At 36.1% G+C, this 56,076-nt stretch carries 63 protein-coding genes, 1 pseudogene, 2 riboswitches and 1 other annotated feature (2 of these 67 cut by a window edge); of the genes and pseudogenes, 42 read left to right on the top strand and 22 right to left on the bottom strand.

Translation table 11 applies throughout. From position 1 onward, the window contains the following. The 3 genes from ACHZK0_RS20155 to ACHZK0_RS20145 all read left to right on the top strand — a co-directional run. Positions 1-708 carry the 3' portion of an aromatic acid exporter family protein gene (locus ACHZK0_RS20155; RefSeq protein ID WP_000472675.1) on the top strand. The gene continues 261 nt to the left of window position 1, outside the view, so 708 of the gene's 969 nt are visible here — the last part of the coding sequence; its start codon lies off the left edge, out of view; the stop codon is at positions 706-708. A 16-nt stretch (positions 709-724) separates the two neighbouring features. Beyond that, a complete protein-coding gene (locus tag ACHZK0_RS20150; protein WP_073516444.1) occupies positions 725-1,285 on the top strand; it encodes a L,D-transpeptidase in 561 nt (186 codons plus the stop codon). A 131-nt stretch (positions 1,286-1,416) separates the two neighbouring features. Continuing rightward, a complete protein-coding gene (locus ACHZK0_RS20145) occupies positions 1,417-1,656 on the top strand; it encodes a DUF3894 domain-containing protein (protein WP_061678088.1) in 240 nt (79 codons plus the stop codon). A gap of 72 nt (positions 1,657-1,728) precedes the next feature. Here ACHZK0_RS20145 and prli42 read toward each other — a convergent pair whose 3' ends face one another. Next, complete coding sequence (gene prli42 / locus ACHZK0_RS20140) at positions 1,729-1,821, bottom strand: stressosome-associated protein Prli42 (RefSeq protein WP_000549040.1); 93 nt, start codon at positions 1,819-1,821, stop codon at positions 1,729-1,731. A 189-nt stretch (positions 1,822-2,010) separates the two neighbouring features. Here prli42 and ACHZK0_RS20135 point away from each other — a divergent pair, with 189 nt between their 5' ends. After that, complete coding sequence (locus tag ACHZK0_RS20135; protein WP_061678089.1) at positions 2,011-2,556, top strand: GNAT family N-acetyltransferase; 546 nt, start codon at positions 2,011-2,013, stop codon at positions 2,554-2,556. A 127-nt stretch (positions 2,557-2,683) separates the two neighbouring features. After that, the gene (locus ACHZK0_RS20130) at positions 2,684-3,802 is read left to right on the top strand and encodes a tripeptidase T (RefSeq protein WP_000609805.1); all 1,119 of its coding nucleotides are present in this window, start codon (positions 2,684-2,686) and stop codon (positions 3,800-3,802) included. Positions 3,803-3,846: 44 nt separating this feature from the next. Here the strand turns inward: ACHZK0_RS20130 and ACHZK0_RS20125 are convergent, their stop codons facing one another. Next, positions 3,847-4,047, bottom strand: coding sequence for a hypothetical protein (locus ACHZK0_RS20125; protein ID WP_375810881.1), 201 nt, complete (start codon positions 4,045-4,047; stop codon positions 3,847-3,849). A gap of 141 nt (positions 4,048-4,188) precedes the next feature. Between ACHZK0_RS20125 and ACHZK0_RS20120 the strand changes: the two genes are divergently transcribed. Next, entirely contained in the window at positions 4,189-5,427 is a 1,239-nt protein-coding gene (locus ACHZK0_RS20120) for a DNA polymerase IV (protein WP_270339984.1), read from the top strand. A gap of 41 nt (positions 5,428-5,468) precedes the next feature. Here the strand turns inward: ACHZK0_RS20120 and ACHZK0_RS20115 are convergent, their stop codons facing one another. The 3 genes from ACHZK0_RS20115 to ACHZK0_RS20105 form a co-directional block, all read right to left on the bottom strand. Further along, the gene (locus ACHZK0_RS20115; protein ID WP_270339985.1) at positions 5,469-6,170 is read right to left on the bottom strand and encodes an MgtC/SapB family protein; all 702 of its coding nucleotides are present in this window, start codon (positions 6,168-6,170) and stop codon (positions 5,469-5,471) included. A 111-nt stretch (positions 6,171-6,281) separates the two neighbouring features. Further along, entirely contained in the window at positions 6,282-8,987 is a 2,706-nt protein-coding gene (gene mgtA, locus ACHZK0_RS20110) for a magnesium-translocating P-type ATPase (RefSeq protein ID WP_262740606.1), read from the bottom strand. Between the two features lie 328 nt (positions 8,988-9,315). Further along, positions 9,316-9,483: riboswitch (M-box (ykoK) riboswitch) on the bottom strand. A 187-nt stretch (positions 9,484-9,670) separates the two neighbouring features. Beyond that, entirely contained in the window at positions 9,671-9,922 is a 252-nt protein-coding gene (locus ACHZK0_RS20105) for a DUF3932 family protein (RefSeq protein WP_000656495.1), read from the bottom strand. Positions 9,923-10,111: 189 nt separating this feature from the next. Here ACHZK0_RS20105 and rnz point away from each other — a divergent pair, with 189 nt between their 5' ends. From rnz to sdaAA, 4 genes and pseudogenes are all read left to right on the top strand, one after another. Further along, positions 10,112-11,035, top strand: a complete 924-nt coding sequence (rnz, locus tag ACHZK0_RS20100; protein WP_262740607.1) for a ribonuclease Z — start codon at positions 10,112-10,114, stop codon at positions 11,033-11,035. 319 nt (positions 11,036-11,354) lie between these two features. Continuing rightward, a pseudogene (locus ACHZK0_RS20095) lies at positions 11,355-11,633 on the top strand (hypothetical protein). 37 nt (positions 11,634-11,670) lie between these two features. Beyond that, positions 11,671-12,330 (top strand): L-serine ammonia-lyase, iron-sulfur-dependent subunit beta, encoded by a 660-nt coding sequence (gene sdaAB, locus ACHZK0_RS20090; RefSeq protein ID WP_087966079.1) that lies wholly within the window; start codon positions 11,671-11,673, stop codon positions 12,328-12,330. Between the two features lie 18 nt (positions 12,331-12,348). Continuing rightward, a complete protein-coding gene (gene sdaAA / locus ACHZK0_RS20085; RefSeq protein ID WP_061678098.1) occupies positions 12,349-13,227 on the top strand; it encodes an L-serine ammonia-lyase, iron-sulfur-dependent, subunit alpha in 879 nt (292 codons plus the stop codon). A gap of 53 nt (positions 13,228-13,280) precedes the next feature. Here sdaAA and proI read toward each other — a convergent pair whose 3' ends face one another. Further along, positions 13,281-14,120, bottom strand: coding sequence for a pyrroline-5-carboxylate reductase ProI (proI, locus tag ACHZK0_RS20080; RefSeq protein ID WP_262740608.1), 840 nt, complete (start codon positions 14,118-14,120; stop codon positions 13,281-13,283). 165 nt (positions 14,121-14,285) lie between these two features. Here proI and ACHZK0_RS20075 point away from each other — a divergent pair, with 165 nt between their 5' ends. Both ACHZK0_RS20075 and ACHZK0_RS20070 read left to right on the top strand, forming a co-directional pair. After that, positions 14,286-15,239: an MBL fold metallo-hydrolase gene (locus tag ACHZK0_RS20075; protein ID WP_001976451.1), complete on the top strand. Its 954-nt coding sequence runs from the start codon at positions 14,286-14,288 to the stop codon at positions 15,237-15,239. A 9-nt stretch (positions 15,240-15,248) separates the two neighbouring features. Then, a complete protein-coding gene (locus tag ACHZK0_RS20070) occupies positions 15,249-16,043 on the top strand; it encodes an SDR family NAD(P)-dependent oxidoreductase (RefSeq protein ID WP_262740609.1) in 795 nt (264 codons plus the stop codon). Between the two features lie 30 nt (positions 16,044-16,073). On the opposite strand, the gene ACHZK0_RS20065 is transcribed toward ACHZK0_RS20070, so the two are convergent. Beyond that, positions 16,074-16,259: a YqzH family protein gene (locus ACHZK0_RS20065; RefSeq protein ID WP_262740610.1), complete on the bottom strand. Its 186-nt coding sequence runs from the start codon at positions 16,257-16,259 to the stop codon at positions 16,074-16,076. Positions 16,260-16,483: 224 nt separating this feature from the next. Between ACHZK0_RS20065 and argC the strand changes: the two genes are divergently transcribed. The 7 genes from argC (at position 16,484) to ACHZK0_RS20030 (ending at position 22,660) form a co-directional block, all read left to right on the top strand. Beyond that, positions 16,484-17,521: an N-acetyl-gamma-glutamyl-phosphate reductase gene (argC, locus tag ACHZK0_RS20060; RefSeq protein ID WP_262740611.1), complete on the top strand. Its 1,038-nt coding sequence runs from the start codon at positions 16,484-16,486 to the stop codon at positions 17,519-17,521. Between the two features lie 10 nt (positions 17,522-17,531). Continuing rightward, the gene (gene argJ / locus ACHZK0_RS20055) at positions 17,532-18,755 is read left to right on the top strand and encodes a bifunctional glutamate N-acetyltransferase/amino-acid acetyltransferase ArgJ (RefSeq protein ID WP_262740672.1); all 1,224 of its coding nucleotides are present in this window, start codon (positions 17,532-17,534) and stop codon (positions 18,753-18,755) included. 11 nt (positions 18,756-18,766) lie between these two features. Then, complete coding sequence (gene argB / locus ACHZK0_RS20050) at positions 18,767-19,534, top strand: acetylglutamate kinase (protein WP_262740612.1); 768 nt, start codon at positions 18,767-18,769, stop codon at positions 19,532-19,534. Further along, positions 19,531-20,691, top strand: a complete 1,161-nt coding sequence (locus tag ACHZK0_RS20045) for an acetylornithine transaminase (RefSeq protein WP_262740613.1) — start codon at positions 19,531-19,533, stop codon at positions 20,689-20,691. The genes argB and ACHZK0_RS20045 overlap by 4 nt, the downstream gene beginning before the upstream one ends. Positions 20,692-20,703: 12 nt before the next feature. Next, positions 20,704-21,654 (top strand): ornithine carbamoyltransferase, encoded by a 951-nt coding sequence (gene argF, locus ACHZK0_RS20040; protein ID WP_270339992.1) that lies wholly within the window; start codon positions 20,704-20,706, stop codon positions 21,652-21,654. Between the two features lie 180 nt (positions 21,655-21,834). Further along, positions 21,835-22,395: a DUF2062 domain-containing protein gene (locus tag ACHZK0_RS20035; protein ID WP_262740673.1), complete on the top strand. Its 561-nt coding sequence runs from the start codon at positions 21,835-21,837 to the stop codon at positions 22,393-22,395. Positions 22,396-22,453: 58 nt separating this feature from the next. Next, positions 22,454-22,660 (top strand): hypothetical protein, encoded by a 207-nt coding sequence (locus ACHZK0_RS20030; protein WP_063260864.1) that lies wholly within the window; start codon positions 22,454-22,456, stop codon positions 22,658-22,660. A 24-nt stretch (positions 22,661-22,684) separates the two neighbouring features. Here the strand turns inward: ACHZK0_RS20030 and ACHZK0_RS20025 are convergent, their stop codons facing one another. Together ACHZK0_RS20025 and ACHZK0_RS20020 are read right to left on the bottom strand one after the other, a co-directional pair. Continuing rightward, positions 22,685-23,131, bottom strand: a complete 447-nt coding sequence (locus ACHZK0_RS20025; RefSeq protein WP_000445817.1) for a MarR family winged helix-turn-helix transcriptional regulator — start codon at positions 23,129-23,131, stop codon at positions 22,685-22,687. A gap of 74 nt (positions 23,132-23,205) precedes the next feature. Beyond that, entirely contained in the window at positions 23,206-23,985 is a 780-nt protein-coding gene (locus tag ACHZK0_RS20020; protein ID WP_262740615.1) for a GDSL-type esterase/lipase family protein, read from the bottom strand. A 363-nt stretch (positions 23,986-24,348) separates the two neighbouring features. Here ACHZK0_RS20020 and cpdB point away from each other — a divergent pair, with 363 nt between their 5' ends. Next, positions 24,349-26,670 carry a bifunctional 2',3'-cyclic-nucleotide 2'-phosphodiesterase/3'-nucleotidase gene (gene cpdB, locus ACHZK0_RS20015; protein WP_395760828.1) on the top strand — a complete coding sequence of 774 codons (2,322 nt, stop codon included), beginning with the start codon at positions 24,349-24,351 and terminating at the stop codon, positions 26,668-26,670. A gap of 45 nt (positions 26,671-26,715) precedes the next feature. On the opposite strand, the gene nhaC is transcribed toward cpdB, so the two are convergent. Then, positions 26,716-28,089 carry a Na+/H+ antiporter NhaC gene (gene nhaC / locus ACHZK0_RS20010; RefSeq protein WP_061678110.1) on the bottom strand — a complete coding sequence of 458 codons (1,374 nt, stop codon included), beginning with the start codon at positions 28,087-28,089 and terminating at the stop codon, positions 26,716-26,718. 277 nt (positions 28,090-28,366) lie between these two features. Then, positions 28,367-28,587 (bottom strand) — a binding site (T-box leader). Positions 28,588-28,729: 142 nt separating this feature from the next. On the opposite strand from nhaC, the gene ACHZK0_RS20005 reads away from it, so the two are divergent. The 8 genes from ACHZK0_RS20005 to ACHZK0_RS19970 all read left to right on the top strand — a co-directional run bounded on the left by ACHZK0_RS20005 (position 28,730) and on the right by ACHZK0_RS19970 (position 35,492). Then, positions 28,730-29,086, top strand: coding sequence for a hypothetical protein (locus ACHZK0_RS20005; RefSeq protein WP_000726894.1), 357 nt, complete (start codon positions 28,730-28,732; stop codon positions 29,084-29,086). A gap of 122 nt (positions 29,087-29,208) precedes the next feature. Beyond that, positions 29,209-30,597, top strand: coding sequence for an adenosylmethionine--8-amino-7-oxononanoate transaminase (gene bioA / locus ACHZK0_RS20000; RefSeq protein WP_270605897.1), 1,389 nt, complete (start codon positions 29,209-29,211; stop codon positions 30,595-30,597). Then, positions 30,597-31,325 carry a dethiobiotin synthase gene (gene bioD / locus ACHZK0_RS19995; RefSeq protein WP_395760827.1) on the top strand — a complete coding sequence of 243 codons (729 nt, stop codon included), beginning with the start codon at positions 30,597-30,599 and terminating at the stop codon, positions 31,323-31,325. Before bioA ends, bioD begins: the two co-directional genes overlap by 1 nt. After that, complete coding sequence (bioF, locus tag ACHZK0_RS19990) at positions 31,291-32,478, top strand: 8-amino-7-oxononanoate synthase (RefSeq protein WP_395760826.1); 1,188 nt, start codon at positions 31,291-31,293, stop codon at positions 32,476-32,478. Before bioD ends, bioF begins: the two co-directional genes overlap by 35 nt. Next, entirely contained in the window at positions 32,475-33,215 is a 741-nt protein-coding gene (locus ACHZK0_RS19985) for an alpha/beta fold hydrolase (RefSeq protein ID WP_262740619.1), read from the top strand. Before bioF ends, ACHZK0_RS19985 begins: the two co-directional genes overlap by 4 nt. Then, positions 33,181-33,990, top strand: coding sequence for a malonyl-ACP O-methyltransferase BioC (gene bioC, locus ACHZK0_RS19980; RefSeq protein ID WP_395760825.1), 810 nt, complete (start codon positions 33,181-33,183; stop codon positions 33,988-33,990). Before ACHZK0_RS19985 ends, bioC begins: the two co-directional genes overlap by 35 nt. Before the next feature lies 1 nt (position 33,991). Further along, the gene (bioB, locus tag ACHZK0_RS19975; protein WP_000815865.1) at positions 33,992-34,990 is read left to right on the top strand and encodes a biotin synthase; all 999 of its coding nucleotides are present in this window, start codon (positions 33,992-33,994) and stop codon (positions 34,988-34,990) included. 181 nt (positions 34,991-35,171) lie between these two features. Further along, a complete protein-coding gene (locus ACHZK0_RS19970; protein ID WP_395760824.1) occupies positions 35,172-35,492 on the top strand; it encodes a hypothetical protein in 321 nt (106 codons plus the stop codon). Between the two features lie 29 nt (positions 35,493-35,521). Here the strand turns inward: ACHZK0_RS19970 and ribH are convergent, their stop codons facing one another. The 5 genes from ribH to ACHZK0_RS19945 all read right to left on the bottom strand — a co-directional run bounded on the left by ribH (position 35,522) and on the right by ACHZK0_RS19945 (position 39,794). After that, positions 35,522-35,983: a 6,7-dimethyl-8-ribityllumazine synthase gene (gene ribH / locus ACHZK0_RS19965; RefSeq protein ID WP_395760823.1), complete on the bottom strand. Its 462-nt coding sequence runs from the start codon at positions 35,981-35,983 to the stop codon at positions 35,522-35,524. 18 nt (positions 35,984-36,001) lie between these two features. Then, entirely contained in the window at positions 36,002-37,195 is a 1,194-nt protein-coding gene (gene ribBA / locus ACHZK0_RS19960; protein WP_395760822.1) for a bifunctional 3,4-dihydroxy-2-butanone 4-phosphate synthase/GTP cyclohydrolase II, read from the bottom strand. Between the two features lie 12 nt (positions 37,196-37,207). Further along, positions 37,208-37,852: a riboflavin synthase subunit alpha gene (gene ribE / locus ACHZK0_RS19955; protein ID WP_262740622.1), complete on the bottom strand. Its 645-nt coding sequence runs from the start codon at positions 37,850-37,852 to the stop codon at positions 37,208-37,210. After that, entirely contained in the window at positions 37,834-38,946 is a 1,113-nt protein-coding gene (gene ribD / locus ACHZK0_RS19950; RefSeq protein WP_262740623.1) for a bifunctional diaminohydroxyphosphoribosylaminopyrimidine deaminase/5-amino-6-(5-phosphoribosylamino)uracil reductase RibD, read from the bottom strand. Before ribD ends, ribE begins: the two co-directional genes overlap by 19 nt. Before the next feature lie 308 nt (positions 38,947-39,254). Beyond that, positions 39,255-39,398, bottom strand: a riboswitch (FMN riboswitch). A 189-nt stretch (positions 39,399-39,587) separates the two neighbouring features. Further along, entirely contained in the window at positions 39,588-39,794 is a 207-nt protein-coding gene (locus tag ACHZK0_RS19945) for a CDGSH iron-sulfur domain-containing protein (RefSeq protein WP_001151582.1), read from the bottom strand. Between the two features lie 139 nt (positions 39,795-39,933). Between ACHZK0_RS19945 and ACHZK0_RS19940 the strand changes: the two genes are divergently transcribed. Next, on the top strand, positions 39,934-40,179 hold the full coding sequence (locus ACHZK0_RS19940; RefSeq protein ID WP_000360810.1) for a DUF2552 family protein: 246 nt from the start codon (positions 39,934-39,936) through the stop codon (positions 40,177-40,179). Between the two features lie 10 nt (positions 40,180-40,189). On the opposite strand, the gene ACHZK0_RS19935 is transcribed toward ACHZK0_RS19940, so the two are convergent. Beyond that, entirely contained in the window at positions 40,190-41,113 is a 924-nt protein-coding gene (locus ACHZK0_RS19935; RefSeq protein WP_048546291.1) for an alpha/beta hydrolase, read from the bottom strand. A gap of 81 nt (positions 41,114-41,194) precedes the next feature. Between ACHZK0_RS19935 and ACHZK0_RS19930 the strand changes: the two genes are divergently transcribed. Further along, positions 41,195-41,674, top strand: coding sequence for a GNAT family N-acetyltransferase (locus tag ACHZK0_RS19930; protein ID WP_262740624.1), 480 nt, complete (start codon positions 41,195-41,197; stop codon positions 41,672-41,674). Between the two features lie 102 nt (positions 41,675-41,776). Next, positions 41,777-42,640, top strand: a complete 864-nt coding sequence (locus ACHZK0_RS19925) for a LacI family DNA-binding transcriptional regulator (protein WP_262740625.1) — start codon at positions 41,777-41,779, stop codon at positions 42,638-42,640. 23 nt (positions 42,641-42,663) lie between these two features. Here ACHZK0_RS19925 and ACHZK0_RS19920 read toward each other — a convergent pair whose 3' ends face one another. Both ACHZK0_RS19920 and ACHZK0_RS19915 read right to left on the bottom strand, forming a co-directional pair. Next, positions 42,664-43,983, bottom strand: coding sequence for a Na+/H+ antiporter family protein (locus tag ACHZK0_RS19920; RefSeq protein WP_395760821.1), 1,320 nt, complete (start codon positions 43,981-43,983; stop codon positions 42,664-42,666). A 130-nt stretch (positions 43,984-44,113) separates the two neighbouring features. Further along, positions 44,114-45,112 (bottom strand): alpha/beta fold hydrolase, encoded by a 999-nt coding sequence (locus tag ACHZK0_RS19915; protein WP_262740626.1) that lies wholly within the window; start codon positions 45,110-45,112, stop codon positions 44,114-44,116. 121 nt (positions 45,113-45,233) lie between these two features. Here ACHZK0_RS19915 and ACHZK0_RS19910 point away from each other — a divergent pair, with 121 nt between their 5' ends. Next, positions 45,234-45,710: a ribbon-helix-helix domain-containing protein gene (locus ACHZK0_RS19910; protein ID WP_270605905.1), complete on the top strand. Its 477-nt coding sequence runs from the start codon at positions 45,234-45,236 to the stop codon at positions 45,708-45,710. 126 nt (positions 45,711-45,836) lie between these two features. Here ACHZK0_RS19910 and ACHZK0_RS19905 read toward each other — a convergent pair whose 3' ends face one another. Continuing rightward, the gene (locus tag ACHZK0_RS19905; RefSeq protein ID WP_270605906.1) at positions 45,837-47,426 is read right to left on the bottom strand and encodes a bifunctional metallophosphatase/5'-nucleotidase; all 1,590 of its coding nucleotides are present in this window, start codon (positions 47,424-47,426) and stop codon (positions 45,837-45,839) included. 200 nt (positions 47,427-47,626) lie between these two features. Between ACHZK0_RS19905 and ACHZK0_RS19900 the strand changes: the two genes are divergently transcribed. The 3 genes from ACHZK0_RS19900 to ACHZK0_RS19890 all read left to right on the top strand — a co-directional run bounded on the left by ACHZK0_RS19900 (position 47,627) and on the right by ACHZK0_RS19890 (position 49,434). Then, complete coding sequence (locus ACHZK0_RS19900) at positions 47,627-47,890, top strand: YqkE family protein (protein ID WP_000727552.1); 264 nt, start codon at positions 47,627-47,629, stop codon at positions 47,888-47,890. Positions 47,891-47,960: 70 nt separating this feature from the next. Next, on the top strand, positions 47,961-48,485 hold the full coding sequence (locus ACHZK0_RS19895) for a GrpB family protein (RefSeq protein WP_262740628.1): 525 nt from the start codon (positions 47,961-47,963) through the stop codon (positions 48,483-48,485). Positions 48,486-48,606: 121 nt separating this feature from the next. Then, entirely contained in the window at positions 48,607-49,434 is an 828-nt protein-coding gene (locus ACHZK0_RS19890) for an aldo/keto reductase (RefSeq protein WP_262740629.1), read from the top strand. Positions 49,435-49,463: 29 nt separating this feature from the next. Here ACHZK0_RS19890 and lolS read toward each other — a convergent pair whose 3' ends face one another. Together lolS and mciZ are read right to left on the bottom strand one after the other, a co-directional pair. Then, positions 49,464-50,378: an aldo/keto reductase gene (gene lolS / locus ACHZK0_RS19885; protein WP_262740630.1), complete on the bottom strand. Its 915-nt coding sequence runs from the start codon at positions 50,376-50,378 to the stop codon at positions 49,464-49,466. Positions 50,379-50,577: 199 nt separating this feature from the next. Then, the gene (mciZ, locus tag ACHZK0_RS19880; RefSeq protein WP_000870297.1) at positions 50,578-50,712 is read right to left on the bottom strand and encodes a Z-ring formation inhibitor MciZ; all 135 of its coding nucleotides are present in this window, start codon (positions 50,710-50,712) and stop codon (positions 50,578-50,580) included. A 74-nt stretch (positions 50,713-50,786) separates the two neighbouring features. On the opposite strand from mciZ, the gene ACHZK0_RS19875 reads away from it, so the two are divergent. Further along, positions 50,787-51,326, top strand: coding sequence for an NUDIX hydrolase (locus ACHZK0_RS19875; RefSeq protein ID WP_061678130.1), 540 nt, complete (start codon positions 50,787-50,789; stop codon positions 51,324-51,326). Between the two features lie 24 nt (positions 51,327-51,350). Here ACHZK0_RS19875 and ACHZK0_RS19870 read toward each other — a convergent pair whose 3' ends face one another. After that, on the bottom strand, positions 51,351-51,902 hold the full coding sequence (locus ACHZK0_RS19870) for a GNAT family N-acetyltransferase (protein ID WP_000803488.1): 552 nt from the start codon (positions 51,900-51,902) through the stop codon (positions 51,351-51,353). Between the two features lie 155 nt (positions 51,903-52,057). On the opposite strand from ACHZK0_RS19870, the gene spoIIM reads away from it, so the two are divergent. The 6 genes from spoIIM to deoB form a co-directional block, all read left to right on the top strand. Next, positions 52,058-52,675: a stage II sporulation protein M gene (gene spoIIM / locus ACHZK0_RS19865; protein ID WP_226544967.1), complete on the top strand. Its 618-nt coding sequence runs from the start codon at positions 52,058-52,060 to the stop codon at positions 52,673-52,675. Positions 52,676-52,781: 106 nt separating this feature from the next. After that, the gene (locus tag ACHZK0_RS19860; protein WP_000392655.1) at positions 52,782-53,237 is read left to right on the top strand and encodes a Fur family transcriptional regulator; all 456 of its coding nucleotides are present in this window, start codon (positions 52,782-52,784) and stop codon (positions 53,235-53,237) included. 103 nt (positions 53,238-53,340) lie between these two features. Then, on the top strand, positions 53,341-53,571 hold the full coding sequence (locus ACHZK0_RS19855) for a YqzK family protein (protein WP_001250433.1): 231 nt from the start codon (positions 53,341-53,343) through the stop codon (positions 53,569-53,571). A 6-nt stretch (positions 53,572-53,577) separates the two neighbouring features. Continuing rightward, on the top strand, positions 53,578-54,468 hold the full coding sequence (gene xerD, locus ACHZK0_RS19850) for a site-specific tyrosine recombinase XerD (RefSeq protein WP_000390083.1): 891 nt from the start codon (positions 53,578-53,580) through the stop codon (positions 54,466-54,468). A gap of 147 nt (positions 54,469-54,615) precedes the next feature. Continuing rightward, complete coding sequence (locus tag ACHZK0_RS19845) at positions 54,616-55,356, top strand: FixH family protein (RefSeq protein ID WP_270340005.1); 741 nt, start codon at positions 54,616-54,618, stop codon at positions 55,354-55,356. Between the two features lie 400 nt (positions 55,357-55,756). Further along, a protein-coding gene (gene deoB, locus ACHZK0_RS19840) for a phosphopentomutase (RefSeq protein WP_061679094.1) crosses the window boundary here: on the top strand, positions 55,757-56,076 show its start. 865 nt of this gene lie beyond the right edge of the window; only the first 320 of its 1,185 coding nucleotides appear in the window; its start codon is at positions 55,757-55,759; its stop codon lies off the right edge, out of view.

Genomic DNA, 56,076 nt, shown 5'->3' with positions numbered 1-56,076 from the left:
ATTCCGACTGCAGTTATGCTTAAAATTCAAGAAGGTATTGTCACGAGTTCAGTTATTGTGATGCATTTATATTCATTAAAACAAATTACATGGCTTATTGTTGGAAATGAAATTGCGATATTAACGATAGGAATTAGCGTGGCTTTATTAGTGAATATGTATATGCCAAGTAGTGAAAATAAGCTAAAAGAGTATCAGGATACAATAGAAAGTAATTTTAAAACAATTTTGTTTGAAATGGTCGTTTATTTACGAAACAGAGAAAGTAGTTGGAGCGGGGCAGAACTTATTGAAACTGAAAATATGCTAAATGAAGCAAGGGATTTATCGTTTAAGAAACTTGAGAATGCATTTATGCGAGAAGATGGCTATTACTATCGTTACTTTAATATGCGTATGCAGCAATTCGAAATTTTAGAGCGGATGATACCATTAGCAGCTTCTTTATCATGGACATATGAACAAGCTGACATGATTGCAGATGTGGTTGAAAACATTGGGAATGCTATTAGCCCTGAGAGTACTGGGGTTATTTCTTTAAGACAGCTGCAAGAAATGAGAGAATTATTTAGAGACATGCCATTGCCAGTTACACGTGAAGAGTTTGAGATACGTGCGAAGCTTGTTCAACTTGTGTATGAAATGGAGCAATATTTACTCATTAAAAGTCGTTTTAAGGGAAAGGATAATATAAAAGAACTTATATAGAAGGTAGGAATTACTTATGCCGTATCTTCTCTCTTTCATATTATGTCTTTCTTTATCACCTATTTGGCCTCTTGGTGATAATCCACGTGCCGGAGATCCTTTCATTATTGTAAATAAAGCGACGAATAAACTAGCTTATATTGACGATGGAAAGATTCAAAAGGTTTTTCCAGTAGCGACAGGGAAAACAAATGAATTAACTCCAGAGGGAACTTTTGATGTTGTAATGAAAGCGAAGGATCCGTATTATATTGCGAAGGATATTCCGGGGGGATCACCGAAAAATCCACTTGGGTCAAGGTGGATTGGATTTAACGCAAGAGGAACTGATGGAAGTAAATATGGAATACATGGAACAAACCAACCTAGTTCAATTGGAAAGTATATTTCACAAGGATGTATACGAATGAAGAAAAACGATGTGGAGTATTTATTTGATCGCATTCCAATTGGAACGAAAGTATGGATTGTGAAGTCGAAACAATCCTTTCAGCAATTGGCAAAACAAAAAGGAGCCATTGCATATGAAAAAGCCAACGAAAAGGTTGGCTTTTTCTATTGTAATAAGTTGTCTTGACATGTGTACATAACCATGAGTTAATGAGAGTATAGAAAGATAAAGTAAAACTTTAATCAGTGGAAGGTTTTTACCCGCTGACTATCAGCCCGCACCAATCGGGATAAAAATTAGATAAAGGGGTTGCTCATATGTACTTGAATCCAAAAATTTCGTATATGCAATTTTTTATGGGATTTCTATTTGTTATTACATTCATATTGGCAACTTTTAATATATGTTCTTATCTTGTAGCAATTGTATGTATGGCATTACTCAATCTTACTTTTGTTATTGGAGCATTTCAGCAGAAACAATATACAAGTTTTATAACAGCACTTATAATGTCATTTTCCTTTAGTATTGTAGCGATTGTGCTTTATATAAAATAAACCATCTCGATATCGAGATGGTTTATTTTATTATGTATAAAAAGTAAAAAAAGGACGAAAACATCGTCCTTTTTACCAAAACATACTTGCGCCAGCAAGTAATGTTGTTACAAGCATAGAAATTAGCATTACATAAACCATAACTTTTTGAGCTTTTTTATGCATCGTTAAACCTCCTTGCAAATCAGTACAATATCATTGTAACGAGAAATGATATTGTGGACAAGGGGAGAGAAGTGACAAAATTCGAGAAGTGTGTGTAAAGTATAACAGGAAATTTGTATGTATGTAGAGAATATATAATAATGATAGAATATAAGTTTTTTGCTATGCAAGCTGAAGAATGGAGATACGATGATGAAAATATACGAAACAAATCGTTTACATTTAAGGGAAATTGATGAGTCGTATGCTGAAAAAGTTCTTCAATATTACGACAGAAATCGTGAATTTTTAAAAGCTTGGGAAGAGTATAGACCGGATGATTTTTTTACGTTAGATTATCAGAAGAAAAAGTTACAAAAGGATAGAAAAGAGTTTGCAGAAGGTAAAATCATCAGACTTTGGATTTTTAAAAAGGGTGATGATACAAAAGTTATTGGGTGTATTTCATTTAATTTAATTGTTCGTGGCATTTATCAATCTTGTGTGCTCGGCTATAAATTAGATAAGGCAGAATTAAATAAAGGCTATACGACAGAAGCGCTTAGAAAAGCTATTCAAGTTACCTTCGAAGAGTTTCAGTTACATCGTATAGAAGCACCGATTATGCCGCGAAATTTAGCATCTATACAAGTAGTGACGAAGATAGGCTTTCAATATGAGGGCGTGTCTAGGAAGATGTTAATGGTAAATGGAGTATGGGAAGATCATATGCGCTGGGTGTTGTTAAATGAGTAATAGAAAGCAGATGGTTATCTAGACATATAAACCGTCTGTTTTTTGTCTTGTATTTCGAAACTTTTGCGAAATTCTGTTATAATTAATAGTGTTACATACATAATGGTAGTGCAGGAGGCGCAGTCTTATGATTAATCAAGAACGTTTAGTAAATGAATTTATGGAATTAGTACAAGTAGATTCTGAAACGAAATTTGAAGCAGAAATTTGCAAAGTATTAACAAAGAAATTTACAGATTTAGGTGTAGAAGTATTTGAAGATGACACAATGGCTGTTACTGGTCATGGTGCAGGTAACTTAATTTGTACTTTACCAGCAACAAAAGATGGTGTTGATACAATTTACTTCACTTCTCATATGGATACAGTAGTTCCTGGTAATGGAATTAAGCCTTCTATTAAAGATGGATATATCGTATCAGATGGTACTACGATTTTAGGTGCGGATGATAAAGCAGGATTAGCATCAATGTTCGAAGCAATTCGTGTTTTAAAAGAGAAAAATATCCCGCATGGTAAAATTGAATTTATTATTACAGTTGGAGAAGAATCTGGTCTTGTTGGTGCAAAAGCATTAGATCGTGAGCGCATTACAGCGAAATATGGTTACGCATTAGATAGCGATGGAAAAGTTGGTGAAATCGTTGTTGCAGCTCCAACACAAGCGAAAGTGAATGCAATTATTCGCGGGAAAACAGCTCATGCTGGTGTAGCCCCAGAAAAAGGTGTATCTGCAATTACTATCGCAGCGAAGGCAATTGCGAAGATGCCACTGGGTCGTATTGATTCTGAAACAACTGCAAATATTGGACGTTTTGAAGGTGGTACACAAACAAATATCGTTTGCGATCATGTACAAATCTTTGCAGAAGCGCGTTCTTTAATCAATGAAAAAATGGAAGTACAAGTTGCGAAAATGAAAGAAGCATTTGAAACAACTGCAAAAGAAATGGGTGGTCATGCAGATGTTGAAGTAAACGTTATGTATCCAGGATTTAAATTTGCTGATGGCGATCACGTTGTAGAAGTTGCAAAACGTGCAGCTGAAAATATTGGTCGTACACCTTCTCTTCACCAAAGTGGTGGCGGAAGTGATGCAAACGTAATTGCAGGACACGGTATTCCAACAGTTAACTTAGCGGTTGGTTATGAAGAAATTCATACAACAAACGAAAAGATTCCTGTTGAAGAATTAGCGAAAACAGCAGAATTAGTTGTTGCAATTATTGAAGAAGTAGCGAAGTAATGTAATAGAAAAAGCGTGTAAATCATAATTGATTTACACGCTTTTTATTTTGATTCGATTGCTTTTACAAGGCGGATCAGCCAATATAAGAAAATCCATGGCAGTATATCATTGGTTATAATGCCCAGTAGACTTGGAAGGATTCCTGCTACGTTTATATCAAAAATAGGGAGTAATAAATAATTTATTAAGATGATTAATATAATAACGAGAAATGTATAGTTGAGTTTACTGTGTGATTTCATAACAAATCACTCCTTTTACAATAATATCCATCACTCGTATTAAGTATAGCAAAAATAGGGGTAAAAAGAATAAGTAATTATTATATTGTGCATGAATTTGATATAATGAAGGAACGAATGTTCTTTGAAGGGGTGAGTATTATGCGAGAAATGTATCCGAAAAATGGTCGTGTTATTTTACATGTAGATATGAATTGTTTTTTCGCATCTGTTGAAATTGCTCATGACCCATCATTACAAGGAAAGCCATTAGCAGTTGCTGGAAATGAAAAAGAAAGAAAAGGAATTATCATAACATGCAGTTACGAGGCGAGAGAGTATGGGATACGTACGACGATGCCTCTTTGGGAGGCAAAGAGGTTATGCCCACAATTAGTTGTAAGGCGTCCTAATTTTACATTATATCGTGAAGCTTCATTTCAAATGTTTCAAATCCTTTCCCGTTTTACGGAAAAAATACAACCAGTCTCAATAGATGAAGGGTATTTAGATATTACAGATTGTTACGCACTCGGTTCGCCTCTTGAAATAGCAAAGATGATTCAACAAGCATTATTAACAGAGTTACAGCTGCCGTGTAGCATCGGAATTGCTCCGAACCTTTTCCTAGCAAAAACAGCTTCTGATATGAAAAAGCCTCTCGGTATTACTGTGCTTCGAAAACGAGATATTCCAGAAATGATTTGGCCACTTCCAGTTGGAGCAATGCATGGAATTGGAGAAAAAACAGCTGAAAAATTAAATGATATTCATATACAAACAATTGAGCAGTTAGCAAAAGGAAACGAACATATCATTCGCGCTAAAATTGGAAAGCATGGTGTTGATTTAAAGCGGCGGGCAAAAGGTATGGATGATAGGGAAGTTGATCCGAGTCAAATGGGACAACATAAAAGTGTTGGTAATTCGATGACCTTTTCAAAGGATATGGATGAAGAGAAAGAATTACTTGATATGTTAGAACGGCTATCAAAATCAGTGAGTAAAAGATTACAAAAGCGAACTCTTGTCAGCTATAATATTCAAATTATGATTAAATATCATGATAGGCGGACAGTAACGCGGAGTAAGCAATTGAAAAATGCGATTTGGGAAGAACGAGATATTTTTCAGGCAGCATCTCGTTTATGGAAGCAACATTGGGACGGTGATTCCGTCCGTTTACTAGGTGTTACAGCTACTGAAATAGAGTGGAAGACAGAATCGGTGAAACAATTAGATTTGTTTTCATTTGAAGAAGATGCGAAAGAAGAGCCGCTACTTGCTGTCATCGATCAAATTAATGATAAATATGGAATGCCCCTTTTACAACGAGGTAGTCAATTATTACGTAAGCAAGAAAAGTCTTTTCAGCAAAAATTAAAAAATAAGTTTATGTAGAAGGTGTCATGAAGCTGTACATATCATGACACCTTTCATTTTTAACTTGCTTCTAAATCTAATGAAGTTTTCCAACCAGCTGCAGTAACGCCAGCTTCTAATAGCATTCTGCTCACTATTTTTTCAATTAAGACTGCTGCATTTGTATTGCAATGTAATGTAGCTTGTATACACACTTTTTGCTTAGAATCTACGTCTTCACTATACAATTCTTTTAAACCAATGCCTTCAGAACTGACCATATGCATAAGTAAAAACCGAATATGGGCTTCATGTTCTTCTGAACAAGTAAGAGAAAGGAAGTAGTTCGTTTGTTCAGATGATTCTTCTTTTGATTTTTGATTCATAAAGAGAGCGATTGGACGTAGTAGTATATTTGCCAGTAAAACGCCGGTTGCACCTAATATAGCTGCAACGAGGAAACCAGCGCCTGTAAGAGTACCAACAGCAGCTGCGCACCATAGAGTAGCCGCAGTATTAAGTCCTCTAATACTAAAACCATCGCGAATAATAACGCCGCCTCCTAAAAAACCAATCCCACTAACGACTTGAGCAGCAATACGTGAGGGGCTAGCATCGTGATCAAGCATGACGGATAATAAAACAAATATACAGGCACCAAGTGATACGAGAGCATTTGTCCGTAATCCAGCCATCCTGTGTCTCCATTGCCGTTCCATTCCGATGCAAGCACCTACAATAATTGCGATAAATAATCTTAATACAATGTCATACCATACCATCATGGTCACCTCCATACATATAAGTCCATGTTATGTTTTTGAGAATGAGTGGGGAGTACCCACTCATTCTCATTTTTATCCCGCTATTTGCGGGCTGATGAAAGCTTCACTTTATAACCAGCTATGAAACTTTTTAATATAAACTTTTTTTAGGAACTGTGTTAAGAAAGCATAGCCTAATAGTATTCCTATTAACCAAGGGAAATAGCTAAGTGGTAATGCTTGTAATCCAACAGCTGCTCCAAGTGGCGAGAATGGAATATAAATTCCGATTGCCATAATACAAGCGGTTAATAAAAGAACCGGTATTGATGCAGTACTTTGAATAAACGGAATCTTCTGTGTTCTTATCATGTGAACAATTAAAGTTTGTGTTAGTAATCCAACGACAAACCAACCAGATTGGAATAATGATTGTTCGCTAGCTGTATTTGCGCCGAAGACGTTCCACATGACTACATATGTGATGATATCAAATATGGAACTAATTGGACCGATACAAATAATGAAGTTCCGTAAATTCGCAGTATCCCATTTTCTTGGTTTTTCTAAAAACTCTTTATCCATTTTGTCCCATGGAATAGACAGTTGTGAAATATCATAAAGCAAGTTTTGAATTAAAAGGTGAATGGCAAGCATCGGCAAGAAGGGGATGAAAGCACTTGCTACTAACACACTAAATACATTTCCAAAGTTAGAGCTAGCTGTCATTTTAATATATTTTAAAATGTTTCCAAATGTAGTGCGTCCTTCTAAAATACCTGCTTCTAATATGGTTAAACTTTTTTCGAGTAAAATAATGTCGGAAGACTCTTTTGCAATATCGGTAGCAGTATCAACAGATATGCCAACATCAGCTTCACGTAATGCTACGGCATCGTTAATGCCATCTCCCATATAACCTACAGTGTGTCCGTTTCCTTGTAATACTCGTATAATGCGAGATTTTTGCATTGGATTTAGTTTAGCAAATACAGTTGTTTCTTCGGCTAATTTTGCTAATGCTTTATCAGGTAAAGAATCGATTTCGTAACCAAGGACAGGCTCACCGATATTTAATCCAACTTCTTTGCAAACTTTTCTTGTCACGATTTCGTTATCGCCAGTTAAAATTTTTACTTGTACTCCATGTTTCTGTAATGCTTGAATGGCAGTAGCTGCAGTTGGTTTCGGTGGATCTAAAAAGCCGATATATCCAGCGAGAATCATATCATTTTCATCTTGTACCGTGTACTCTGTATCATTTATTGGTCTATCTTTTTTATAAGCTACAGCAATAACACGCATACCTTCACTATTTAATGTCTCACTTAGTTCTTTTACATGTGAGCGCATGTCATCGGTAAGAGAAACAACTTTTCCATCTACTTCAGTGTAGTTACAAATAGATAAAATTTCTTCTACTGCCCCTTTACAAACCATTGTATGTTCACCTGAAATATCTTTCACGATGACAGACATACGCCGGCGTGCAAAATCAAATGGAATTTCATCTAGTTTTTGAAAAATGGATGGATTAAACTTCTGGTTTTCTTCTGTATGTTTCATAACGGCTTTATCTATTAAATTTTTCAATCCTGTTTGATAGAAGCTATTTAAATAGGCGAAGTGTAATACACGATTACATGTATTACCGTTTGGATCTAAATGCCGGACAAGTACGACTTTATCTTCTGTTAAAGTACCTGTTTTATCGGTACAAAGAATGTTCATAGCACCTAAGTTTTGAATAGAATTCAGTTGTTTTACAATTACTTTCTGTTTAGACATGTTAACGGCACCTTTAGCTAAATTAGCAGTTACAATCATAGGTAACATTTCAGGTGTGAGACCAACAGCAATTGCGATAGCGAAGAAGAAAGCCTCTTGCCAATCCCCTTTTGTGAATCCGTTAATGAGAAGAACGATAGGCGCCATAATAAGCATGAATGTAATTAAGAGCCAGCTTACTTTGTTTACACCTTTATCAAAGCTTGTTTCTACTCGTTTGCCGATTACCTTTTTTGCTAAAGAGCCGAAATACGTATCGGTACTTGTGGAGATGACAACAGCTTTTGCACTGCCACTTACAATATTTGTACCCATAAAACAAAGGTTTTCCATATCGAGTGGATTGTAATTTTTTTTCATGTTTTTCGGTAACATATGTTTATTCTCTGTATGGTAGCAGTTTTCATACTTTTCCACAGGAAGTGCTTCCCCAGTTAAAGAAGACTGATTCACAAATAAATCTTTAGCTGATAAAATACGCACATCAGCCGGAACGATATCACCGGCTGAAAGTGAAATAATATCGCCAGGTACAAGTTCTTCAATTGGAATTTCCGTTGAATCATTTTGCTTCAAATTCATTACGTTTTTTGTTTCGTGTACAAATCCATCTATTCTAAAGACGCTTGCCGTTGTTCGAACCATAGCTTTTAACTGATCCGCAGCTTTTTGAGAACGAAATTCTTGTAGAAAGCGAATCGTTGCACTTAGTATTACCATTACAGATACGACAATGGTTCCTTGTATGTCATCTGTGAAAAAAGAGAGTGCGCCGAGAGCTAATAAAACAAAAATAAATGGATTTTTAAATGCCAGTAGAAATTGAATGTACCACGGTGATGTTTTATTATGAGCGATTTCATTCGGGCCATATAAAGTAAGTCTACGAGCCGCTTCTTGTTTAGAGAGTCCATCTTCTGTTGTTTCTAAAAGTTGTAACGCCTTGTTTGCACCTTGTGTTGCGACTTCCACCAATAATTCGTTATTTGTTTTCATGCGATCTTGATCGTATGAATGTTTTGTTTCTTGTCTTTGTAAATTTAACATCGGTAGTTCCTCCTTTTTCATGAAGGAGGAAACAATCTGTTACTCGACTATTTAAAATTAGGAGGAACAGCTTCTTTCCTACCTACATGATGAAATATTAATGTGAAACATATGGGTATCTGGGCCGAATCATCAATTGCCAACTGTTCCTCACCTCCGTACAATTTAGTAGTTTCTGAATATGCTATGTTTGTTTCATAGTAAGGTGCATATATAAAAAGACCTTTACTCAAAACGAGTAAAGGTCTGAATTCGCAGTTAAAAGAGTCCACAACAAAGACTGTTAGTAAACATAGATAAAAACAGTTTTTGTGTATGACAAAAATACATGCACCTCTCCCTCGTTGAGTTTTAGCACTGTATAGCATAGGTACTGAAACCAGCTACGTTAAGAAAGGCCTTCATTCCGACCTTTCCTGTTGACCCATTGGCGTCTCTCGACATTTTTGGGCAGCAGCGTTTCTCTATACAGGAGCCTCACCTAACAGAGACCATATTCAATTACAATTTGAATGTTAGCACTGTAAATTTATAGTGTCAATATCTTTTTTTGAAAAATCAAATAGGTTTATGATGGCTATATAGTAGGAAATAAGCGGAGTATTTTTGAAATAGGATTGGAAAATAAATACTGTAGTGAACATAAATAAAAAGCACTGATTACAGTGCTTTTTATTTATAGATTATGAGATTGTAGCATTTTCAAAAATAACAATTTCTGAACTGTTTGTTGTTGAAACGCGTTGTGCGTAATATGTTAAAGCTGAAGAAATATATGTTGGTAACGAATCATTTGTATGTGTTGTTGTATATTCATGGATTAATTCTTTCAAAGTCGTCCATTCTAATTGTGCTGGGTGATCAGACACGAAAGAACTTACCCAGCGATCAAATGAAGATGAAAAATCAGTTTGTAAACGAAATGCTTCTTTCATAATAAAACGCTCCCTTAAAATGTAGTATAATCATTTTAGCATAAAACACGAACGATTGCTAAGTTTTTTGAGTATAATGTTCGTGATATATAGTTGTCTAGATGATTGGTTATGTAAATTCGATTTGCCATTTGAAATAACATTCCGTAAGATGAAAGGTAGATTATATAAAGAGCTGGAGGAAAGAAAGTGGAATTTGTATTTTTAGGAACTGGTGCAGGTGTTCCTTCAAAAGGAAGGAACGTTTCGGCAATTGCTTTGCAATTGTTAGAAGAACGAGGACAGACTTGGTTATTTGATTGTGGCGAGGCGACGCAACATCAAATATTACATACATCAGTACGCCCACGCCGCATTGAAAAAATATTTATTACGCATTTACATGGTGATCATATTTTTGGCTTACCTGGTTTGTTAGGAAGCCGTTCATTTCAAGGAGGGACTACACCTTTAACAGTGTATGGGCCAAAAGGAATTAAACAATTTGTTGAAGTGGCATTATCAGTAAGTACGACACATGTAAAATATCCACTTGAAATTATTGAGATAACAGAAGAAGGTACTGTATTTGAAGATAATGAATTTCACGTGGAAACGAAAAGATTGTCACATGGCATTGAATGTTTTGGGTATCGAATCGTAGAGAAAGATATACAAGGAGCCCTTTTAGTCGATAAATTGCTGGAGATGGGTGTGAAACCAGGCCCGCTCTTTAAACGTTTAAAAGATGGAGAAGTAGTTGAATTAGAAAATGGTACGATACTAAATGGAAAAGACTTTATTGGTCCGCCTCAAAAGGGAAGAATTATTACCATTTTAGGTGATACAAGATATTGTCAAGCGAGTAGAGAGCTGGCACAAGACGCTGACGTACTTGTTCATGAGGCAACTTTTGCAGCAGAAGATGAACAACAAGCGTATGATTATTTTCATTCTACATCTAAGCAAGCTGCGAGTATTGCACTTCAGGCAAATGCAAAACGATTAATATTGACTCATATTAGTTCTCGCTATCAAGGAGATACATATAAGGAATTACAGAAAGAGGCAAGAGAGCTATTTTCTAATACAGAAATAGCTACGGATTTGAAATCATTTCCAGTGGATAGATAATAATGAGGTGAAAAAATGGTGACGAAAGGTTACCATTTTTTTATTTCTAAAAAAAATTAAAAATAAATCTGTTATCATTTTATACTTATATGGGATGAAACAGAAAATTTTTATGATGTGAAGATATAGGATAAAAATACATAGTACCGATTATTTAGAGAAACTGTTATATAAGTCAGACGACATACGAGTGGTACAAATACCAAAAACGGAATGTTATTCAGAACTTTTAAAATTCATTAAAAGTAAGCGTTTTATTAAAAACAAGCTATAATGAGGGCAGATTATAATTTATCCGCTATTTGTGGGCTAATAATCAGTGGGATGGATAAAATCTCTACCGATTAAAGTTTCACTTGTTTATGCTATCCTTGTAAGGGGTTCTGTGTTAAACTTTGGATTGCTACCAGACTTTATTCTGGATTATCTTATATTATTTTTAAATGAAGGTAATGCGAAGTTTCTTATTTATTATGGTCACTAGTATTATTTCAGGATATATTGTTTCACTGTTACTCAAAAACAATCCAATTCGTACAGCGGAACAAATTCGTCGTATAACTGGAAAAGCAACCGATTCGGTAGCTTAATAGAATAGTAAAAAATTTTTTCATAGAGGTTTAGGGGGAGTTATGATGAAGTATCGCTCAGTATTTGATATTATTGGTCCAGTTATGATTGGTCCATCAAGTTCACATACAGCAGGCGCAGCAAGAATGGGGCAAGTTGCTCGCCAGCTGTTTCGTCATGAACCAGAAAGAGTAAGCATTTCATTATATGGATCATTTGCAAAGACGTATCGAGGGCATGGTACGGATGTAGCACTAATCGGTGGAATATTAGGATTTGAAACAGATGACTTACGTATTCCAGAGGCGCTAGACATAGCAAAAGAGCGCAAAATCGAAGTAGAATTCATTGAAGAAGATGCAAATGCACCTCACCCAAATACAGCGAGAATTCGTTTGTATAAAGGTGAAGAAGAAATTGAAGTTGTTGCTTGCTCAATTGGTGGCGGTAAAATTGAAGTTGTAGAATTAAATGGATTCGACCTTCAATTATCAGGCACGAGTCCAGCACTACTTATTGTAAATAACGATCGCTTCGGTGCTATTGCAGCAGTAGCTTCAATCCTTGCGAAACACGAGATTAACATTAGTACAATGAGTGTTTCTCGTAAAGAAAAAGGAAGAAGAGCGCTTATGGTTATCGAAACAGATGAATTATTAGCAGATGAAGTGATTGAAGAGATAAACGCGCAACAAAATATTTGTCAAGTAACTATAATGGAATAATTGCAGGGGGGACACACCATGTTTCGGAACGCAGCGGAACTAGTGGCGCAAGCTAAAGAACAAAATGTAAAAATCGCAGAAATTATGATTCAATGTGAAATGGAAACAAGAAATATTTCACGTGAAGAAGTAATTGCTGGTATGGAAAAGAACTTAGTCGTAATGGAGCAAGCAGTAGAACGTGGTATTCGCGGAGTGAAATCACCAACTGGTTTAACTGGTGGAGATGCTGTAAAAGTTCAGACGTATATGAATAGCGGAAAAGGCTTATCTGGAGATACGATTTTGGACGCAGTGAGTAAAGCTGTTGCAACAAATGAAGTAAACGCAGCGATGGGAATTATTTGTGCAACGCCAACAGCAGGGTCTGCTGGAACAGTGCCAGGTGTACTATTTGCACTAAGAGAAAAGTTGCAGCCTACACGTGAAGAAATGATTGAATTCTTATTTACAGCAGGAGCTTTCGGCATGGTTGTTGCAAATAACGCTTGTATTTCTGGTGCAGCGGGAGGATGCCAAGCTGAGGTTGGTTCAGCAAGTGGAATGGCAGCAGCAGCTGCAGTGGAGATGGCTGGTGGAACACAAGATCAAGCAGCTACAGCGATGGCGATTTCATTAAAGAACATGCTTGGTTTAGTATGTGATCCTGTTGCAGGGCTTGTAGAAGTACCTTGTGTAAAACGTAATGCAGCAGGAGCTGCGAATGCGATGATTTCAGCTGATTTAGCATTAGCTGGTGTAACGAGTACCATTCCATGTGATGAAGTAATTGAGGCAATGTTTAGAATCGGACAAACGATGCCAGTAGCACTTCGTGAAACAGCTGAAGGTGGACTTGCAGCAACACCAACTGGTCGTCGTCTGCAAGAAGAGATTTTCGGGAAGACTAATAACTAAACAATATATATTTATAAAAAAATGGAGCTCAAGTAAGATTGAGCTCCATTTTTTTATTTCTCTTTTGTTAGTTGTTCTAATGTTTTCCCAAGATTATGTGATCGTTGTGTAGCCTGTGTAATACAAGAAATAAGTGCTTGTTGAAATTTATGTTCTTGTAATACTTCAATGCCTGCTTCGGTCGTTCCGCCAGGAGAAGTAATTTCCTTTCGCAAAACAGAAGGGTGTTTTTCACTTGCTTTTAGCATTTCAGCAGCACCAATCATCGTCTGAAGAATAAGTGATTTTGCAACATCTTCTTTTAAACCAATTGTTTTTGCGGCTTCCTCCATCGCTTCCACTACGTAATAAATATAAGCAGGTCCACTTCCAGATAATGCAGTGACAGCATGCATATCTTCTTCCTCTACAACAGAGACGAGACCGATCGTTTTAAATAAGGCTATGGCAGTCTGAATATGTTCCGCTGTTGCATGTTTTGAAGGCGAGATAGCAGTAGCTGATTTTAAAATAGCTGCAGATGTATTTGGCATCGCACGAATAATCGGAACATCTTTTTGAAGTAGGTTTCTAATTGAGTGAGTAGAAACACCTGCTAATAACGAAATAATAAGCAGGTTATTATGTATATCTTCTTTAAAAGGAGTCAGTGCTTCTGCAACATCCTTCGGCTTCATTGCTAGAAAAAGAATAGTTGTATCAGTAAGTAGCTCTTTTTTATTATGTGTACCTTTGACGCCGTATTTTTTATGTAGCTCCTGCAACCTTGTCTCGTTAGAACGATTACTTACAGTAATTTGTTCGCCTTTCACAACATTTGCATGTAACAAGCCACCAATAATAGCTTCAGCAATAGAGCCTGCACCGAGAAAGGAAATGTTTTGAATAGACATGATGTTCCTCCTTTAAATTTGGTTAGAAATTCTTATAAATGTACATACATTCGTTTTTTTATAGGAAACACCTCTTTTTATCTGAAAATAATGACAAATATATGTAGAAGATGTAAACTGAAGAAGTATTCATTTTTGAACCGGAAAGAGACAGGGGGGCTAAGCATGACGGCGATTCACCGAATGGAGATTCCTGTGCCATTTGCAGTTGAAACTGTGAATGTGTTTTTAGTTGAGGGGGAGACATTAACATTAATTGATACAGGGACGAAGACAGAAGGGGCAAGAAGTGCGTTAGAAAGTCAATTAGGTGCATTAGGATATACGATAGAAGATATTGAAACAGTAGTCATTACGCACCATCATGCGGATCATTGTGGGCTTTTAAATATATTTTCTGAGAAGACGAACATTATTGGGCACCCTTGGAATGAGCCTTGGATCACGCAAAATCCAGAATTTCTAAAGCGCTATCATGAGTTTTTTAGAGAGACAGCTTTGCAATTTGGTGTTCCAGCAGCATTTTTGAAAGACGAGGCGTTATTGACGTCAAAGACACTGAAGTATTCTTGTAATAGATCGTTAACGCATACTGTGAGAGAGGGAGATCGTATTGATTCTTTACCTGGGTTTACAGTTATTGAAACACCAGGTCATGCTTCCACTCATATTTCATTATACAGAGAATCTGATGGAATATTAATTGGCGGGGATGCTCTCATTAGTCATATTTCTTCGAATCCCATATTAGAACCACCATATGAAGGACAAACAGAAAGGGCACGCCCATTATTACAATATAATCAAACGTTAAAACGTTTAAGTGAAATGAATATTTCACGCATTTTATCAGGACATGGAGAAGATGTTCTAAATGTGAAACAACTTATTGAAACGAGATTACAAAAGCAAGAAACACGTGCGTTTAAAGTGCTTGAGTTATTAAAGGAAAAACCAATGACAGCATTTGAAGTATGTGTAAAACTATTTCCAGTATTATATAAGGAACAATTGCCACTTACTATTTCAGAAACTGTTGGACAATTAGACTTTTTAGCATATAATCAACAAGTGATGATAGATGAATCTTCACAACAATTGATTTATTATGCAAAGTAGGTGACAGCAATGACAGGACGTTTACAAAATAAAGTAATCGTCATTACAGGTGCTTCTAGTGGAATTGGAGAGCAAGTTGCAATGCAAGTTGCAGAGCTAGGGGCGACTCCAGTATTAATGGCTAGAACAGAAGAAAAATTAAAAGCGTTAGCAGAGAAAATTAAAGAAACTTATAATACGCCTTGCTATTACTATGTATTAGATGTAAGTGAAGAGACGGAAGTACAATCTGTTTTTTCAAAGGTATTACAAGAAGTAGGACGTATTGATATATTAGTAAACAATGCGGGATTTGGTATTTTTAAAACGTTTGAAGAGGCGTCAATGGATGAAGTGAAAGATATGTTCCAAGTAAATGTATTTGGATTAGTAGCTTGTACGAAAGCGGTACTACCTTATATGGTGAAAAGAAACGAAGGGCATATTATTAATATTGCTTCACTTGCTGGGAAAATTGCAACTCCGAAATCGAGTGCGTATGCTGCGACGAAACATGCAGTATTAGGATTTACGAATAGTTTACGCATGGAGTTATCTAGTACAAATCTTTTCGTAACAGCGATTAATCCAGGTCCGATAGATACGAACTTTTTTGAAATAGCTGATCAATCCGGTACATATGTGAAAAATATGGGACGATATATGTTAAAACCAACATATGTTGCAGAGCAAATCGTAAAATCGATGCAAACGAAAAAGCGTGAAGTAAACTTACCGAAGTGGATGGGCATGGGTCCAAAATTTTATGCTCTATTCCCAGGTTTATTTGAGCGTGTTGCAGGCAAATCATTAAGTAAAAAATAGGAGATTTCCATATGGAAATCTCCTATTTTTTTATTTTCCAGCCACATAATCGTAAACGATATCCTCAACTGCCTCGTATACATCAATTTCAGTATTTGAATGAATTATCGTTTGAATATGTTTAATTAGCACTTCCTGATCCTCATTTGACATAGGATTACATTGATATTGTTGAAAACTTTTTATAATCATTTTCTCAATGAATTTCTCATTCATGTTTTTCCCCGCCTATATGTACGTATGTATTGTTTTATTGTACTTGAAGTGAAACAAAAAAACTACTATGCAATATTTATGTATAAAAATTCGGATGTGTATATTGTTTTTCTAGTAAAATTAAGTTTTTTAAGTTTATAAAATTTATAAATATTTAATTGACTCTATAAATATACAATATTATAATCATACTTAATTTAAAGAATTGATATGAGGAGGAGCATATGAAAGTCGCAATTATTGGAGCAACTGGGTATGGAGGTATTGAGTTAATTCGGTTATTAGAGCAACATCCATATTTTTCGATAGCATCTCTTCATTCTTTTTCGCAAGTTGGCGAGTGTATAACAAATGTATATCCACATTTTCAAAATGTTCTTGTTCATACGTTACAAGAAATTGATGCGGAGGAAATAAAGAAGAAAGCAGAAATTGTATTTTTAGCAACCCCAGCAGGAGTATCAACAGAGTTAACCCCGAAATTATTAGCAGTAGGTTTAAAAGTAATTGACCTATCTGGAGACTTTCGCATGAAAGATCCTTCGATATATGAAAAGTGGTATAAAAGGACAGCTGTAAAAGAAGAAGCTCTTAGGGAAGCTGTATATGGATTAAGTGAATGGAAAAGGTCCGAAATTCAAAATGCAAATTTAATTGCAAACCCAGGATGCTTTGCTACAGCTGCATTATTAGCGATATTGCCGTTAGTAAGTAGCGGCATAATTGAAGAAGATTCCATTATTATTGATGCGAAATCAGGCGTATCTGGAGCAGGAAAAACGCCAACAACGATGACTCACTTTCCTGAGTTATACGATAACTTACGTATTTATAAAGTAAATGAGCATCAACACGTTCCTGAGATTGAGCAAATGCTTGCAGAGTGGAATAGGGAAACGAAGCCAATCACGTTTAGTACACATTTAATACCGATATCACGAGGGATTATGATTACACTTTATGCAAAAGTAAAACGAGAAATAGAAATAGAACAGCTTCAAAAGTTATATGAAGAAACGTATGAACAATCGCCTTTCATTCGAATTCGCACACAAGGAGAGTTTCCAAGTCCGAAAGAAGTGAGGGGCTCAAATTATTGTGATATGGGTATAGCTTACGATAAAAGAACAGGAAGAGTGACAGTCGTTTCTGTTATAGACAATATGATGAAAGGTGCGGCTGGGCAAGGGGTTCAAAATGCAAATATAGTAGCGGGACTAGAAGAAACAACAGGCTTACAACATATGCCGTTTTATCTATGAGGGGGACATGATGATTAAAGTAGAGTCTATTACAAAATTAGAAAATGGTTCCATTGTAGCGCCAAAAGGATTTTCGGCAATCGGTACTGCAAATGGTTTGAAAAAAGAAAAAAAGGATTTAGGTGTAATCATTTGTGAAGTGCCAGCATCATGTGCCGCTGTTTATACAACGAATCAAATACAAGCAGCCCCGTTGCAAGTAACGAAAGAAAGTATAGCGGCTGAGGGGAAATTACAAGCTATTATCGTCAATAGTGGAAATGCAAATGCTTGTACAGGAATGAAAGGCTTACAAGGTGCTTACGAGATGCGTGCATTAGGGGCAGCACATTTTGGAGTGAAAGAACATTACGTTGCAGTAGCTTCAACAGGTGTAATTGGTGTTCAGCTCCCGATGGATATAATTCGAAAGGGAATTGTAACTCTTATCCCGACGAAGGAAGTAAGTGAAGCTCATTCTTTTTCTGAAGCGATTTTAACGACGGACCTTATAACGAAAGAAACGTGCTATGAGATGATTATTGATGGAAAAAAAGTGACGATTGCTGGTGTTGCGAAAGGTTCAGGGATGATTCATCCAAATATGGCAACGATGCTAAGTTTTATTACGACAGATGCTCATATAGAGCATGACGTATTGCAAACAGCATTATCACAAATAACGAATCATACATTTAATCAAATTACGGTGGATGGAGATACTTCTACGAATGATATGGTCATCGTTATGGCAAGTGGATTATCAGAAACAAAACCACTCAATATGGAACATGCAGATTGGGAAACTTTCGTAGTTGCTTTACAAAAGGTATGTGAAGATTTAGCAAAAAAAATTGCACAAGATGGTGAAGGCGCTACGAAGTTAATAGAAGTAAATGTGCTCGGAGCTCGAACGAATGAAGAGGCAAAGAAAATTGCAAAGCAAATAGTCGGTTCGAGTCTTGTGAAAACAGCAATACATGGTGAAGACCCAAATTGGGGCCGAATTATTAGCAGTATGGGACAAAGTGAAGTAGCGATTCATCCAAATACAATTGATATTACTCTTCAATCTATCGCTGTGTTAAAAAATAGTGAACCTCAAATGTTTTCTGAAGAGGAAATGAAAAAGAAATTAAAAGAACATGAAATTATGATTGATGTGCATTTACATTTAGGAGAAGAGAACGGATCAGCTTGGGGCTGTGACTTAAGCTATGAATATGTGAAAATAAACGCTTGTTATCGTACATAAGGAGAGGGAAGATGAGCGATTATATTGTAGTGAAATGCGGCGGTAGTATGTTGGATCAATTAAATGATGTGTTTTTTGATTGTATAAAGAAATTGCAACAGAAGTATAAAGTAGTGATTGTCCATGGTGGTGGCCCAGAAATTGATGCGCAATTAAAAGATTGTAACATCAAAGTAGAAAAAAGAGATGGGTTACGAGTAACACCAAAAGAAGTTATGGATATTGTTCAAATGGTGCTATGCGGAAGTACGAATAAAAAATTTGTAATGAAGTTGCAAAGGCATAATTTACTTGCGGTAGGTTGTTCAGGATGTGACGGCAAATTACTTCAAGTTCAACCTGTCAGCGAAGAAATAGGATATGTGGGAGAAGTAAGTTATGTCGAAACAGCCTTACTAAAAGGATTGATAAATTTGAATTATATTCCTGTTATTGCTCCGGTCGGGATAAATGATAATGAGATTTATAACATAAATGCGGATACAGCTGCAGCTGGAATTGCGGCCGCATTATCCGCAAAAGAACTCATTTTTATTACGGATGTAGATGGGATATTACATGAAGGGAAATTAGTAAAGAAAACGGATGAATCGGAAATTATTACTTTAATAGAAAAAGGAGTTATTACAGGCGGGATGATCCCGAAAGTACAGGCGGCACTAACGTCATTAAAAATGGGAGTGCAAAAGATAAGTATTGTGAACGGTACAAAAGATTTTACTGAAGTTACGGGCGAGTGTATCGGAACGACGGTAACGAAAGGAGTAAGTATCGTATGACAAGTCATCTTTTTCAAACGTATGGGAGAAGAAATATTGAGCTTGTAAAGGGAAGTGGAACGGAAGTTATTGATGAAAATGGTAAGCAATATTTAGATTTCACATCAGGAATTGGCGTATGTAATTTAGGACATTGTCATCCTACGGTTATGAAAGCTGTCCAAGAGCAACTTCATGATATGTGGCATATATCTAACCTGTTTACAAACAGCTTACAAGAAGAAGTAGCGTCATTATTAACAGAAAATACAGCGTTAGATTCTGTTTTTTTCTGTAATAGCGGGGCAGAGGCGAATGAAGCTGCTTTGAAGCTAGCTCGTAAGCATACTGGAAAATCTCTCGTCATAACATGTCAGCAGTCTTTTCACGGTAGAACATTCGGAACGATGAGTGCGACGGGGCAAAATAAAGTGAAAGAAGGATTTGGTCCGCTCCTTCCGTCTTTTTTACATATCCCGTTTAACAATATAAAGGCGTTAGAGGAAGTAATGAATGAAGAAGTAGCGGCGGTAATGGTAGAAGTTGTTCAAGGAGAGGGAGGAGTCATTCCTGCTGATCTATCTTTTTTGAAAGCAATTGAAACATTATGTAATAAGTTCGGTTCCTTATTTATTATAGACGAAGTACAAACAGGGATTGGAAGAACAGGGACCTTATTTGCTTACGAACAAATGGGAATAGATCCTCATATTGTTACTGCTGCTAAGGCGCTTGGAAATGGCATTCCCGTTGGAGCGATGATTGGCCGGAAAGAACTTGGAACATCGTTTACTGCAGGATCACATGGTTCAACGTTTGGTGGGAATTATATTGCAATGGCTGCAGCGAAAGAAGTATTGCAAGTAAGTAAGAAACCATCGTTTTTAAAAGAAGTAAAGGAAAAGGGCGAATACGTATTAGAGAAGTTGCGAGAGGAATTACGACATGTTGAATGTATTCAAAATATACGTGGTAAGGGGCTTATGATCGGGATTGAGTGTAAGCATGAAGTTGCAAGTTTTATAGAACAACTAGAGAAAGAAGGACTTCTCGTATTACAAGCAGGACCTAATGTGATAAGACTATTACCACCACTTATTGTAACGAATGAAGAGTTAGAACAGGCAGTATATATGATAAAAAAAGTAGTTTGTACAAAAAACGTATCAATCATATAAGGGGGAAATTCCATGTCAACTGTACAAGTACCGAAATTAAATACGAAAGATCTTTTAACATTAGAAGAACTGACGCAAGAAGAAATCATTTCTTTAATTGAGTTCGCTATCTATTTAAAAAAGAATAAGCAAGAGTCTTTATTACAAGGAAAAATATTAGGGCTTATCTTTGATAAACATTCAACTCGTACTCGCGTATCTTTTGAAGCAGGAATGGTACAGCTTGGAGGACATGGCATGTTTTTAAGTGGGAAAGAGATGCAAATTGGAAGAGGGGAGAGCGTTTCAGATACTGCGAAAGTATTATCTCATTATATTGACGGGATCATGATACGTACATTCTCACATGCCGATGTAGAAGAGCTTGCAAAAGAATCGAGCATACCTGTTATTAATGGATTAACGGACGATCACCATCCTTGTCAAGCGTTGGCAGATTTAATGACGATTTATGAAGAAGTGAAGACATTTAAAGGAATTAAATTAGCTTATGTAGGTGATGGGAATAACGTATGTCATTCATTGTTGTTAGCGAGTGCGAAAGTCGGAATGCATATGACTGTTGCGACGCCTGTAGGATATGAACCGAATGAGGAAATTGTAAAAAAAGCATTAATGATTGCTGAAGAAACAGGAGCTGAAATTGAAATTTTGCATAATCCTGAATTAGCGGTGAGTGAAGCAGATTTCATTTATACTGACGTTTGGATGAGCATGGGGCAAGAAGGAGAAGAAGAGAAATATACTTTATTTCAACCTTACCAAATCAATAAAGAACTTGCTATGCATGCGAAGCAAACATATCGTTTCTTACACTGTTTACCCGCTCATCGTGAAGAAGAAGTAACAGGAGAAATTATAGATGGGCCACAGTCTATCGTCTTTGAGCAAGCTGGGAATCGATTGCACGCGCAAAAAGCATTATTAGTAAGTTTATTTAAAAATGTAGAAGAACTTTCTTAAGTGATGTGCATCTCCAGTTGTTAGGCATGAATAACAATTGGAGGTGTACTTTTTTATGTTGAAATGTCGTATGTATATTTGGTTAATCATCTCTATATCATTTATAATAAAAGGAGTAAACTACATTTGTTTTTCATATCATGTAAGGACATACTAGATAGAAAAAATATAGTTAAAGAGATGATGAATTTGAAAGCACCTAAGAAAACATATTCGTTTTTTCAGCGGATGTGGAGAATATTAAAGTTTCAATATTATAAGTTGCTTCGATCACCAGAAGGAGCAAAGAAAGTATCGTTAGGTTTTGCGATTGGGTTTGGTTTAGAGATGCTGGTCATATATACGGCATCGCTCGTATATATAATATTTTATCCGATTGTTCGATTAGCAAAGGGATCTTTTCCTGCTGCGGTTATTGGGAATATTATTGGGAAAATATCGTTTTTACCGGTATTTTTATTCCCAGTTGCTTATGCGTTAGGAAAAATGATTTATCCATTTCATGTGAAAAAAATACATCATGAACCATTTACGATATCTGACTTGTTTTCAAGCCATATTTTCACAATGTTAAAGAGCTTATTACAGAGTGAAGTGTATGTATTAATTGGTATGACGATAATAGGAGTTGTGTTTGGGGTAATTTCATATTTCGTTGTGCATTATTTATATGAAAAGAACCGTAAGTTACGTTTGAAGAACAGAAAGAAACGAGTGAGAGAACCGCTCGTGCAAATATAAAGAGTGTCACATTCATTTTCTCCTCGGAATATGTTTAAGAAAAAGGAGGAGAGAACGAATGTATTATTATTACGTACCTCAAGTATATCCATATGTAAATTATTATCCGGTTTATGATATGAATAGACAATACGAATTATATAGACAACAGCCATTACAGCAATTACCACAAATACCGCCACAACAATCTACGCAAGAACAAAAACCATATTTAACGACATGGCCATATTCAAATGTATACTACGGTAATTATTACGAATCATAAAGCTGCTTCTATTTAGAAGCAGCTTTATGCGTTTGTTTTCAAAATTAAATTTTGAATGGTTTGAAGAGAGTGAATGAGTTTTTCACGTTCTTCCTCAGATAAAGTTTGGAAATTTTCTTTTAATTTGTCTAAAATGAATTGTTGATATTGATTTACTAACAATTTCCCTTCAGCTGTTAGGGAAATTAAAATGACCCGTCGATCTTTTTCGCTATAATGACGCTCTATTAGTTCTTCTTGAATTAGTTTGTTTAATAGAGGTGTCATGTTAGGCCTTGAAATCGCTAGCCGCTTGCCGATTTCGGAAACTGCTAATGTGCCATTTTCATGCAGAAGTAGTAATACTTGTGTATGTGATGGCGGCATATGTCTTTGAGAAGAAAATTCTCCAGGAAGCATAAATTTGCGATAAAAAAGAGGCACTAGCGAAAGAAGATGATCAACAATACGTTCCCACTCGCGTGATTCCATATAAAGGCCCCCTTCCACACTATCATTGTAACAAAAAAGACAGGGTATAAAAATAGAATTGTTTCATGACAGCTTTAATATTTGTAGGATAACACTTGCTTTGTAAACGTATTAGCAATAATCGCGTAGCCGTTATCATTTGGGTGTACTTGGTCAAAGAGTAAATCTTTTTTATCATTTGATATTAATTTACGAATTGGTAAAACGATAGATGGTTGATTTGCTTTGGAAATGGAATAAACGGATTCATTCCAGCCATCTAAAAACATATCTGCATAACTAGCGATGGAGTCATCGAGTTGTAACGGGTTATAGAGCTCTGAGAGAATGAGTAAAGCGTCCGGGTTTTGATCGCGAACGGTCTTTACAATAGTTTTTATATCCGCTTCAAAATGAGCTTTTTCTTTATTTAACATTTTAATACCGTCTATAACACCGACATCACGATTTAAGCGAAATAAATTATTTCCTCCAATATTAATCGTAATGATATTTGCTGCTCCAATCTTTTGCTTTACATCTTCTGATTGAACTTTTTTTGCGAGACGATCTGTTGTAAGACCGTTTATCCCAAGGTTTTCTACGGTAATGGGCTTATGAATTTGTGCTTCTATTTGTCTAGAAGCTAATTCAGCAAATCCCCCTTGTGTCGATCCATATCCTTTAGCGAGTGAATCACCTAGTACGAGATGATAAAAGGAATCGTTTGTTTGCTTATCAATCCAACTTGGAGTAGATGTTTTTTCTGTTTTTTCTTCGGGTTCATTTTGTTTTGTCTCATCGTTCTTTTCAAAATAAGAATAAGAAATGATTAGAAGGAGGAGACAAACAATTGTTAAGATGACTTTTTTCATAAATTCATCCTCCTTGTAATTGGTAATTGTATCATATTCAGCAGTATTAACAATGTAAGGGCATATTATATATTTATGAAAAGTTTACAATAACTTCACAGAAAATTTGTAGAAGTATGTCAAAAAATATTGACGATATGAAAGTACATTATATATGATAATGTCAGATAAGGTGAAATTTTAATGAGTAGAGCTTTATTTCCTGCTAATTAAGGTTTCAACAATCGGGCGTTTAAGGGGGACTACTCATTAGCGCAGGATGAAATGAAAATCTTGTCTCTAATAAAAGAAAAAAGGTATGTGTTTAGAGACAAATAGAGATTCATTTCATTATTTTGGGTAATTGTATAAGGGGGATTTTTTGTGAAAAAGTCAAAAAAAATGCTAGCTGGAGCAACTCTTGCTATTGGTGTAATAGCACCACAAGTGTTGCCAACAACAGCTCATGCGGAAGAGAACAAAGGGGAGAGTACGGTTAACTTACGAATTCTAGAAACATCAGATATTCACGTTAACTTAATGAATTACGATTATTATCAAACGAAAACAGATAATAAAGTAGGTCTCGTACAAACGGCAACACTTGTTAATAAAGCACGTGAAGAAGCGAAGAACTCTGTCCTATTTGATGATGGGGATGCATTACAAGGTACACCGCTTGGAGATTACGTAGCGAATAAAGTAAATGATCCGAAGAAGACTGTGGACCCTAGTTATACACATCCATTATATCGTTTAATGAATTTAATGAAGTATGACGTCATCTCTCTTGGGAATCATGAATTTAACTACGGTTTAGACTATTTAAACAAAGTAATTAGTAAAACAGAGTTCCCGGTTATTAACTCGAACGTCTATAAAGATGATAAAGATAATAATGAAGAGAACGATCAAAATTACTTTAAACCATATCATGTCTTTGAAAAAGAAGTAGAAGATGAATCAGGTCAAAAACAAAAAGTGAAAATTGGCGTAATGGGATTTGTCCCACCTCAAGTTATGAACTGGGATAAAGCGAATTTAGAAGGAAAAGTGAAAGCAAAAGATATAGTTGAAACAGCGAAGAAAATGGTGCCAAAAATGCAAGCAGAAGGTGCAGATGTTATCGTGGCACTAGCGCATTCTGGTGTTGATAAGAGTGGATACAACGTTGGCATGGAAAACGCTTCGTATTATTTAACAGAAGTTCCTGGTGTAGATGCAGTATTAATGGGACATTCACATACTGAAGTGAAGGATGTATTTAATGGTGTTCCAGTTGTAATGCCTGGTGTCTTTGGAAGTAACTTAGGTATTATTGATATGCAGTTGAAAAAGGTAAACGGAAAATGGGAAATACAAAAAGAGCAATCGAAGCCGCAACTTCGTCCGATTGCTGATAGTAAAGGGAACCCATTAGTACAATCTGATGAAAAATTAGTTAATGAAATTAAAGATGATCACCAAGCGACAATTGATTATGTGAATACAGCTGTGGGAAAAACGACAGCGCCAATTAATAGTTATTTCTCATTAGTACAAGACGATCCTTCTGTACAACTTGTAACAAATGCACAAAAATGGTATGTAGAAAAGTTATTTGCTGAAAATGGACAGTACAGCAAATATAAAGGAATTCCAGTTTTATCTGCAGGCGCACCATTTAAAGCAGGTGGCCGAAACGGTGCTACATATTATACGGATATTCCAGCTGGAACGTTAGCAATTAAAAACGTTGCAGATTTATATGTATATCCAAATACGTTATATGCTGTAAAAGTAAATGGGGCACAAGTGAAAGAATGGCTTGAAATGTCTGCAGGTCAGTTTAATCAAATCGATCCAAAGAAAACAGAAGAACAACCATTAGTAAATATAGGCTATCCTACATATAACTTCGATATTTTAGATGGCGTAAAATACGAAATTGATGTAACACAACCAGCGAAATACGATAAAGATGGAAAAGTTGTAAATGCAAATACGAACCGTATTATAAATATGACATATGAAGGTAAGCCAGTAGCTGACAATCAAGAGTTCATCGTTGCTACAAATAACTATCGCGGAAGTAGCCAAACGTTCCCGGGTGTAAGTAAAGGGGAAGTTGTATACCAATCACAAGATGAAACACGTCAAATCATTGTGAAGTATATGCAAGAAACACCAGTTATTGATCCAGCAGCAGATAAAAATTGGACGTTTAAACCGATTGTTGCAGATAAATTAAATACAACATTCGATTCTTCACCAAATGCACAAAAGTATATAAAGAAAGATGGAAAAATATCATATGTTGGACCATCTGAAAATGAATTTGCTAAATATGCAATTGATATAACGAAGAAGAACGATGATGGTAAGGAAACTGGTGGGGGGAATCCAACAACACCGCCAACAGGTGAAGGAAATAATGGAGGAAATCCAACGACACCACCAACAGGTGAAGGAAATAATGGAGGGAATCCAACGACACCATCAACAGGTGAAGGCAGTAATGGAGAAAATCCAATGACACCGCCAGGATCTGGACAAACTACAACGGAAAATCAAAACTTAAAAGAAACAACAACTGTAAGTGAAAATAAAGAAGAACGTGATTTACCGAAAACTGGTACAAGTGTTGTTTCTACAATTGGAGCAGGCTTGGCGTTTGTTGGAGCGGGATTACTTCTGTTATTTAGAAGAAAGAAAGCAAATAGATAGTCGAGAAATAAAAAAGGATTACCGATTCAGGTAATCCTTTTTTTATTATGAGATTGTAACTGCTTTTTCTTTCTTCCATGAAAGGCCAAATCCAGTAAAGCCAACGATAATTGTTAAGACTGGGCAAGCTAAACAGAAAATTGCGAATGGAAGGTAATCAAATGTCGGAACGCCAAGGACGTTCGATAAGAATACACCACTTACGCCCCATGGTACGAGCGGGTTAATAACTGTACCTGCATCTTCTAGTACGCGTGATAAATTACGACGCTCTAAACCGACTTCATCGTATTTATTAGCAAATGCTTGTCCTGTTAAAACGATGGATAAGTACTGCTCACCAAGTAAGAAGTTTACGCCAATTGCAGTTGAAGCAGTAGAAATAATTAAGCGTGTGCTATTTTTTACGAAGCTAGAGATAATATTCATTAGCTGCGTGATAATACCCATTCCTTGTAATAATCCTCCCATACAAAGAGCTAGGAAAATAAGGGCAATCGACATCATCATGCTTTGCAGGCCACCGCGAGATAGTAAGCTATCAATGTCTTTAATACCAGTTTTAGAAACGTAGCCGTCTTGCATAATTTTCATTAAATCAGCTAAAGAAGTGCTAGGTTTAAAAATAAAGAGAATAATAATTCCTACAACAATTCCTGCAAGTAATGTTGGAACTGCTGGAACTTTTTTAAATGCGAATAAGAACAGTAATAAAATTGGAATAAGTGTAACGATAGAAATCGTTGCATTTTTCTCTAATGTGCTAATAAAGCTTGTGAAGTCAACGTCTCCACTAGTGCCGCCTCCTAAAATGAAAAAGGCGATAAAAGCAATAATGAATGCTGGAACTGTTGTCCAAAGCATGTTACGAATATGCTCAAATAAATCTACACCCGTAACAGCAGGAGCTAAGTTAGTTGTATCAGATAAAGGAGACATTTTATCTCCAAAGAATGCACCAGAAATAATTGCACCAGCGATTAGAGCCGGATCGTATCCGAGAGCACTACCCATGCCCATAAAGGCAAGTCCTACAGTTGCGGCAGTTGTAAAGGCACTACCGATACTTGTTCCAACAATTGCACAAACAACAAAAACAGTCGGAACGAAAATCTTTGGAGATACAAGTTGGAAGCCGTACACCATTAAAGTTGGAATTGTTCCAGCAGCGATCCAAACACTGATTAATACGCCTACAAGTAAGAAAATAAAAATAGATGGAATACCAGCTGAAATACTACTGATCATCCCTTTTTCCATAGTAGACCAAGAGATTTTTTTCATAAATCCAAATGCTAATAAAAGAACGATACCAAATAAAATTGGGATGTGTGGTGAAACTTCTAATTGAATAACACTAAAGCCAATACAGAAAAAGATAAATAATGTTAAAAGAACAGATTCAATTTTTGAAACCATTGTTTTTCCCTCCTAAGTAATCTAAAATAGCTCTTTTTTATATAAAATTCGCCAATATTGTTTATTTCCTTCTAAAATTTAGAATTTTGTGACAAATTACCGGTAATTGTTGATCCTTCAATATGATACGGAAATGATTGGATAAAAAAACGTCCCTGCATATAATTATGCAGGGACGAAGAAATCGCGGTACCACCCTAGCTTGTGAAATGAATGTATCACAAAATAAAGGGTCGTATGATATGCGCTAATAAAATAAAAACGCCCCTGCAATATATGCAGGGACGAAAAATTCGCGGTACCACCCTAAATTGTGAAACAGTTTCGTTTCACCACTCTTTAGATATAACGGTCTATAACCGTCTTTCACTACTCCTTACGTTTCGCAAAAGAAGCTCCAGGGGGTAATTCATAATTCGCTCTGTACTGGTTCGCACCGACCACCAGCTCTCTGAAATCAGAAATCGAAATACTACTAAATCCTATCAATGCCGATTCATATGATGTTAGTTAAATTTTTATCACATTTTCAACTTATATGTCAATAAAAATGTGCAATATTTTTTTAGGGAAATAAAGGTTAAATGTTTTTAATGTTCTAAAATTGTACGTTATAATGAATTTGAAAGGGGAGGAAAGAGTGAAGAAAAAAATAATTCTTTTTACCACCTTACTAGTCATTGGCGGAAGTGCTGGAATTTACACAGCTTTTGCAGCTGAATCAGAGCAGGCGAAGCAAAAGCAAATACAGCAGTCAGAAGTGAAGAAAGTGAAAGAAACGGAAGAGAAGAAGTCGATGGAAAAAGCAGCTGAGAAACTAGGAGTTTCTACTGAAGGGAAAACAAAAGAAGAAGTTACGAAAGAAGTAAATACCGCAAGATTTGAGAAGCGCCATGATTTATTGATTGAACATGCAAAACAACTTGGAATTGATACAGAAGGAAAAAAAGATGAAGAGATTATTTTAGAAATCGGAAAGATACAACACGGAAAGTAGAACAACTTATCGTATGATAAGTTGTTCTTTTTTAAGAACTATTTGATTTAAAAATAATTGACAGTCATTTAAATTTAATGTTAACTATATTTATAAACTAGTTAACATTAGGGGTGACAATTGTGACTGTTAATAGTAATACGACTGAAAAATCGTCTTATACATATGAAGAATTATCGGAGAAAAATAAAGCTTATGTATGGCATCCGTTTACACAAATGAAAGACTATTTAGAAGAAGATCCTGTCATTATTGAACGTGGAGAGGGAAGAAAGCTATACGATGTAAATGGAAATGAATATTGGGACGGTGTTTCATCTATTTGGTTAAATGTTCACGGACATCAAGTACCAGAATTAGATGAAGCAATTCGTGAGCAATTAAATAAAATTTCCCATTCTACTATGCTAGGACTTGCTAACGTTCCATCTATTTTATTAGCAGAAAAAATAATTGAAGTTGTACCAGAAGGTTTGAAGAAAGTATTTTATTCAGACTCTGGTTCTAGTGCCGTTGAAATTGCAATTAAGATGGCCTTTCAATATTGGCAGCATAAAGGAAAACCGAAGAAACAAAGATTTGTTACATTAAAAGAAGCGTATCACGGTGATACAATTGGAGCTGTTTCAGTAGGAGCAATAGACTTGTTTCACCAAGTGTATAGTTCACTTTTATTTGAAGCAATTAAAATGCCTTATCCATATACATATCGTTCTCCTTATGGAAATAATAAGGAGGAAATTGTAAAAAAACATTTAGAAGAAATGGAAGAGTTGCTGAAAGACAAACATGAAGAAATTGCGGCGATTATTGTAGAACCTTTAATGCAAGGTGCTGGCGGTATGATTACAATGCCAAAAGGATACTTAAAAGGGCTACGTAATTTATGTACAAAATATAATGTTTTATTTATTACAGATGAGGTAGCGACTGGATTTGGGCGTACCGGGAAAATGTTTGCATGTGAACATGAAAATGTAACGCCGGACATTTTAACAGCCGGAAAAGGTTTAACGGGCGGATATTTACCAGTTGCAATCACCGTAACGACAGATGAAATTTATAATGCCTTTTTAGGCGACTATGAAGAACAAAAAACGTTTTTCCACGGTCATAGTTATACAGGGAATCCGTTAGGGTGTGCGGTAGCAATTGCGAATCTAGAACTATACGAGAAAACAAATTTAATAGAAGAAGTGGCACGTAAAACAGAATATGTGGCGACGCAATTAGAATCGCTCTTTGCATATAAACATGTAGGGGATATTCGTCAGTGCGGATTAATGGTTGGAATTGAACTTGTGAAGAATAAGGAAACGAAAGAAGCGTTTGAATGGACAGAGAGAGTCGGTGTTCAAGTGTGTAAACGCTCAAGAGAGCTTGGCATGATTTTACGACCACTCGGTAATACGATTGTATTTATGCCTCCTCTTGCTTCTACAATGGATGAGATTGATGATATGTTACGTATTTTATATAAAGCAATCTCGGATGTTACGGAGGGAGCATAATGAGTGGTTTTTTTGTAACAGCAACGGATACTGAAGTGGGAAAAACTGTAGTTGCAGGTGCATTAGCAGGTGTATTTAGAGAATTGGGATATAACATAGGGGTATACAAACCGTTGCAAAGTGGACATGTTGCATCAAATCCAGAGGGAGATGCAGCAAGGCTAAAAGCATTATCGGGTGTACCGACAAAAGAAGATGAAATTTGCCCTTATTCTATTGAAGAACCGCTTGCTCCGAGACTTGCCATGAAAAGAGCTGGAAGAGTAGTACATTTAAAAGACATTATGGATCACTATAAAGAACGTTTGAAAGAATTTAATAGCCTACTTGTAGAAGGAGCAGGCGGACTGGCTGTTCCATATACAGAAGATGCTTTAGTAATTGATTTCGTAAAAGAATTACAGCTTCCTCTTATTGTAGTCGCACGTCCTACATTAGGAACGGTAAATCATACCGTTTTAACGATTGCTTATGCGAAGGCACAGGGCTTAACAGTAGCAGGTGTAATTTTATCCGGCTGCAAAGAATGTGAAATGGAAAGAGTACAAGAAAATAAAGAAATGATTGAAGAACTAAGTGGGGTACCGGTTTTAGGTTTATTACCATTCTTTGAAGGTGCGTTTACAAAAGAAGAAGTCTTGGAATCTGCTAAAGAGTATATAATGATTTCAAAATTAGAGGAGTTTATCCGAAATGAATCAAACGTGGCGCACACATCTTCAATCTAAATTGCAACAATTAAATCAGCAAGGGCAGTATCGCAATTTGCATGTAACAGAACGAGCAGAAGAGACATGGCTTATTCGAGATGAAAAAAGGATGCTAAATTTAGCGTCAAATAATTATTTAGGGCTAGCTGGAGATGAGAGGTTAAAAGAAGCTGCTATAGCATGCACAAGAAAATATGGAACTGGGGCGACAGCATCAAGGCTCGTTGTAGGAAATTATTCACTGTATGAAGAGGTTGAGAGAAATATATGCGATTGGAAAGGCACTAAAAAAGCCTTAGTTGTAAATAGTGGATATACGGCAAATGTTGGAGTGATTTCTTCATTAGTCTGTCGTCACGATATTGTGTTTAGTGACAAATTAAATCATGCAAGCATCGTTGATGGAATTATATTAAGCGGAGCAGAGCATAAAAGATATCGTCATAATGACTTAGATTATTTAGAGAAGCTGTTGCAAGTAGCGCCGCCAAAAAAGAAGAAATTAATCGTAACGGATACTGTTTTTAGTATGGATGGTGATACTGCATATTTACGAGAGTTAGTGCACATAAAAGAGAAATATGGAGCAATGATTATAGTTGATGAAGCACATGCGAGTGGAATATATGGAATTGATGGAGCAGGATTGTCTCATATAGAAAAAGATGTTGCTCAAAAAATTGATATACAGATGGGGACGTTTAGCAAGGCTTTAGGGTGTTATGGTGCGTATTTGACAGGCGATGCAATTTATATAGAGTATTTACAAAATATGATGAGAAGCTTTATTTATACTACTGCTTTACCACCAGGAACGTTAGGAGCGGTACAAAAAGCAATTGAAATTGTGAAAGAAGATAATGTAAGAAGAGAGAGACTTATAGAGAATGGAGCTTATTTTAGGACATATTTGCAAGAAGCTGGTTTTGATATTGGGAATAGCTCAACTCATATTGTACCGATTGTAGTCGGTTCAAATGAAACAGCTTTACGGTTTAGTAAAAGGTTGCAAGAAGTAGGTATTGCAGCAATTGCAATTCGTCCACCAACGGTTCCAGTGAATAGTTCACGGGTCCGTTTTGCAGTTACGTCCCAACATACAATAGCTGATTTGAATTGGGCTATTCAGCATATTATACGTATTGGTAAAGAAGAGGGGTTTTTAGTATGAAAGAGCTAAAGATTATTTTTATTCCTGGGTGGGGAATGGAAGAAGGTGTTTGGACTTTAGTTCTGCCGTATTTTAAAGGATATTCTGTTCAATGTATCAATTGGCGTAATGTGAAAGAACAAAGTGAATTTGCGGGGCGAATAATAGATGTAGCAAAAGATGAAAATGTGATTTTAGTTGGATGGTCACTAGGAGCGTTAGCGGCAGTTCAAGCTCATAAAAAGGTTAAGGCGAAAGGTATCGTATTAATTGGTGGCACTGCTAAATTTACAAATACGAGCGACTATACGTGTGGATGGAATGCTTTGCATGTAGAACGGCTGAAAAAGAATGTAGCGAGAAAGAAAGAAGATACGCTCAAGCGGTTTTATGAAAATATGTTTACAAAAAATGAGCTGAAAGAGAATAAAAGGTTTGAAGATATGATAAAACGCTTTAAAGGTGATTCTATTCAGTCTTTGCAATTAGGTTTGGAGTATTTAATCGAAGCAGATATGAGGGAAGAACTGAAAGGAGTTAAAGTACCTATACTACTTATTCACGGAGAGCAGGATGTCATATGCCCATTATCTGCAGCGCGTAGTATGGCTGAGAATGAGACTGCCACGCTCAAGGTAGTAAGTGAGGCTGGACACGCATTATGTGTAACGAATTTTGAATATTGTGGAAATGAAATAATTCAATTTGTAGAGGGGATACGACATGATCAACAAAACGTTACTACAAAAACGGTTTAACGTGGCAGCTGTATCCTACGATCAATATGCAAATGTACAAAAAAAGATGGCACATTTATTACTTTCTACATTGAAGCGGCGATATAGTGCAAATTCAAGGATACGTATTTTAGAACTTGGATGCGGGACAGGATATGTTACAGAGCAATTATCAAGTTTATTTCCGAAAGCACATATTACAGCTATTGATTTTGCTGAAAGTATGATTGAGGTTGCGAAAACTAGACAAAATGTAAAAAATGTAATGTTTTACTGTGAGGATATCGAAAGATTACGACTAGAAGAAACGTATGATGTCATTATTTCGAATGCCACATTTCAATGGCTAAATGATTTAAAACAAGTGGTAAGAAATTTATTTCATCATTTGTCTATAGATGGGATATTACTCTTTTCGACGTTTGGAAACGAAACATTTCAAGAATTGCATGCTTCGTTCCAGCGGGCGAAAGAAGAAAAAAATATACAAAATGAAACATCGATTGGACAACGTTTTTATTCGAAAAATCAGTTGCGCCATATATGTGAAATAGAAACAGGGGATGTGCATGTTTCTGAAACATGTTACATAGAGAGATTTACAGAAGTTAGGGAGTTTCTACATTCTATTCGAAAAGTAGGAGCGACTAATAGTAATGAAGAATCCTATTGTCAAAGTCCCTCACTCTTTCGTGCGATGCTTCGCATATACGAAAGAGACTTCACGGAAAATGAAGGGATAATGGCGACGTATCACGCTTTATTTATGCATATAACTAAAGAGGGGAAGAGATGAAATGAAACAAGTACAAACAAAAAGGGATTGGAAAAAACTTGCATATGACGTAGTAGAAGAGAAAATGATTACGAAAGAGGATGCAATAGCGATATTAGAAGCTGATGAGACCGAAGTTTTAGAAATTATGAATGCAGCTTACATCATTCGTCATCATCACTTTGGTAAGAAGGTAAAATTAAATATGATTATTAATACGAAATCTGGATTATGTCCTGAAGATTGTGGATATTGTTCACAGTCTATTATTTCAGAGGCGCCAATTGACAAATATGCATGGCTAACGCAGGAAAAGATTGTAGAAGGAGCACATGAAGCAATTCGCCGTAAAGCGGGTACATATTGTATTGTAGCATCGGGTCGTCGTCCGACGGATAAAGAGGTGAATCACGTAATTGGAGCCGTTAAGGAGATTCGTGAAACGACAGATTTAAAGATTTGTTGTTGTTTAGGTTTCTTAAACGAAGATCAAGCAGGACGTTTAGCGGAAGCGGGTGTACATCGTTATAACCACAACTTAAATACACATGCAAATAATTACGAAAGTATTTGCTCCACTCATACGTATGACGATCGTGTTGATACAGTTCAAAAAGCGAAACAAGCGGGTATTTCACCATGCTCTGGGGCGATTTTTGGAATGGGAGAGACAATAGAAGAACGCGCTGAAATTGCATTCGAATTACAACGTATAGATGCAGATTCAATTCCATGTAATTTCCTTGTTGCTGTAAAGGGTACGCCGCTTGAAGGACAAAAAGAGTTAACACCAGTAGAATGTTTAAAAGTGCTGGCAATGATGCGTTTTGTAAACCCAACGAAAGAAATTCGCATTTCAGGGGGGCGTGAAATCAATTTACGTTCTGTACAACCAATCGGTTTATTTGCAGCAAACTCTATCTTTGTTGGAGATTACTTAACAACAGCTGGGCAAGAGCCGACTGCAGACTGGGGTATGATTGAAGATTTAGGGTTTGAGATTGAAGAATGTGCATTATAAGATAGAAAAAAAGCAAACTTGTAAAAGAGTTTGCTTTTTTTGTAAATAAAATGTAATAAATAGTTGTAAACGCTTGATACTATTGATTTTTGAGTGAAAAAAAGAATTTTGGTGGACGAATTTTCCAAGCCCCAATTGTACATAGTAAAGATGTAATTTATATTGGGTTGGAGGATTTTACATGCACAAATATATATTAGCGATTATGACTTGTCTAATTTTATTAAAAGCAATAAGTACTGATTCAGTTAAGGCTGCTGAAAATCCTGAACAAAAAGAGATGCAACAACGAATTGAACAACATTTTCGAACGAAAGCTGAACATTTTGGATTGAAAACAGAAGGTAAAGATTTAAAGGAAGTACGAAAAGAAATTACTATTATAGAAGAAGCGAAGAAAAGAGAGAATGTATGGAGAACAGCACAAACGCTTCGTATACAAACAGAAGGAAAAACAATGGATGAATTAATAAAAAATATACGGAAAAAAGTAAAAAAATAAAAAGAGGCCGCAGCCTCTTTTTTATTTTTTTATGCCCATTGTTTTGATAAGTGAGCCATTTCAATCGCAGCAACGGCAGATTCATAGCCTTTATTACCAGCTTTCGTGCCTGCACGTTCAATTGCTTGCTCAATCGTTTCAGTCGTTAATACACCGAAAATAACGGGGATGTCTGTTTGTATTGATAAAGATGCAACCCCTTTTGCTACTTCATTACAAACGTAATCGTAATGTGTTGTAGCACCACGAATTACAGTACCTAGCGTAATAACAGCATCATACTTTCCGCTACTAGCCATCTTTTTAGCGATTAAAGGAATTTCAAATGCGCCAGGAACCCAAGCAACATCGATATCAGTTTCTTCTACACCGTGGCGCTTTAATCCATCTAAAGCTCCGCCGAGTAACTTACTTGTAATAAATTCATTAAAACGTCCAACAACAACCCCAACTTTTAATCCTGTACCAACTAAATGACCTTCGAATACCATAATGAATCTCTCCCTTTATTATAAGTTTAGTAAATGTCCTAATTTGTTTACTTTCGTTTGTAAATACGTTTTATTCTCTTCTTTTGTTGGCATTTGCAATGGTACGCGCTCGATTACTTCTAAATCGTAACCTTGTAAGCCAGCAATTTTTCGCGGGTTATTTGTTAATAAACGTAAATGTTGTAAACCTAAATCTTTTAAAATTTGAGCACCAATACCGTAATCACGCAAATCAGCTGGGAATCCAAGTTTTTCGTTTGCTTCTACAGTATCGAATCCTTCTTCTTGTAACTTATAAGCGCGAAGCTTATTAAGAAGGCCGATGCCTCGTCCTTCTTGTCTCATATAGAGAAGAACGCCTTTTCCTTCACGCTCAATTTGAGCAAGTGCTGCATGGAGTTGTGGTCCACAATCACAACGGCATGAGCCAAATACATCTCCTGTTAAGCACTCTGAATGAACGCGTACAAGTACAGGCTCTCCTGTTGAAATATCACCTTTTACGAGTGCGATATGTTCTTTCGTATCTAATGAATTAGAATAGCCAATTGCATGGAAAGTACCGAAATCTGTAGGTAATGTAATTTCCACTTCTCTCGTCACTAATGTTTCATGGTGGCGACGATAAGCAATTAAATCTTCTATTGTAATCATTTTTATATCAAATTGTTTTGCACACTGTAGTAAATCAGGTACGCGTGCCATCGTACCGTCCTCATTGATAATCTCGCAAATAACTCCAGCTGGTTCTGCTCCGCAAAGCTGTGCCAAATCAACAGCAGCTTCTGTATGACCAGAGCGGCGCAGGACACCACCTTCTTTCGCGATTAATGGAAAGATATGTCCAGGGCGATTGAAATCAGCACCTTTTGATGCAGGATTTAACAATTCTTGTATCGTAGTTGCACGTTCGTGAGCGCTAATTCCTGTTGTTGTAGAAATGTGATCTATGCTCACCGTAAATGCAGTATGATGCGAATCTGTATTATGAGCTACCATTGGTTCTAACTGTAGACGTTCTGCGTATTCTTCCGTAATTGGTACACAAACGAGGCCACGTCCATGTGTAATCATAAAGTTAATCGTTTCTGGCGTAATATACTCTGCTAAAGCGATAAAATCGCCTTCATTTTCACGGTTTTCATCATCACATACGATAACGACTTTTCCTTGTTTTAAATCTTCTAGAGCTTCTTCAATACGATGAAACATCATGCTTCCCCCTTATAGAAATCCGTTTTCTTGTAAAAAGCTTTCGCTCATTGAGCGTGTTCGTTTTACAGGCTTAGAAATAAAGCGTTCGATATATTTACCGATCATGTCACACTCAATGTTTACGATGTCACCGGCATTCTTTTCTCCGATAACAGATTCACTTACTGTGTGCGGGATGAGTGAGATTGTGATGGAAGATTCGTCTATATCAAATATTGTTAAACTCGTTCCATCAACAGCAACGGATCCTTTATGCAAACAATAGCGCAGCAATTCATCAGCAATAGCTATTTTGTAATAGACGGCATTATAGTGTTGTTTTTTGTTTAATATCGTTCCGATGCCATCAATATGTCCTGAAACGAAATGTCCACCGAACCGTCCGTTTGCAGCCATCGCCCGTTCTAAATTTACTTTAGAGTGTGGTTTAAGCATGCGAAGTGATGTGGATTGCATCGTTTCAGGCATTGCGTCCACTGTGAATGAAGTTGTTGTGAAACTCGTTACAGTTAAGCAAATACCGTTAACCGCGATACTATCACCTAAGTGAGCATCTGATAAAATTTTATTTGCGTGGATCGTTAACTTCATCGCTTCTCCGCTTTGTTGCATGTTTGCAATCGTTCCTAACTCTTCTACAATTCCTGTAAACATTCCGTCACCTCGCTTCGGGCATTCGCAACGATTTTTATATCATCGCCAATTTGTTTCATCTCTTGAATTTTCAAGGAAAGTGCATCTTGTAATGCTGCGAAACCATTTCCGCCAAATAAAGTAGGGGCATCATTCCCGCCAATTAATATCGGGCTTATATAAGTTATAATTTCATTGAAATGCTTTGTTTGTAAGAAGCTTGCATGAATCGATTGGCCTCCTTCAACGAATATAGAAAGAATTTGCTTCTCTCCAAGAAAGAAAAGGAGGTCCTCAATTTCAATTTGCTTCGTTTTCATTTGGAAAATAGCTACATTTTCAGATTCATAAGAAGCTATTTTCTCTTTATTTACATCCTTACCGACAAAAATCCATGTCGGTGCTAAACCATCTGTTATAACATGAGAAGATGGTGGTGTTCGTAAATTGGTATCTAAAATAACGCGTATAGGATGTATACCCCCGTTAGGAATTCTTGTCGTTAAATGCGGATTATCAGCTATAACTGTATTTACTCCAACGAGAATCGCATCATGTGTATGGCGATATTGGTGAACATCAGCTCGTGCTTCTTCACCTGTAATCCACTTACTTTCACCAGTGACAGTTGCTGTTTTTCCATCTAAGCTCATCGCTGTTTTTATGGTTACAAATGGACGTTTCGTTTTCATGTAGTGAAAAAAGAAACGATTTAATAAGGTGGCTTCTGCTTCAAGAACACCGGTAGTTACGTCGATGCCAGCTTCTTCTAATCTCTTTTTTCCATTACCAGAAACGAGAGGGTTGCAATCAAGAGTAGCAATTACAACTCGCTTAACTTCCTTTTCGATGAGTAATTCACAGCAAGGTGGTGTTTTTCCAAAATGGCTACACGGTTCAAGTGTTACATAAACGGTAGCTCCTTTTGCTTTCTCACCAGCCATATGAAGAGCATGAACTTCTGCGTGTTCTTCACCAGCACGTAAATGAGCTCCCATACCGACGATGTTTCCATCTTTTACAACAACAGTACCAACCATAGGATTAGGACTTGTTTGTCCGGATGTTCCTTCTGCTAACTGCAGGGCAACCCTCATATATTCTTGATCTGTCATTCTCTTCACCTCTCCTGAAAAAATCAAAAAACCCCAAGGATTTTATATCCTTGGGGTTTGGGAGACGTGATTTCTAGAAATATAGTTCGAATACGAAAGTATAGGAAAGAAACCTAACGATGATTGATATTTCTGCATAAGGAAAAAACCTAGCAAAATATCGAATTTTCAAACGCTAGTCGTATCTTTTTATTCCAGTATAGAAACATAAGTATACAAAATAAAACATATATAAAGATTCAAAATGAAACTTTAAAAATATGCATACTGAAATAAAAGTGTATTCGCTATATAAAATTACTAGAAAACATATCCTTCTCCCATCCAGACTATACTGTCGGCCCTAGAGTTTCACTAGATCCACCGTTTTCGAGTTGAAAACGGGTCACGGACTTAGAAGTTTGCACTTCATCACCGCCGGTTGGGAATTTCACCCGACCCCGAAGGATGTTGTTTGCTCAAATTATAGCATAAAAAAGATAAAAGGCTAGTAAAAAATATTCGAATGTGAAGAATTGTGTGAAAATATACGTAGGTTGGAATGAGGACAAAAGTATGAGAAATGTTGTAAGGCAAAGGGAGGACGAGAGTTAGTGGAAAGAAAAAACATGCACAAAAAAGTGTGCATGTCACATGTGAAATTATTCTGCCTCTGGTGCTCTAACAACAGATTCGAATTTACCTTTATGCGAAGCATCGCAATAAGGCATATTTTTTGATAAACCACAACGGCATAAAGAAAAAGCCGGTTTTGCTGGGAATACATTCCCTTGTGAATCGACTAATTCCACGTCCCCTGTAACGCGAAAAGAGCCATTATCATTTACTTTAATTTGTACTTTAGCCAACGCTATCCCTCCTTCCCAAACGCTTAATTTCATCATATAATCAAGAGAAGTACTTGACAATATCAAATGAGCACTTTCTTTGGGATAGAAGAGAGTGTTATAATGTTTTTTATAACTGACTAGAGTAAGGTGACGAAAGATGGATAAACAATTACGTACATTACGAAATATTGCAAATGAGCGCACGTGGGCATCATTTTTGAATGATAATCATCCATATAGTTTGTTACACTGGTCCATTGCAGGTGTAGGACAAGAGTCAAAGGATGTTTGGTTACTTCAAGATGAGGTAACATTTCAAACGACAGAATTTCCAACGTTAGATGATGCAATGCAATGGATTTCTGAAAATATGGAACAAGTTACAGACGTTTTAGCGCAATAAAAAAACAGGCTTATGCAAGCCTGTTTTTTGTTTCTTTTACATATGAGTTTAAAAATTGATCAACGGCTGCTTCATACTCTTCTTTATTTTCGTTATAAGAGCAAGCGTGTGCGCCGCGTTCTGCAATATAAAGTTGTTTATTGTTTTCTTTTGCTTCATATAGTGCTTTCGTCATATCAGCTAAAATATAATCATCATCTTTACTGTGAATAAAGAGGACGGGATTGTTAATATTTTTTATACAATCGATTGGTGAAACTTCGCGAATCGTATAACCGTCACGCACTTTTAAAAAAGCATTTGCTAAAGGTAATAAAGGCCATTTAGGTAAATGGAATTCAACCTTTAAACGGTGTTGTAATTGCCCATAGAAATCAGAGAAAGGACAATCTGCAATATAGAAATCAGCACCATCTTCTACAAGTCCTGCGTATTGAAGAAGTGTTGCAGCTCCCATAGATTCACCATGAATACCGAGTGTTATATTTGTTCCAAAACGACTTTTTAGCCAGTCAACTACTGATTTTAAATCATGTTTTTCATAGTATCCATAGCTTGTTGTTTTTCCGCCAGTTTTACCATGACGACGATGATCATAAATAACGACATTATACCCTCTGTTTAAAAATAACCTTGCATATTTTACAGAGTTCATTTTATTTACAGTTACGCCGTGACAAAAAATCATAAACTTATTGGAATGACCAGCAGGAATGTAATATCCGTGAAGATCATAGCCGAATTGCGAAGGAATGTGAATTTCTTCTTTATGAAGAGCATCAAAATCCTCTATACGAAAATGTTTTTTCGTTTCTCTTTCGAGTACTTCTTCCTCTGTTTTTTTCTTTAAGTACATCACTTTATTTGTAAAGAAAATCCCAAGGGCAGTTATCGCACCTAGTATAGTAAACAATGCTGCAAAAAAACGTTTCATACTTTACCTCATCCTCCAAATACCGTTACATGTGATACAATTATATTGTATCACAATGATAGAAAAGGGGAGAAATAGGAAATGGTGTATATACAAAAAATTACGCCAGCGATGAAAGAAACAATCCGAATGTTCATGTGTGAGAACTGGGGGAGTTCATTGATGGTGTCACGTGGGAAGGGGCATCAGTTAGAAGAGTTGCCAGGGTTTGTTGCGCTCTTGGATGACAGAATAATCGGAATTATAACGTATGAAGTGACCGGAAATATGTGTGAAATTGTGTCGTTAGATAGCTTTGAAGAAAGAAAAGGAATAGGGACAAAACTTGTGGATTGTGTATTACAGGTTGCAGAAGAAGAACGGTGCGGGCGGGTTTGGCTCATAACAACAAATGATAATATGAATGCGTTACGTTTTTACCAAAAACGTAATTTTGTGATGACAAATTTATATGTGAATGCAGTAGAAGAGGCACGAAAAATCAAGAAAGAAATTCCACGTATTGGGTATGATAATATCCCAATTTTACATGAAATTCAGTTAGAGTATCGTTTAGTATGATGATGTAACAATTTTCAGAAATATAAGTTATTAACCTTGACGAATATTGTAATTTAGGTTACCGTAAAATTGTAATCTATTACCATATTAAGGGGTGACGATGTGGCAACTATACGTGATGTTGCAAAATTGGCAGGTGTTTCAGTCGCAACTGTTTCACGAGTTATTAATGAAAAAGGATATGTTCATGAGGACACAGTAAAACAAGTAAAGGAAGCAATTGAGGAATTACATTATAGGCCAAATAGTACAGCAAAGCCATTGTTTAAAGAGAATTCAACGATAATTGCATTACTTGTAGATAATTTATATAACCCATCAAACATCACTTTGCTACATTGTATTGAGGAAATAGCATATAAAGAAGGATATCAAATCATTGTTTGTAATATAGAGAATAAAGATAGATACATACATATGTTGAAGGAAAATAACGTTGCAGGTGTTATTTTAACAAAATCAGTTTTTAAAAGTATAGGAGAAATTCCATTTCCGTTTGTTGTGATCGACGAAAAAAAATCCCATGCAAATTATTATGAAAGTGGACAAAGAGCGGTTTCTTTATTAAAAGAAAAAGGCTGTCACTTCCTTGCTTATTTCGGTGAGGGAGAAGATAGTGAAGAAATGGAAGAGCACATATCAGGGTTTTTAGATACTGTTTGGAAGGAAGGAATCTCTTATCGAGAAGAATGTGTACAAGGGTATACGAATAAACAGTTTATTACATTATTGCAAACTCATCCGTATATAGATGGCATTGTAACTTCAAGTGATAAGATTACTTTTGAGTTAATGCGAGCAGCGAAAAATTTAAATATCCGTATACCGGATAAATTGAAAATTATTGGACTGAACGGGAGTATAGACAGTGAGTGGACAGGTCCGTCATTCATGCAAATGGAAAGTTGTGTCGAAGAAAATGGGAAAATAGCGTTACAACAATTAAAAGGAAAAATAAAAAAGTAAAAGGTGCGTATAAAACGCACCTTTTATAATGTAATGGCGGCAATAAAGCCGAATATAAGTAACGGTATATTATAGTGTAGAAACGTTGGTACACATGTATCCCATATATGATGGTGTTGACCATCAGCATTTAAACCGGATGTTGGTCCAAGTGTACTATCTGATGCTGGTGATCCTGCATCACCTAGCGCTCCGGCTGTACCGATAATTGCAATTGTGGCCATTGGACTAAATCCAAGCTGCATGCAAAGAGGTACAAAAATTGTTGTTAAGATAGGGATGGTTGAAAAAGATGAACCAATCCCCATAGTAACGAGAAGTCCAATCACAAGCATAAGAAATGCAGCGAGTGGTTTATTATTTCCAATTATATGTGCACTCGTTTGCACAAGAGATTCAACATGTCCTGTTTTTCGAAGAACAGCGCCAAATCCAGCGGCAGCGATCATAACAAAACCAATAAAGGACATCATACGCATTCCACTTGTTAATATCGCATCTGCTTCTTTAAGAGGTAGACTACCACTTACTGATAAGACGATAATCCCTGCTAACGCACCGAAAATCATTGATTCCGTTGCTAATTGAACAGTTAATGTAGCTATGATAGATAATAATCCGAAAGTAATGCTACGTTTTGTGTAGGGAACGATTTCATTTGCGGTAGTATGAACTTGTTCTGTTTCATACGTACGAGGTTTCCGGTACGTAATGAATACCGCTACACATAATCCAATAATCATACCGATTGCTGGAATAGTCATTGCTTTTGGAATAAGTGCGACATCAAATGTAAGACCGCTTTGCGCAGCATTTGTTTGCAATACGTCATGATAAATTTTTCCGAACCCTGCTGGAATCCACATGTAAGGAGTAATCAACCCGAATGTAATAATACAAGTAACAAGTCTGCGATCCACTTTCAGCTCATTTAATACTTTTAAAAGTGCTGGAATTAAGATGGGGATGAAAGCGATATGAACAGGAATCACATTTTGTGAGAAACATGCCATCGTTAAAATGATGAATAAAATAAGTATTTTAGAATAAACTTGTTTTTTCGTGTCTTGTTCATTGCCAATCCATTTTAATGCAGTTTCAATCATGGCATCCGGAAGTCCTGTTTTGGAAAGGGAAATAGCGAAACCGCCAAGCATTGCATAACTTAAAGCGATTGGGGCGCTGTTTCCAAGGCCAGTTGTAAAAGTGTTAATCGTTTCTGAAATACCGAGTCCGCCGATAATTCCGCCTGTTAAAGCTCCAACGATGATGGCGACAATGACCTGGACACGTAACAAACTAAGCAATAGCATAACTGCTACTGCGACGAGTACAGCATTCATAATAAATGTAATCTCCCTAAATTTTTATTGTGCTAAGGCAAGTAAATATGAAGCACTTTGCTATATTTATACATAGTTGCGACATATTATTATAAATTGTTTTCTATGAAATGTAAAAGAGCCTTTGTCACTAATGCTGAAAAGCTAGCTCTTGTTTAATTGCTTGTAAAGAATTGGCGAATAATTCTGGTTCTTCTAAATCAGGAGAATGTGCTGAATTTGGGAACCAAATCATCTTTTTTATGGGTGCTTCTATCACATCGCAATATTCCTGAACGAGGGCATAAGGAGTTTGATAATCATAGCGACCAGAACAAAAATAAACCGGAATAGATAAACTTGAAATAGAAGAAAAGAAATCGATTGTTAGCATTTCTTCCCATAAAACGCCAGATTTTAAATTTCCTGCGAGAAACTTGAACCAATCTAATAGCGTATATTCAGGAGAAAAGAAGCCTTTTCGTATGAAAGAAAAGGAAGATCCGTTTTGGATTGCCCCTCCGAATGTGCCAAGCCACTTTCTTTGAATAATAAGGCGTCTCGTATCTAAAAATGGTGGTTTGCCTAATTTTAAAAGGGACGCTAATGCTTTTTTATGATCATGTTTTTTTGCAGAAAGAATTAAATGCTGATATAGCAATTCTTCGTTTTGTTTCATATGTACAATCTGCCCAATACCGATGTAAGCCTCGATATACTGTGGATATTGATGTGCTATGTTAAGCCCAATAATACTTCCCCAAGAATGACCAGCGAGAAATAGTTTCTGTTTATTGAACTTTTTAAGTACATATTGAATCACTTCTTTTGCATCGGAAACGAATTGTTCGATTGTAAAATTTGCTCCGAAATCTTTCATTGAAAAAGATTTACCTGCCCCGCGCTGATCCCAATTAATAACGATGAAGTGTTTCTCCAATTCTTTTTGAAAATGACGAATAAATCCGATTTGTGCCATGCCCGGTCCACCATGACAGCATAATAAAATAGGTTGCTCTATGTTTTGCCCGCGAATAAGGAGAGTTTGTTTTCGATTATGAATCATAACGCTTTCCATCGTAGCGATACTATTAGGAATGAGTTGTTTATTTTCATTATAAAACTGTGGGGTATGGCTACGAAAAAGCATATTGAAAACCTCCTTTTCTGAAATCGTATGAATCGCACAGGCTATTTGTTTTGCATATACTGTTAGAAAATCATTGTAACATACCATACTAGTGTCATTTCAACATGGGAGGAGGGAAATTGTGACGATTGGAGAAATTATAGATTGCTTAAATAGACGTGAATCCATCGCTATCATAGCAAAACGTCTTGAAATAAGCCCGTATACATTATCAAAGAAATTAAGATTGATTGGATATGAATATGATGGAGAACAGAAGAAACGTATTTTTGTAGGAGATGGAGAAGAACCTCGTCACTTACAACTCCAAGAAGCGACAGCCCTTCAATATGCGAAAACGGATTATCAATTATTAATTTATGAACAATTACAAAGCATTTATGAATTACTAAGTAAGAGAGAAGAAGTAATCGCGCCAATTATGAGTATAAGTACAGAAAAAAAGAAACGTACTTTTTCTATTAATAAAGAAATATTAGCAAAACTAGACGTTATATCAGAAGCGAAAGGAATTCAAAAATCTAAACTTGTAGAAGAGGCGCTCCAACAATTTTTACAGCAATATGACTTTAACAAAACAGCAAGTTTGGATGACTAAAGAAAAGGATACTAAGTTCATTGTAAGAACGAGTATCCTTTTTAGGTTTTACTAATATTGTGGATTAAGTAAGTATAAGTGCGTACCCTTTACAATAAAAATCCGGATCACATATTAGGGAAATACTTAATTTATCTTTTGAATTCTTCCATCAATAACTGGCTGAATTGGTTCTTTTAATTGTTTTACGTAATCGACTAGCGCTTCAAAGTCGTTTGGGCCAGTCTCTGCATTTTTACCATTTTTAAATGATACGAATCCATCACCGCCAGAAGCTAAGAAAGCATTCGCAACTACGCTATATGTTTTAGTTGGAGATAACTCCTCGCCATTTGTTAAGCGTATATTCGTAACCTTTTCACCGTTTGGTTTATTTGCATCCCACGTATATTGAATACCTGAAATTTGAAGCATTCTTGTTGTTCCTTTTTGCCATTGCTGATTTAAAATGTCGCGAATATCTTGACCTGTTAAATCTACTTTAATCAATTGGTTTCCAAAAGGCTGAATGCCATATAATTCGCCCCAAGTAATATCGCCAGCATCTAAGTCATTACGAATGCCACCAGGATTCATAAGTGCGATTTGAGCTTGCATTGTTTGACGCTGTGCGTCGGCAATTACATTCCCAAGAGTAGATTCACCAGCATCATTTTGTTTACGATCGATAGCTGCTGTAGATTTTCCTACAACTTCATTTACAAGTGGTGCGATTTTTTCTTTATATTGATCTATTTTTTGTTTTACTTCTTTATCAGGTTCCACACCTTCATGATATGTTGTGATCACTTCAGCTTTTTTCTTTACAATATCTTTTGTTTTACGATCAATTGTTACATCTACGTCTGAGAAAGCTGTTCCATAAGAGTTCGCTTGGACGATTAGTTTATTATTTACAGTACCATTTACGTACGTGTGACTATGCCCACCGAAAATAACATCAACTTCTGGATCTGTTTCATTTGCAATTCGAGTAAGGTCGCCATTTGTCACGCCAGATTCATCAGTTGTTCCGCCAACATGGGCAAGGACGACGATGGATTTAACACCGAGACGCTTTAATTGTTGCGTTGATTTATTAATTGCTTCTACTTCGTCAGTGATCTGTACATTTTTAAGCATAGTAGGCATCACGACATTTGGTGTATCAGTTGTAACAACGCCAATGAATCCTACAGGAACACCATCTACCATTTTTACAGTAAATGGTGGTAAAAATAAGCGGCCAGTTGATTTGTTATAGAAGTTAGCAGCGACGTAAGGGAAGTTAGCACCTTTGAAATTCCCCGTTTTCTCGTGATATCCACCGTAAATGAGGCGTTTCATTTCATCGATACCTTCATCAAATTCATGGTTTCCGATTGTACCGACATCGAATTTTAAGTCATTCAAAAATTCAATCGTTGGTTCGTCTTGTAACAATGCTGAAACTGGTGGACTAGCTCCGACAATATCGCCAGCATGTACGAGAAGCGTATTCGGGTTTTGCTTTTTACGTTCTTTTAAATAAGTAGCTAAGTAATCAGCGCCACCGGCTTCTTTGTTATTAATTTTTTTAACAGTATCTAGTTGTCCATGGAAATCATTAATACCAAGCATTTGTACGTCTACGTAGCGGTTTTGTTCAGCTGGAGTCTGGGATGGGGGAGCGGCAAATACAGTTGAAAAGGTAATGGTGCTTAAAACGGCAACAGTAGGAATGATTTTTTTCCACATAATTCATTTCTCCTTTTTTTATAATCTGACATCATACGACATAATTTTAATAGATTCATAGGATTATATCTATAAAAAAATTAGTTTTTTCGAAAAATTAACATATTTACAAAAGATGAATAATAGAGTAAAGAACCTTTTTTATTGTCGAGTTCATTGTGTATCTACTATAATGGAGAAAAAAGTAAAAGGTGAGTAGCATGAAGAAAAAGAAACAAAGACAAATGCAAAGACAATCGCAAGTGAATAAACCAGAGAAAGAGTCGCTTACATTAGGCGATCAATTAAATGATTCACTCATGCAGCAATTAAAGAATAAGAAGAAAGAATTGCAAGTGAGAGAAGAGAAAAAAGAGGCAGCTGAACTGGAAAGAAAGCGCCAAGAACAAAAAGAACGTGAAAAGAATAAATCATTTGAAGAACTGCTAAGTGAAAGTAGCCTTACTTGGAAAGACTTTAAATAATATAAAAAAATGATCAGTGTATATCGCTGATCATTTTTTTGACGAGCTTGTAAGAAAAGGGGAGTGTAAAATGAGAAAAATTGTAGTCGTTCCGCATGAAAATCATTGGAACGAAAAATTTCAAATAGAGGCCGAACGATTAAAATCGGCGATGCCAGAAATGGTGAAAGTCCACCATATTGGAAGTACGTCAGTGCCAGGACTGGCAGCTAAACCAATTATAGATATGATTATGGAAGTAGAGAGTATCGACAGAGTAGATCATTGGAATGAACGTTTTATAGAGCTTGGTTACATCGCAAAAGGGGAAAATGGTATTTCAAGACGTCGTTATTTTATTCATGGAACGGAGGAAAAACGCTCGTATCACTTACACGTGTTTGAAAGCGGAAATCCTGAGATAGTAAGGCATTTAGCATTTCGTGATTATATGATGGCTCATTGCGAAGAAGCTGAGGCATATGCAACTTTAAAGAAAGAATTAGCTGAAAAGTATACATATGATGGCACGTTATATTCGGAAGGGAAAACTGAATTTGTACGTAATGTTGATGAAAAAGCAAAAGAATGGAGAGAAGGAAATGTGAATAATTGAGTTCACGTTTTAGTGTATAAAATTATTATGTAAACTGTACATATGTTTTGACTTTTTGATTGAATCTTGTTCAAATAAAGTGGTGGCTTATAAAAAATGTAATAATGAGAGGGAGACGACTGTGCACATTCCAACAACTACACTTCATAATGGTGTGAAAATGCCGATGATTGGTCTAGGCGTTTATAAAGCGAAAGAAGGCGACGAAGTAAAACAAGCAGTAAAAACAGCGTTAGAAGTTGGATACCGTTCGATTGATACAGCGACTGTATATGAAAATGAAAGCGGTGTCGGAGAAGCGGTTCGTGAATCAGGAATTCCGAGAGAAGAAATATTTATTACAACAAAAGTTTGGAACGACGATCAAGGATACGAAGAAACACTTGAGGCGTTTGAAAAAAGCTTAAAGAAATTACAAATGGACTATGTAGATTTATATTTAATACATTGGCCAATAAGAGGAAAGTATGTCGATACGTACCGAGCGTTAGAAAAACTGTATGAAGAAGGTAAAGTGCGCGCGATTGGTGTTTCTAATTTTCATAAACATCATTTAGAGCTATTATTACCAAATTGTAAAGTAAAGCCGATGGTAAACCAAGTAGAACTTCATCCGATGTTAGCGCAATTTGAATTGCGTAATTTCTGTCAAGGTGAGCAAATTCAAATGGAAGCATGGAGCCCATTAATGAGAGGCGGGGAAGTATTCGAGCACCCGATTATTCAGGCCATTGCTACTAAATATGAAAAAACATCTGCGCAAGTTATATTAAGATGGGATATTCAAAGCGGGGTCGTGACAATTCCTAAATCTGTTACACCATCTCGTATTAAGGAGAATTTTACTATCTTTGATTTTTCACTAACAGAAGAAGAGATGACTCAAATTAATACGTTAAATCGTAATTTACATGTAGGAACGAATCCTGATAAATATGATACGCTATAAAAAGACGCTACCAGTATGGTAGCGTCTTTTTAACGATGTAAAGCGTAAGTATCACATTTAGCAATTTGCTGAAGTTGTATATATTCTGCTGTTGTTAACTGTGTTTGTTTACTAGCCTGTACATTTTCTTGTAACTGTTTGATAGAGCTTGCACCAGGTATAACTGCTGCAACAGTTTCGTTATGTAAGCAATATTGAATAGCTGTTCCTGTTAAAGAGCTTTCCCCGATTATCTCTTTTACACTTGCGAGTGTCGCATATAATTCATCGTAAGAATAAGAAAGGTAATCTTTTTCTTTTACTCTTTCTATCTTTCTTGCATTATTGTCAGTTAGAATTCCTTTTGCAAGTGGTCCGCGAGCAATAATGCTAATTTGATGTTCACTGAAAAGTCGGAACCATTCTTCAGGGCGACGATTTAAAAGGCTATATTCCATTAGCACACTAACGATATTTGAACGTTTTGCATACTCACGGATGACATTTGGACGTATAGAAGAAATACCGTAATGGCGAATGATACCTTCTTTTTTTAATTCTTCAAAGGCTTCAATTGTTTCATCTATTGGATCTTCAATCGTCCCGCCGTGAAGTTGATAAAGATCAATATAATCAGTTTGAAGTCTACGTAAACTTTCTTTCACTTCAGCCTTTATGTAATTCTTAGAAGGATCCCAACACCAGCCGTTTTTTTCTTCTGTCCATCGATTTCCAACTTTCGTTGTAAGAACAATTTGGTCTCGCTTCCCTTTTAATGCTTTTCCAACAAATTCTTCGTTTAATCCATAATCGTATAAATCCGCTGTATCAAAAAAATTGATTCCTAAATCGATTGCTTCATCGATAATACGCATAGCTTCTGTTTCAGATGTACCGAGAGACATACAGCCAAGGCCCATTTCTGTAACAAACAAATCTGAGTTTCCTAATTGACGTTTTTTCATAGGTCAACCTCCTTACCTTTATTGTACGAAAGGGAAAAGAGGTTGACAAACATTTACTTTTTACCCTGCTTTAACGGGCAGTAAGCCCCCCACTTTTAAAATTCAGCTCATACGAGGAAGTTAGGTGGGAGATTAACTGCCCGTAAAAGCCCGATTCGTTCAACTAATAATCAGAGGGGGTGAACAAAACCCCATCTGATTAAAGTTTCACTTTATTTGCTGTAATCCACTCTTGTACAGTTGTATACTCTTTGCCATATTGTTTTAGTTTATGGCGAATTTGCCATGCTTTTCCGACTAAAGTGACGCGATTTGGTAAAATATAAACTTTCATTTCTATCACGCTCCTTTCAATGTGGTAAAATGTATGAGGAAAGAATAGGAAATAGAACAGGGAGATGAAGTAGTATGAGTAATCTTGCAGAGAGAACAGTAAAAACTGAGCCGATTTTTGATGGTAGAGTTATAAAAGTTCGTGTTGATGATGTAGTATTACCAAATGGAGCGATGAGTAAACGTGAAATTGTAAATCACCCTGGTGCAGTTGCTATTATTGCTATTACTGATGAGGGGAAAATCGTGCTTGTTGAGCAGTATCGTAAAGCGCTTGAAAAGGCGATTATAGAAATTCCAGCCGGCAAGTTAGAACCTGGTGAAAAACCTGAGGTGACAGCAGTTCGTGAATTAGAAGAGGAAACAGGATATGTATGTGAAAATATGGAGCTTATTACTTCTTTCTATACATCTCCAGGATTTGCAGATGAAATTTTATATGTATATAAAGCAACAGGTTTGACGAAAAAAGAAAATAAAGCCGAGTTAGATGAAGATGAGTTTGTGGAATTGATGGAAGTATCGTTAGAAGAAGCGACTACTCTTATGAAAGATCTTCGTATTCATGATGCGAAAACGATGTTTGCAGTACAATATTTACAACTACAAAAATAAACACTCGCCAAAGGCGAGTGTTTTTTAATTGATTTTTGCGTATACGCGTGCATCACGTAAGCTACCGTCTGGTGCTATGAAATCATTTTCCATTGTACCTTCTAGAATAAATTCTAAACGTTCTGCTAGGTTACATGCATTTGTATTTGTTGCATCAATACGAATTTCGATTCTTCTAGCACTTAGCTTATCAAAGGCAAATTGAATGGCACCTTTAATAGCTTCAGTCATATAGCCTTGTTTTGTATAAGCACTATGCAGCCAGAAGTGAAGTGAAAACTTTGGAATATCCCAGTTTTCAGGCTTAAGCGTTATAGCCCCGATGAATGTACCAGATACTTTATCGTATAAGTGAAAATCAAGTGTTTCACGAAGTAAAAACTGTCCGTGAGCGTTACGAACGATTTCTTCAGCACTTTCTTCTGTTTCAGCGTTAATTGGCATCCACGGTACTAAGTCTTCTAGAGAAGCTTGGATTGCTTCATACACTTCTGCACCATCACCTGGAAATGGCTTACGAACTTGTAAGCGTTCAGTTTGAAATAATGTTGGAAAATCTAATAATAATGGTTTCAAGTGAAATCCCTCCTATTCTCTACTTTTTAGTTTAGCAAAGTAGAGCGGAATTTCAATGTTAATTCGTCATACTTTTTTCTTTCTTTCATACATTTTTAGTAAGAGTGTGAACGGAGGGAAGAAAAATGTGGAGAAAAACTTGGCAAGACCGTGTAATGTCTCACATACAGGAAAACTCTTCATTATATATATTTAACGCTGTTTTATTATTGATGGGAGTAATATTTGGGGCTATTCTCGTAAATAGTCTACAGTTAAATCAAAAACAAGATTTATCATTTTATTTACAACGTTTTTTTGGACAAGTTTCTAAAGGAGAATTTGCTATTGCAAGCGAAATGTTTCGAGAAAGTTACTTTTCGCAATTAAAATACATTGGATTTATTTGGATTTTGGGGATTTCAATTATTGGATTGCCACTTATTTTTATTTTATTGTTTGTAAAAGGAGTAGTTGTCGGATTTACAGTAGGTTTTTTAGTCAGTCAGCATGGATGGAATGGATTATTATTAGCATTCGTTTCTGTATTGCCACAAAACCTCATTATTATTCCAGTATTTCTCGTTATGACAACAATTGCCGCAAGCTTTTCCTTACGCATGATTAGGCATCAATTTATTCGGAAAATAACCGAGCCGCTATTACCGTTATTAATTCGTTATACATGCTTCTTTCTTGTAATTGGAGCGGTGTTAGCTCTTGCTTCTAGTGTAGAAGCTTATGCATCACCAGTTTTAATGAAAGAAGTCGTTGAGGCTATTAATAAACAATAAATACTTTATGAGAATAATTATCAATTTGTTTTTATTGTTTTTCTTTTGACAGAAGCCCTTCTTCTGATATAATGGTGTAAGAGTGGCGAGGAGGGAGTAGTACCGAATGGAAGAAAGAATTGAACGAATTAAGAAGCAATTACATGCAGCGAGCTACAAGTTAACACCGCAACGTGAAGCAACAGTTCGTGTGCTGCTAGAAAATGAAGAAGATCATTTAAGCGCAGAAGATGTTTACCTCCTTGTAAAAGAAAAGTCGCCAGAGATCGGATTAGCAACCGTCTATCGAACTTTAGAACTATTATCTGAGTTAAAAGTTGTCGATAAGATTAACTTCGGAGACGGTGTTTCACGCTATGACTTACGCCAAGAAGGTGCGCAGCGTTTCCACCATCATTTGATTTGTACACAATGTGGTGCTGTACAAGAAATACAAGAAGATTTACTTGGTGAAGTGGAAAGGAAAGTAGAACATGACTGGAGCTTTAAGGTGAAAGATCATCGTTTAACATTCCATGGGATTTGTAAAAATTGTCAAGAAAATGAAACGGATGAAAAATAACCTTTTCCTATTTATCTAGGAAGAGGTTTTTTATTTGAATAAGGTATAAATTGGTGAAAGCTTGGCATATGTTGTAATAACTTATATTTTGGAGGAGTTTACAATGCGCCGAGCTTTAAAATTAACTTTTGATGGAATAAAAGTATTTTTATTATTTACAAGTTGTACGATTTTGTTTTATTTCGCTATACTATGGATAAATGAAGAATATGAAAGCTATCATCGTTATGAAAAGCCACAAGAAGAGACTGTAGAAAAAGTATCAGGGAATGAAGAGCCGGCAAAGGATGCTTTCGTAAATAGAATGATGTTTTTCTATGAAAATGGGGAGTAGTGTAGATTGGAAGATCAATTAAAAGATTTTATTCATTATATGGTTGTCGAAAAAGGGCTTGCGAAAAATACAGTAGTATCTTATGAACGTGATTTAAAAAGTTATGTAAAGTATTTGCAAAATGTAGAACAGGCGAAAAGTTTTCATGAAGTGACACGCTTGCACATTGTTAATTTTCTGCAGCACTTAAAAGAAAACGGAAAATCTTCGAAAACATTAGCACGTCATATTGCATCGATTCGTTCGTTTCACCAGTTTTTACTTCGTGAACGAGCGGTAGAGCACGATCCATCCGTACATATTGAAACGCCGCAAGGAGAACGGAAATTACCGAAAGTACTATCAATCGATGAAGTAGAAGCGTTACTCCAGACCCCAAAAATGACGAGTGCTTTTGGGGTTCGTGATAAAGCGATGCTAGAGTTATTGTATGCGACAGGGCTTCGTGTTTCAGAATTAATTGCTTTAAATTTAGAAGATGTACATTTAACGATGGGATTTGTTCGTTGCATAGGGAAAGGGAATAAAGAAAGAATTATTCCACTAGGGAGTTTAGCGACGGAAGCGATTCAAAAGTATATTGAAAAGGGAAGAAGAGAATTGATGGGTAAAAAAGTAGTAGATGCACTCTTTTTAAACCATCATGGGAATCGATTATCAAGACAAGGATTTTGGAAAATTTTAAAACGATTAGCGAAAGAAGCAAATATTGAAAAAGAGCTTACACCACATACGTTGCGCCATTCTTTTGCTACGCATTTATTAGAAAATGGAGCAGACTTGCGAGCGGTGCAAGAAATGCTAGGACATGCAGATATTTCAACGACGCAAATTTATACGCATGTTTCAAAAGCTAGATTAAAAGATGTATATAAACAGTTTCATCCGAGAGCATAGTGACTATGCTCTTTTTTTCATAGATTCAAAAGGCTATAGTACTTCACAAAAACTTCACAAACATTTCGTACATTGTTTTCAGCAGAAGACTAGAATATTATAATGTATTTACTCTATACTAAGGAAAGTATGAAGGAGGAAATACAGATGAAAAAACTTATTATGACTTTATTTATCGCGATGCTAGCATTGGCTGGCTGTAATACAAACAAAGAAGAACCGAAAAAAGAACAGAAACTAGAAGCTGTAAAAGTAGCAGTTCAAACAAATCCAAAAGAAATTAAACCTGGTGAAAAAACAGAAGTACAAGCACTTGTTACGCAAGGAAAAGAAAAAGTAACAGATGCTGATGATGTAAAGTTTGAAATTTGGAAAGCTGGCGACGAAAAGCACGAAATGTTAGATGGGAAGCATAAAGGTAAAGGTGTTTATGCTGTAGAGAAAACGTTCGAGACAGATGGAGTGTACCATATTATCGCTCACACAAATGCGCGTGAAATGCATGTTATGCCAGAAGTAAAAGTGGCTGTAGGAAATGCAAAAGTAGAAGATGCAAAAAAAGAAAATAGTGATCACGGTGCAGGGCATGGCGATCATAAAAGCGATACAATGATCCACCTTATGGCTGGTGACATAAAAGTAAACGCTGAATCGACTATGAAAGTTCATTTAAAACAAAAAGAAGAAGCTTTAACTGGTGCTGAAGTCCAACTTGAGATTTGGAAAGATGGTGTTGAAAAGCACGAATTTATTCCAGCGAAAGAAGGAAATAAAGGTGAGTATGAAACGAAACATACTTTCAAAGAAAACGGTGCTTATAAAGTGAAAGTTCATGTTAAAAAAGGCGAACTGCATGAACATAAAGAAGAAACAGTAGAAGTAAAATAAAAAGTAGCTCTTTAGAGCTACTTTTTATTTTTATCTCGTTATTTGTGAGTTAATTATTTTTTCGCTTTATATGAAGAAATAAATCATAAAATAATTAGCACTTCTTTGCATAATGGATTACAATAGAAGTGTGAAGAAAATGAGAAAATCTACGAAAATGTATTAAAAAGAAAGCGTAAACATGGTATGATATCCGTATCAGATGTCTGACATCTGACTTAGAAAAAACTAGAAATGTTTTTGAGTCGTTTTAAAGTAAACGAAATAGGTTAGAGAATCATTTAAAGAAGTACTGTTTGACAATGAGAACGAAAGATAATTCTTATGGAGAACAGTTTCACTTTATAGCGTTTTGAACATACTACAAGAAGTAGAACTGAACTTATAGGAGGTCGCAGTTATGAATAAATATAAACGTATATTCCTAGTCGTAATGGATTCTGTTGGAATCGGTGAAGCACCAGATGCTGAACAATTTGGTGATTTAGGATCTGACACAATCGGTCACATTGCTGAACATATGAATGGGTTACAAATGCCTAATATGGTGAAATTAGGTCTTGGTAACATTCGTGAAATGAAAGGTATCTCTAAAGTAGAAAAACCGCTTGGATATTATACAAAAATGCAAGAGAAATCTACTGGTAAAGATACAATGACAGGGCACTGGGAAATTATGGGTCTTTACATTGATACACCATTCCAAGTGTTCCCTGAAGG

This window comes from Bacillus sp. 3G2 (genome assembly GCF_044324725.1).
Taxonomy (GTDB): Bacteria; Bacillota; Bacilli; order Bacillales; family Bacillaceae_G; genus Bacillus_A; species Bacillus_A mobilis.
The sequence above is the reverse complement of the archived record's forward strand: the minus strand, read 5'-3'. Positions and strand labels throughout refer to the sequence as shown.

Bases quoted from the DNA above. Each gene is read 5' to 3' on its own strand.
- ACHZK0_RS20070 (WP_262740609.1), top strand. From the start codon at position 15,249: ATGACAGGACGTTTACAAAATAAAGTAATCGTCATTACAGGTGCTTCT.
- sdaAA (WP_061678098.1), top strand. From the start codon at position 12,349: ATGTTTCGGAACGCAGCGGAACTAGTGGCGCAAGCTAAAGAACAAAAT.
- argJ (WP_262740672.1), top strand. From the start codon at position 17,532: ATGATTAAAGTAGAGTCTATTACAAAATTAGAAAATGGTTCCATTGTA.
- ACHZK0_RS20035 (WP_262740673.1), top strand. From the start codon at position 21,835: ATGATGAATTTGAAAGCACCTAAGAAAACATATTCGTTTTTTCAGCGG.
- ACHZK0_RS19845 (WP_270340005.1), top strand. From the start codon at position 54,616: ATGAAAAAACTTATTATGACTTTATTTATCGCGATGCTAGCATTGGCT.
- ACHZK0_RS19900 (WP_000727552.1), top strand. From the start codon at position 47,627: ATGAAGAAAAAGAAACAAAGACAAATGCAAAGACAATCGCAAGTGAAT.
- ACHZK0_RS20115 (WP_270339985.1), bottom strand. From the start codon at position 6,170: ATGGTATGGTATGACATTGTATTAAGATTATTTATCGCAATTATTGTA.
- ribD (WP_262740623.1), bottom strand. From the start codon at position 38,946: ATGACAGATCAAGAATATATGAGGGTTGCCCTGCAGTTAGCAGAAGGA.
- ACHZK0_RS20150 (WP_073516444.1), top strand. From the start codon at position 725: ATGCCGTATCTTCTCTCTTTCATATTATGTCTTTCTTTATCACCTATT.
- ACHZK0_RS20065 (WP_262740610.1), bottom strand. From the start codon at position 16,259: ATGAATGAGAAATTCATTGAGAAAATGATTATAAAAAGTTTTCAACAA.
- ACHZK0_RS19860 (WP_000392655.1), top strand. From the start codon at position 52,782: ATGGAAGAAAGAATTGAACGAATTAAGAAGCAATTACATGCAGCGAGC.
- ACHZK0_RS19940 (WP_000360810.1), top strand. From the start codon at position 39,934: ATGGATAAACAATTACGTACATTACGAAATATTGCAAATGAGCGCACG.
- argC (WP_262740611.1), top strand. From the start codon at position 16,484: ATGAAAGTCGCAATTATTGGAGCAACTGGGTATGGAGGTATTGAGTTA.
- ACHZK0_RS20125 (WP_375810881.1), bottom strand. From the start codon at position 4,047: ATGAAATCACACAGTAAACTCAACTATACATTTCTCGTTATTATATTA.
- ACHZK0_RS19920 (WP_395760821.1), bottom strand. From the start codon at position 43,983: ATGAATGCTGTACTCGTCGCAGTAGCAGTTATGCTATTGCTTAGTTTG.
- bioF (WP_395760826.1), top strand. From the start codon at position 31,291: ATGAATCAAACGTGGCGCACACATCTTCAATCTAAATTGCAACAATTA.
- ACHZK0_RS19895 (WP_262740628.1), top strand. From the start codon at position 47,961: ATGAGAAAAATTGTAGTCGTTCCGCATGAAAATCATTGGAACGAAAAA.
- ACHZK0_RS20020 (WP_262740615.1), bottom strand. From the start codon at position 23,985: ATGAAAAAAGTCATCTTAACAATTGTTTGTCTCCTCCTTCTAATCATT.
- ACHZK0_RS20025 (WP_000445817.1), bottom strand. From the start codon at position 23,131: ATGGAATCACGCGAGTGGGAACGTATTGTTGATCATCTTCTTTCGCTA.
- proI (WP_262740608.1), bottom strand. From the start codon at position 14,120: ATGTCTATTCAAAACATTTCCTTTCTCGGTGCAGGCTCTATTGCTGAA.
- ribE (WP_262740622.1), bottom strand. From the start codon at position 37,852: ATGTTTACAGGAATTGTAGAAGAGTTAGGAACGATTGCAAACATGCAA.
- ACHZK0_RS20145 (WP_061678088.1), top strand. From the start codon at position 1,417: ATGTACTTGAATCCAAAAATTTCGTATATGCAATTTTTTATGGGATTT.
- ACHZK0_RS20030 (WP_063260864.1), top strand. From the start codon at position 22,454: ATGTATTATTATTACGTACCTCAAGTATATCCATATGTAAATTATTAT.
- bioC (WP_395760825.1), top strand. From the start codon at position 33,181: ATGATCAACAAAACGTTACTACAAAAACGGTTTAACGTGGCAGCTGTA.
- ACHZK0_RS20130 (WP_000609805.1), top strand. From the start codon at position 2,684: ATGATTAATCAAGAACGTTTAGTAAATGAATTTATGGAATTAGTACAA.
- sdaAB (WP_087966079.1), top strand. From the start codon at position 11,671: ATGAAGTATCGCTCAGTATTTGATATTATTGGTCCAGTTATGATTGGT.
- mciZ (WP_000870297.1), bottom strand. From the start codon at position 50,712: ATGAAAGTTTATATTTTACCAAATCGCGTCACTTTAGTCGGAAAAGCA.
- ribH (WP_395760823.1), bottom strand. From the start codon at position 35,983: ATGGTATTCGAAGGTCATTTAGTTGGTACAGGATTAAAAGTTGGGGTT.
- argB (WP_262740612.1), top strand. From the start codon at position 18,767: ATGAGCGATTATATTGTAGTGAAATGCGGCGGTAGTATGTTGGATCAA.
- ribBA (WP_395760822.1), bottom strand. From the start codon at position 37,195: ATGTTTCATCGTATTGAAGAAGCTCTAGAAGATTTAAAACAAGGAAAA.
- ACHZK0_RS20120 (WP_270339984.1), top strand. From the start codon at position 4,189: ATGCGAGAAATGTATCCGAAAAATGGTCGTGTTATTTTACATGTAGAT.
- ACHZK0_RS20075 (WP_001976451.1), top strand. From the start codon at position 14,286: ATGACGGCGATTCACCGAATGGAGATTCCTGTGCCATTTGCAGTTGAA.
- ACHZK0_RS19855 (WP_001250433.1), top strand. From the start codon at position 53,341: ATGCGCCGAGCTTTAAAATTAACTTTTGATGGAATAAAAGTATTTTTA.
- mgtA (WP_262740606.1), bottom strand. From the start codon at position 8,987: ATGTTAAATTTACAAAGACAAGAAACAAAACATTCATACGATCAAGAT.
- ACHZK0_RS19930 (WP_262740624.1), top strand. From the start codon at position 41,195: ATGGTGTATATACAAAAAATTACGCCAGCGATGAAAGAAACAATCCGA.
- ACHZK0_RS19985 (WP_262740619.1), top strand. From the start codon at position 32,475: ATGAAAGAGCTAAAGATTATTTTTATTCCTGGGTGGGGAATGGAAGAA.
- nhaC (WP_061678110.1), bottom strand. From the start codon at position 28,089: ATGGTTTCAAAAATTGAATCTGTTCTTTTAACATTATTTATCTTTTTC.
- lolS (WP_262740630.1), bottom strand. From the start codon at position 50,378: ATGAAAAAACGTCAATTAGGAAACTCAGATTTGTTTGTTACAGAAATG.
- ACHZK0_RS19935 (WP_048546291.1), bottom strand. From the start codon at position 41,113: ATGAAACGTTTTTTTGCAGCATTGTTTACTATACTAGGTGCGATAACT.
- prli42 (WP_000549040.1), bottom strand. From the start codon at position 1,821: ATGCATAAAAAAGCTCAAAAAGTTATGGTTTATGTAATGCTAATTTCT.
- spoIIM (WP_226544967.1), top strand. From the start codon at position 52,058: ATGTCTCACATACAGGAAAACTCTTCATTATATATATTTAACGCTGTT.
- ACHZK0_RS19970 (WP_395760824.1), top strand. From the start codon at position 35,172: ATGCACAAATATATATTAGCGATTATGACTTGTCTAATTTTATTAAAA.
- bioD (WP_395760827.1), top strand. From the start codon at position 30,597: ATGAGTGGTTTTTTTGTAACAGCAACGGATACTGAAGTGGGAAAAACT.
- argF (WP_270339992.1), top strand. From the start codon at position 20,704: ATGTCAACTGTACAAGTACCGAAATTAAATACGAAAGATCTTTTAACA.
- ACHZK0_RS20105 (WP_000656495.1), bottom strand. From the start codon at position 9,922: ATGAAAGAAGCATTTCGTTTACAAACTGATTTTTCATCTTCATTTGAT.
- ACHZK0_RS20045 (WP_262740613.1), top strand. From the start codon at position 19,531: ATGACAAGTCATCTTTTTCAAACGTATGGGAGAAGAAATATTGAGCTT.
- bioB (WP_000815865.1), top strand. From the start codon at position 33,992: ATGAAACAAGTACAAACAAAAAGGGATTGGAAAAAACTTGCATATGAC.
- ACHZK0_RS19905 (WP_270605906.1), bottom strand. From the start codon at position 47,426: ATGTGGAAAAAAATCATTCCTACTGTTGCCGTTTTAAGCACCATTACC.
- ACHZK0_RS20135 (WP_061678089.1), top strand. From the start codon at position 2,011: ATGATGAAAATATACGAAACAAATCGTTTACATTTAAGGGAAATTGAT.
- ACHZK0_RS19915 (WP_262740626.1), bottom strand. From the start codon at position 45,112: ATGCTTTTTCGTAGCCATACCCCACAGTTTTATAATGAAAATAAACAA.
- ACHZK0_RS19875 (WP_061678130.1), top strand. From the start codon at position 50,787: ATGAGTAATCTTGCAGAGAGAACAGTAAAAACTGAGCCGATTTTTGAT.